At 62.3% G+C, this 56524-nt stretch carries 55 protein-coding genes and 1 riboswitch (2 of these 56 cut by a window edge); of the genes, 31 read left to right on the top strand and 24 right to left on the bottom strand.

Features of this window, described 5'->3' with window-relative positions:
* Positions 1–458, top strand: partial view of a nitroreductase family protein gene (locus SHEL_RS09015; protein ID WP_012798959.1) — the 3' portion only. The gene continues 430 nt to the left of window position 1, outside the view; the window shows 458 of its 888 coding nt (coding positions 431–888); the start codon falls outside the window, past its left edge; its stop codon occupies positions 456–458.
* Between the two features lie 54 nt (positions 459–512).
* Here SHEL_RS09015 and SHEL_RS09020 read toward each other — a convergent pair whose 3' ends face one another.
* The 4 genes from SHEL_RS09020 to SHEL_RS09035 form a co-directional block, all read right to left on the bottom strand.
* Positions 513–1514 carry an NADP-dependent oxidoreductase gene (locus tag SHEL_RS09020; RefSeq protein WP_012798960.1) on the bottom strand — a complete coding sequence of 334 codons (1002 nt, stop codon included), beginning with the start codon at positions 1512–1514 and terminating at the stop codon, positions 513–515.
* On the bottom strand, positions 1515–1973 hold the full coding sequence (locus tag SHEL_RS09025; protein WP_012798961.1) for an Rrf2 family transcriptional regulator: 459 nt from the start codon (positions 1971–1973) through the stop codon (positions 1515–1517).
* Between the two features lie 230 nt (positions 1974–2203).
* Entirely contained in the window at positions 2204–2653 is a 450-nt protein-coding gene (locus SHEL_RS09030; RefSeq protein WP_012798962.1) for a zinc ribbon domain-containing protein, read from the bottom strand.
* Positions 2654–2763: 110 nt separating this feature from the next.
* Positions 2764–3402 carry a TetR/AcrR family transcriptional regulator gene (locus SHEL_RS09035; protein ID WP_012798963.1) on the bottom strand — a complete coding sequence of 213 codons (639 nt, stop codon included), beginning with the start codon at positions 3400–3402 and terminating at the stop codon, positions 2764–2766.
* 124 nt (positions 3403–3526) lie between these two features.
* Between SHEL_RS09035 and SHEL_RS09040 the strand changes: the two genes are divergently transcribed.
* Genes SHEL_RS09040 through SHEL_RS09055 form a run of 4 tightly spaced genes read left to right on the top strand, consistent with a single transcriptional unit; the run spans position 3527 to position 5791 of the window.
* Complete coding sequence (locus SHEL_RS09040; RefSeq protein ID WP_012798964.1) at positions 3527–4051, top strand: flavodoxin; 525 nt, start codon at positions 3527–3529, stop codon at positions 4049–4051.
* Between the two features lie 18 nt (positions 4052–4069).
* Positions 4070–4909: an SDR family oxidoreductase gene (locus tag SHEL_RS09045; RefSeq protein ID WP_012798965.1), complete on the top strand. Its 840-nt coding sequence runs from the start codon at positions 4070–4072 to the stop codon at positions 4907–4909.
* 53 nt (positions 4910–4962) lie between these two features.
* Positions 4963–5337, top strand: coding sequence for a nuclear transport factor 2 family protein (locus SHEL_RS09050; protein WP_012798966.1), 375 nt, complete (start codon positions 4963–4965; stop codon positions 5335–5337).
* 22 nt (positions 5338–5359) lie between these two features.
* A complete protein-coding gene (locus tag SHEL_RS09055) occupies positions 5360–5791 on the top strand; it encodes a cupin domain-containing protein (protein ID WP_012798967.1) in 432 nt (143 codons plus the stop codon).
* Positions 5792–5875: 84 nt separating this feature from the next.
* On the opposite strand, the gene pdxR is transcribed toward SHEL_RS09055, so the two are convergent.
* A complete protein-coding gene (gene pdxR / locus SHEL_RS09060; RefSeq protein ID WP_012798968.1) occupies positions 5876–7342 on the bottom strand; it encodes a MocR-like pyridoxine biosynthesis transcription factor PdxR in 1467 nt (488 codons plus the stop codon).
* A gap of 161 nt (positions 7343–7503) precedes the next feature.
* Here pdxR and SHEL_RS09065 point away from each other — a divergent pair, with 161 nt between their 5' ends.
* From SHEL_RS09065 to SHEL_RS09100, 8 genes are all read left to right on the top strand, one after another.
* Positions 7504–9795, top strand: coding sequence for a molybdopterin-containing oxidoreductase family protein (locus tag SHEL_RS09065; RefSeq protein WP_012798969.1), 2292 nt, complete (start codon positions 7504–7506; stop codon positions 9793–9795).
* A gap of 122 nt (positions 9796–9917) precedes the next feature.
* On the top strand, positions 9918–10439 hold the full coding sequence (locus tag SHEL_RS09070; RefSeq protein WP_012798970.1) for a 4Fe-4S dicluster domain-containing protein: 522 nt from the start codon (positions 9918–9920) through the stop codon (positions 10437–10439).
* A 118-nt stretch (positions 10440–10557) separates the two neighbouring features.
* Complete coding sequence (locus tag SHEL_RS14465; RefSeq protein WP_012798971.1) at positions 10558–11250, top strand: TorD/DmsD family molecular chaperone; 693 nt, start codon at positions 10558–10560, stop codon at positions 11248–11250.
* A gap of 53 nt (positions 11251–11303) precedes the next feature.
* Positions 11304–11993, top strand: a complete 690-nt coding sequence (locus SHEL_RS09080) for a ferric reductase-like transmembrane domain-containing protein (RefSeq protein ID WP_012798972.1) — start codon at positions 11304–11306, stop codon at positions 11991–11993.
* A gap of 33 nt (positions 11994–12026) precedes the next feature.
* A riboswitch (guanidine-I (ykkC/yxkD leader) is annotated at positions 12027–12130 on the top strand.
* Between the two features lie 42 nt (positions 12131–12172).
* A complete protein-coding gene (locus SHEL_RS09085) occupies positions 12173–13480 on the top strand; it encodes an MATE family efflux transporter (RefSeq protein WP_012798973.1) in 1308 nt (435 codons plus the stop codon).
* Between the two features lie 150 nt (positions 13481–13630).
* Positions 13631–14365: a MerR family transcriptional regulator gene (locus SHEL_RS09090; RefSeq protein WP_012798974.1), complete on the top strand. Its 735-nt coding sequence runs from the start codon at positions 13631–13633 to the stop codon at positions 14363–14365.
* Between the two features lie 148 nt (positions 14366–14513).
* Positions 14514–16073, top strand: a complete 1560-nt coding sequence (locus SHEL_RS15645) for a YecA family protein (protein ID WP_232001585.1) — start codon at positions 14514–14516, stop codon at positions 16071–16073.
* 98 nt (positions 16074–16171) lie between these two features.
* The gene (locus SHEL_RS09100) at positions 16172–16390 is read left to right on the top strand and encodes a hypothetical protein (protein ID WP_126513793.1); all 219 of its coding nucleotides are present in this window, start codon (positions 16172–16174) and stop codon (positions 16388–16390) included.
* A 72-nt stretch (positions 16391–16462) separates the two neighbouring features.
* Here SHEL_RS09100 and SHEL_RS09105 read toward each other — a convergent pair whose 3' ends face one another.
* The 4 genes from SHEL_RS09105 to SHEL_RS09120 all read right to left on the bottom strand — a co-directional run bounded on the left by SHEL_RS09105 (position 16463) and on the right by SHEL_RS09120 (position 19251).
* Entirely contained in the window at positions 16463–17239 is a 777-nt protein-coding gene (locus SHEL_RS09105) for an SDR family NAD(P)-dependent oxidoreductase (protein ID WP_012798976.1), read from the bottom strand.
* 11 nt (positions 17240–17250) lie between these two features.
* Complete coding sequence (locus SHEL_RS09110; protein ID WP_012798977.1) at positions 17251–18099, bottom strand: N-acyl homoserine lactonase family protein; 849 nt, start codon at positions 18097–18099, stop codon at positions 17251–17253.
* 139 nt (positions 18100–18238) lie between these two features.
* Positions 18239–18781 (bottom strand): hypothetical protein, encoded by a 543-nt coding sequence (locus SHEL_RS09115; RefSeq protein ID WP_012798978.1) that lies wholly within the window; start codon positions 18779–18781, stop codon positions 18239–18241.
* Positions 18782–18981: 200 nt separating this feature from the next.
* On the bottom strand, positions 18982–19251 hold the full coding sequence (locus SHEL_RS09120; RefSeq protein WP_012798979.1) for a TetR/AcrR family transcriptional regulator: 270 nt from the start codon (positions 19249–19251) through the stop codon (positions 18982–18984).
* Between the two features lie 126 nt (positions 19252–19377).
* Here SHEL_RS09120 and SHEL_RS14470 point away from each other — a divergent pair, with 126 nt between their 5' ends.
* Positions 19378–20064, top strand: a complete 687-nt coding sequence (locus SHEL_RS14470) for an HXXEE domain-containing protein (protein ID WP_050749568.1) — start codon at positions 19378–19380, stop codon at positions 20062–20064.
* An 84-nt stretch (positions 20065–20148) separates the two neighbouring features.
* On the opposite strand, the gene SHEL_RS15305 is transcribed toward SHEL_RS14470, so the two are convergent.
* The 13 genes from SHEL_RS15305 to SHEL_RS09180 all read right to left on the bottom strand — a co-directional run bounded on the left by SHEL_RS15305 (position 20149) and on the right by SHEL_RS09180 (position 40600).
* The gene (locus SHEL_RS15305) at positions 20149–20304 is read right to left on the bottom strand and encodes a hypothetical protein (protein WP_012798981.1); all 156 of its coding nucleotides are present in this window, start codon (positions 20302–20304) and stop codon (positions 20149–20151) included.
* A 314-nt stretch (positions 20305–20618) separates the two neighbouring features.
* Positions 20619–25850: an Ig-like domain-containing protein gene (locus SHEL_RS09130; protein WP_050749569.1), complete on the bottom strand. Its 5232-nt coding sequence runs from the start codon at positions 25848–25850 to the stop codon at positions 20619–20621.
* 227 nt (positions 25851–26077) lie between these two features.
* Positions 26078–27292: a YibE/F family protein gene (locus tag SHEL_RS09135; protein ID WP_012798983.1), complete on the bottom strand. Its 1215-nt coding sequence runs from the start codon at positions 27290–27292 to the stop codon at positions 26078–26080.
* 222 nt (positions 27293–27514) lie between these two features.
* Entirely contained in the window at positions 27515–27883 is a 369-nt protein-coding gene (locus SHEL_RS09140) for a hypothetical protein (protein ID WP_012798984.1), read from the bottom strand.
* Between the two features lie 298 nt (positions 27884–28181).
* Positions 28182–28850 carry a hypothetical protein gene (locus tag SHEL_RS09145; protein WP_012798985.1) on the bottom strand — a complete coding sequence of 223 codons (669 nt, stop codon included), beginning with the start codon at positions 28848–28850 and terminating at the stop codon, positions 28182–28184.
* 105 nt (positions 28851–28955) lie between these two features.
* The gene (locus tag SHEL_RS09150; RefSeq protein ID WP_012798986.1) at positions 28956–30413 is read right to left on the bottom strand and encodes a CotH kinase family protein; all 1458 of its coding nucleotides are present in this window, start codon (positions 30411–30413) and stop codon (positions 28956–28958) included.
* A 426-nt stretch (positions 30414–30839) separates the two neighbouring features.
* A complete protein-coding gene (locus tag SHEL_RS15650; RefSeq protein WP_254303243.1) occupies positions 30840–31019 on the bottom strand; it encodes a GNAT family N-acetyltransferase in 180 nt (59 codons plus the stop codon).
* Positions 31004–31327, bottom strand: coding sequence for a GNAT family N-acetyltransferase (locus SHEL_RS09155; RefSeq protein WP_012798988.1), 324 nt, complete (start codon positions 31325–31327; stop codon positions 31004–31006). Before SHEL_RS09155 ends, SHEL_RS15650 begins: the two co-directional genes overlap by 16 nt.
* Positions 31328–31348: 21 nt before the next feature.
* Complete coding sequence (locus SHEL_RS09160) at positions 31349–32635, bottom strand: ATP-binding protein (protein WP_254303244.1); 1287 nt, start codon at positions 32633–32635, stop codon at positions 31349–31351.
* A 492-nt stretch (positions 32636–33127) separates the two neighbouring features.
* Complete coding sequence (locus tag SHEL_RS09165) at positions 33128–33775, bottom strand: RNA 2'-phosphotransferase (RefSeq protein ID WP_012798990.1); 648 nt, start codon at positions 33773–33775, stop codon at positions 33128–33130.
* A 189-nt stretch (positions 33776–33964) separates the two neighbouring features.
* A complete protein-coding gene (locus SHEL_RS09170; RefSeq protein WP_012798991.1) occupies positions 33965–36163 on the bottom strand; it encodes a hypothetical protein in 2199 nt (732 codons plus the stop codon).
* A 6-nt stretch (positions 36164–36169) separates the two neighbouring features.
* On the bottom strand, positions 36170–40144 hold the full coding sequence (locus SHEL_RS09175; RefSeq protein ID WP_126513795.1) for a hypothetical protein: 3975 nt from the start codon (positions 40142–40144) through the stop codon (positions 36170–36172).
* Between the two features lie 108 nt (positions 40145–40252).
* On the bottom strand, positions 40253–40600 hold the full coding sequence (locus tag SHEL_RS09180; RefSeq protein ID WP_012798993.1) for a hypothetical protein: 348 nt from the start codon (positions 40598–40600) through the stop codon (positions 40253–40255).
* A gap of 295 nt (positions 40601–40895) precedes the next feature.
* On the opposite strand from SHEL_RS09180, the gene SHEL_RS14910 reads away from it, so the two are divergent.
* The 7 genes from SHEL_RS14910 (at position 40896) to SHEL_RS09215 (ending at position 46533) form a co-directional block, all read left to right on the top strand.
* Entirely contained in the window at positions 40896–41459 is a 564-nt protein-coding gene (locus tag SHEL_RS14910; protein ID WP_083762305.1) for a DUF4417 domain-containing protein, read from the top strand.
* Positions 41459–41905, top strand: coding sequence for an HNH/ENDO VII family nuclease (locus SHEL_RS09190; RefSeq protein ID WP_012798995.1), 447 nt, complete (start codon positions 41459–41461; stop codon positions 41903–41905). Before SHEL_RS14910 ends, SHEL_RS09190 begins: the two co-directional genes overlap by 1 nt.
* A complete protein-coding gene (locus SHEL_RS09195; RefSeq protein WP_012798996.1) occupies positions 41905–42321 on the top strand; it encodes an SMI1/KNR4 family protein in 417 nt (138 codons plus the stop codon). Before SHEL_RS09190 ends, SHEL_RS09195 begins: the two co-directional genes overlap by 1 nt.
* Before the next feature lie 796 nt (positions 42322–43117).
* Entirely contained in the window at positions 43118–43615 is a 498-nt protein-coding gene (locus SHEL_RS09200; protein WP_012798997.1) for an RNA polymerase sigma factor, read from the top strand.
* On the top strand, positions 43608–44408 hold the full coding sequence (locus SHEL_RS09205; RefSeq protein ID WP_012798998.1) for a hypothetical protein: 801 nt from the start codon (positions 43608–43610) through the stop codon (positions 44406–44408). The genes SHEL_RS09200 and SHEL_RS09205 overlap by 8 nt, the downstream gene beginning before the upstream one ends.
* Before the next feature lie 15 nt (positions 44409–44423).
* Entirely contained in the window at positions 44424–45299 is an 876-nt protein-coding gene (locus SHEL_RS09210; protein ID WP_012798999.1) for an ABC transporter ATP-binding protein, read from the top strand.
* A gap of 10 nt (positions 45300–45309) precedes the next feature.
* The gene (locus tag SHEL_RS09215; RefSeq protein ID WP_012799000.1) at positions 45310–46533 is read left to right on the top strand and encodes an ABC transporter permease subunit; all 1224 of its coding nucleotides are present in this window, start codon (positions 45310–45312) and stop codon (positions 46531–46533) included.
* Between the two features lie 621 nt (positions 46534–47154).
* Here the strand turns inward: SHEL_RS09215 and SHEL_RS09220 are convergent.
* Together SHEL_RS09220 and SHEL_RS09225 are read right to left on the bottom strand one after the other, a co-directional pair.
* The gene (locus SHEL_RS09220; RefSeq protein WP_012799001.1) at positions 47155–47985 is read right to left on the bottom strand and encodes a HEAT repeat domain-containing protein; all 831 of its coding nucleotides are present in this window, start codon (positions 47983–47985) and stop codon (positions 47155–47157) included.
* A gap of 32 nt (positions 47986–48017) precedes the next feature.
* Positions 48018–49421, bottom strand: a complete 1404-nt coding sequence (locus tag SHEL_RS09225) for an ankyrin repeat domain-containing protein (protein WP_012799002.1) — start codon at positions 49419–49421, stop codon at positions 48018–48020.
* A gap of 418 nt (positions 49422–49839) precedes the next feature.
* Between SHEL_RS09225 and SHEL_RS09230 the strand changes: the two genes are divergently transcribed.
* From SHEL_RS09230 to SHEL_RS09275, 10 genes are all read left to right on the top strand, one after another.
* Positions 49840–50169 carry a helix-turn-helix domain-containing protein gene (locus SHEL_RS09230; protein WP_012799003.1) on the top strand — a complete coding sequence of 110 codons (330 nt, stop codon included), beginning with the start codon at positions 49840–49842 and terminating at the stop codon, positions 50167–50169.
* 115 nt (positions 50170–50284) lie between these two features.
* Positions 50285–50548 (top strand): helix-turn-helix domain-containing protein, encoded by a 264-nt coding sequence (locus tag SHEL_RS09235; protein WP_169304516.1) that lies wholly within the window; start codon positions 50285–50287, stop codon positions 50546–50548.
* Positions 50535–50996 carry a helix-turn-helix domain-containing protein gene (locus SHEL_RS09240; protein ID WP_012799005.1) on the top strand — a complete coding sequence of 154 codons (462 nt, stop codon included), beginning with the start codon at positions 50535–50537 and terminating at the stop codon, positions 50994–50996. The genes SHEL_RS09235 and SHEL_RS09240 overlap by 14 nt, the downstream gene beginning before the upstream one ends.
* Positions 50987–51781 (top strand): ATP-binding protein, encoded by a 795-nt coding sequence (locus tag SHEL_RS09245; protein WP_012799006.1) that lies wholly within the window; start codon positions 50987–50989, stop codon positions 51779–51781. Before SHEL_RS09240 ends, SHEL_RS09245 begins: the two co-directional genes overlap by 10 nt.
* A 168-nt stretch (positions 51782–51949) precedes the next feature.
* Positions 51950–52384 (top strand): hypothetical protein, encoded by a 435-nt coding sequence (locus SHEL_RS14475; RefSeq protein ID WP_012799007.1) that lies wholly within the window; start codon positions 51950–51952, stop codon positions 52382–52384.
* 18 nt (positions 52385–52402) lie between these two features.
* The gene (locus tag SHEL_RS09255; RefSeq protein ID WP_012799008.1) at positions 52403–52945 is read left to right on the top strand and encodes a hypothetical protein; all 543 of its coding nucleotides are present in this window, start codon (positions 52403–52405) and stop codon (positions 52943–52945) included.
* A complete protein-coding gene (locus tag SHEL_RS09260) occupies positions 52942–54825 on the top strand; it encodes a VirD4-like conjugal transfer protein, CD1115 family (protein ID WP_012799009.1) in 1884 nt (627 codons plus the stop codon). The genes SHEL_RS09255 and SHEL_RS09260 overlap by 4 nt, the downstream gene beginning before the upstream one ends.
* A gap of 15 nt (positions 54826–54840) precedes the next feature.
* Positions 54841–55056, top strand: a complete 216-nt coding sequence (locus SHEL_RS09265; protein WP_012799010.1) for a hypothetical protein — start codon at positions 54841–54843, stop codon at positions 55054–55056.
* Between the two features lie 12 nt (positions 55057–55068).
* Positions 55069–55491: a PrgI family protein gene (locus SHEL_RS09270; protein WP_012799011.1), complete on the top strand. Its 423-nt coding sequence runs from the start codon at positions 55069–55071 to the stop codon at positions 55489–55491.
* A gap of 55 nt (positions 55492–55546) precedes the next feature.
* A protein-coding gene (locus SHEL_RS09275) for a VirB4-like conjugal transfer ATPase, CD1110 family (protein WP_420542167.1) crosses the window boundary here: on the top strand, positions 55547–56524 show its 5' portion. It continues 1659 nt past the right edge of the window; 978 of the gene's 2637 nt are visible here — the first part of the coding sequence; the start codon lies at positions 55547–55549; the stop codon falls past the right edge of the window.

Below are 56524 nucleotides of genomic sequence, written 5' to 3' on the forward strand. Positions count from 1 at the left end.
GCATTCGAGAAAGCGCCTATGCCGCCATGGAGCAGGCGGCGGCAGAAGGCCGCTATACTTCGAGCTTCGACGCGTTCTATTACCGCAAGATGAAACAGTCGGAGGCAACGGTGCGCAAAGGCGACCTGCTTTTCTGCGGAGCTCCGCACCTGTTCGTAGCGCACGCGAAGGCCACGGGCCGCTGGGCCGACGATTACGCCGTCAACTGCAATCTGGCCACAGCCTATTTCGAGCTTTTGGCCAACGCCCACGGCTTGGGCACCGCCATCATGAGCTATCCGTCCGACGTGCTCAACGAGCTTGCGCCCGAAGCTCGCGCCATGCTTGGCATTCCCGCCGACCACTACATGAAGCCTGTCGTCGGGTTCGGTTACCCCGAGATCCCCTATGCCCGCGGCGTGCGGAAAAACCGCCGCAAAGTGCATCGGTGGTCGAAGTACGCCGAATCGGGCATCTAAGCCCCGTGCGGCTCGACAGCATACGCCAAGTTATCTTCGGACGCCTGACCCCGCCTAGCGAATCTTCAGGATGGTTTTGCCTTTGGACCCGCCTGCGGCCACCTTGCCCATTGCAGCGTTCACCTGGTCCAACTCGAAGACGCCGTCCACAGAGGCCACAATCCTCCGCTCGCCGAGGATGCCCGGCAAGCTTTCGAGCCCCGCGCCGTCCTCGTGCACGAACACGAAGCGGTAGCTCTGGCCGCGCTTGGCGGCCATCTTGTCGTACTTGCCGCCGACCATGCGGAATCCCAGACGTTTCCACGCGGCAAGCCCCGCGCGCTTCGCGAATTCGCCGTTGGGCAGCCCCCGCAACGAAACGAGCATGCCGCCCGGTTTGAGAACGGAAAACTCCTTTTCCAGCTCGCGGTCCCCCAGGGTGTCGAGCACATAATCGACGTCATGCAGCACGTCCGCATAATCCTGCTTGCGGTAGTCGATAAACGTGGAGGCGCCCAGGCTCAGCATGCGCTGCTCCGAAGCCCCGTTGCCGTTGGTGGCCACCTTCAGCCCGAGTCCTGCGGCAATGGGAACCGCCATGGCGCCGAGGCTTCCCGTTCCGCCCGAAATGAAGATGGATTCGCCGGCTTTCGCACCCATGAGCTCCAGCGACTGTAAGGCCGTCAACGCCGTAAGCGGCACGCAGGCCGCCTCCTCGTCGGAGAGGCAATCGGGCACTTTCGCCAGCGCCGTCGTGCTGACGGCCGCATATTCGGCGAACGCACCGATTTTCGAAAGCGGCATGCGGCCGTACACGCGGTCGCCCACAGCAAAGCGGCTCACGCCGGCGCCCAGCTTCTCCACCGTGCCCACAAGCTCGTTGCCCATGACCAGCGGGAAACGGTACGGCACGATGAGCTTGACCTCGCCCCGCACGATCATGTTGTCGAGCGGGTTCACGCCCGCTGCGCTCACCTTAACCAGGACCTCACCTGCAGCGGGTTCCGGCATCGGCATGTCCCGCACCGCAAGTTCGCTTCCGTTCTTGTTGTAGCCGTCAAGCACTGCCGCCTTCATTTAGGCCTCCTCTTCCTGAAGATACTCATCGCCCGTCTTTTTCGCATCCTCACGCAGAAGCGCGATGCAGTCCGCCAGCGTCCGACCCTCCAGCGCACGCATAGCCGCCTCGTCCACGTCGGCGAACAGATCGCCGATGACCGGACGTATGTGTCGGCCGACTATGCACTTGTCGCTGGGATTTCGGTGCGCGTCGAAAACGCGGACCGTCTCCTGGCCGCAGGCGGCGCGATACACGTCGAGCAACGTGAGCTCATCGGCAGGAACAGCCAGGACGAATCCTGTCCGTCCAGGGCGGCTTGCGATGATGCCGGCGCCCCGTAGCGCCGTCGCAAGCCTGCGCACCCAGCTCGGATTCGTGCCGATGCTCTCGGCAATCTGCGCCGAAGACATCGGGGTCTGCGCCTCCGAAACAAGTATGAGCAGGTGCACCGCCGACGAGAACCTTACGTCGTTCAAGCGTATCCCCTTCTTTAACCTGTTACTATTGCAGATACATCTTAAGGAAAAGGAGGTGTTTCGTCAAGCGCCGCTCGGCGATTGCGGCTTGAAGGTGCGTTGCCGAACCCATGCAGGCAAGGCGTCTTACCCGCATTCGAACCCCATGAAAAAGAAAGCCGGGGAAACATCCCCGGCATCGAGAAGCCGCTCTGTTGCGGAAAGCCAATCGCAGCATGCCGTGCGACGGCTTAGTCCTTCTTCCACCGTTTGAGGTTGGGCAGCATTGCCCCCATGAGCGAAACGGCCTGGTCGTGGCTCATGCCGGTGTGCTCGGCCATATACGGAGCGCAGCTTTCGATCATGTTGTCCAAATCGGTCTCGTAAGTGTAGGAACCGTCCTGATAGCACCACTTGCAGTAGTCGCCAGAGGGGCTTCCGTCGGCCTCGGTACCTTGGATGGCGGGGTCCGCTATGGGCATGCCGCAGCTCTGGCAGAAGTGCTCGGGCATTTCCAGAAGCACTCCCACAGGAACCCCGAGCGTGACGGCGAGCAGCTTGATCATGTCCACGTTCGGCGTCGTTTCGCCCGTCTCCCATCGGCTCACCGCCTGGCGGGTGACGTATAGTTTGTTCGCAAGTTCCTGCTGCGTAAGGCCGCGATCCGAGCGCAATTGGGGAAGGATATCTTTTATCGCCATGGTGGCCGCCTTTCTGTCGCGTTGCAACGAATCGAGGTAAGTGTACCTGCTGGGCTAGGCGCGGTCGAGCAACATCCTGTTGCCTTGCCGTCCGGCCGCCCCCACCGTGCCTAGCGAGCAGCGCCTTCGATGCACAGGTGCACGAAGTCGGCGTAGGCAGCTTCGAACGTGCCTTGCGTCTCGGGGATGCCGGCCGCGCGCATGGCCTGCTTGGTCGTTTCCGAGAAATGGAAGTGGTCCCAAAGCCCTGGCGCTTGGTAAAGCAGGCGCAGATACAGGTCGAGTGCTGCAGGCTCTTCGATACCGCACTGGCGCGACAGGACGGCAGCCACAGGCTTCACCATGTCCGTGAACCCGCGCTTGAAAGCGGTCAGCCGCTCCAATGTGACGTTGCTTTCGATAATGGACACGAGAATACCCTGATAGCGCAGGAACGCTGCATGCCGCCCCGTGGTTTCGGCCCATATGCGGGCGAATTCGGCCGAGCTGAGCGGCGCATCCTCAAGGTTGGCGGAAAGATCTTCGAGCCAGGCGCGGTTCTTCTGCGCGTGCAGCTCCAGGAAGATCTCCTCCTGCGTGGCTGCGTATTTATAGAGGTTCGAACGCGACCATCCCAGATGCTCGGCAATCGTGCCCATCGTTATCTGATGATAGGGCCTACCCGCAAACAGCTCGTCGGCCGCCTGCATGATCGCCGCCATGCGCTCTTGCTTGTGTTCAGGAGAGCGCGCCCGTATGTAATCGCCCATGGGATCTCCGTTCGGTTTCGTGTTCGCGACGTGAATTCTAACAAAGGACTTGCTTTCGTGACAAGTTGTCGCTTATACTCTCCACAGCTAAGAGACATCTTGTCGCTAATTGAAAGGACACATCATGGCAAACCTCATCGTGTACTACTCCCGCAAGGGCGAGAACTACTGGGCCGGCGGCATCAAGAACATCGCCAAAGGCAACACCGAGCGCGTGGCCGAGTTCGTGCAGGAGGCCGTGGGCGGCGACCTGTTCGAGATCGAGACCGAAAAGACCTATTCGGCCAGCTACATGGAATGCATCGACGACGCCAAGGCCGAGCTGCAGGCCGACGCCCGCCCGGAGCTGAAGCGCTATCTTGAAGATGCAGGCCTGAACATGGACGACTACGACACCATCTTCCTGGGCTACCCCAACTGGTGGGGCACGTGCCCCATGTGCGTTTTCACGTTCCTGGAGCACTACGACCTGGCCGGCAAGCGCATCGTGCCCTTCTGCACCAACGAAGGTTCCGGCATGGGCGGAAGCGAAAAGCACCTGAAAAAGGTTTGCCCGGCCGCGAAGATCGAGCGCGGCCTGTCCATCACCGGCAACCAGGCCGCCCAGTCCAAGGACAAGGCTCAGGCCTGGGCACGCAAGTTCGCGTAATTCGAAAGAGGCTTCATCATGACCAACGAAGCGGTTCTCTGGACGGGCGCGGGGCAGATAGGCATGGCCATCGCCCGCCGCGTCGGCTACGGCAAGAAGATCCTCGTGGGCGACAAATCCATCGCCAACGCGAACGCCATCGCCAAGATCATGAACGAAGCCGGCTTCGACGTTGAGCCCTACGAGATGGACCTGTCAAGCCGCGAATCGATCCTGGGCATAATCGCACGGGCGCAGGAGCTGGGAGAAATAACCACGCTCATCAACGCGGCGGGCGTCTCGCCCAGCCAGGCCCCGATCGAAACCATCCTGAAGGTGGACCTGTACGGCACCGCCGTGCTGCTGGAGGAAGTCGGCAAGGTCATAGCCCCCGGCGGCGTGGGCGTCACCATAAGCAGCCAGTCGGGCAAGCGCATGCCGCAGCTCACGCCCGAAGAGGACCGCGCGCTGGCCTGCACCCCCACCGAGGAGTTGCTCGACCTGCCGCTGCTCCAGCCCGAAAACGTGCGCGACACGCTGCACGCCTACCAGCTGGCCAAGCGTTGCAACGAGAAGCGCGTCATGTTCGAGGCCTGCCGCTGGGGCGAAAAGGGCGCGCGCATCAACTCGATCAGCCCGGGCATCATCGTGACGCCGCTTGCGATTGACGAGTTCAACGGCCCGCGCGGCGACTTCTACAAGAACATGTTCGCCAAATGCCCGGCGGGGCGTCCCGGCACAGCCGACGAGGTGGGCGCGCTCGCCGAACTGGTGATGGGTCCGCAAGGCGCGTTCATCAGCGGCAGCGACTTCCTCATCGATGGCGGGGCCACCGCAAGCTACTACTACGGCCCGCTTCAACCCGAGAAGCAAGAATAGACCGCACGCGTCGCACCGAAAGAAAACCTCTCGGTGCGTTTTAGGAGGAACCGATGACCGACGAAGAGGCCTGCGCGCAGCTCTACCGCGACCTGTGCGACGCATCCATGCGAAAGGACGCCGAGGGCATGGCGGCAGTGCTCGCCGACGACTATGCGCTGGTGCACATGACGGGCATGAGGCAGCCCAAGCGCGCATACATCGCCTCGGTGGTCGACGGCACGCTGAACTACTATTCGACGGAGCACGATTCCATCGAGGTGAGCATCGACCCCGACGGCAAGCACGCTTCCATCCGCGGGCGCTCGCGCGTGAACGCGGCCGTGTTCGGTGGCGGCCGCCATACCTGGCGCCTGCAGCAGGACCTTCAAGCCGAAAAACGGGACGGCGTATGGCTTCTGACGGAATCGTATGCCTCGACGTATTAAACAACCAGCACAGGAGGAAACCATGAGCACAACAACGGACAAGGCGGAGTTCGAACGCATCGACGCATTCGGCGTCGGCGAGCCGAACCCCTACGGTGCGTATTTCACCGGCGAGTCGTACCTGAACGTGTTGACCCCCCAAGGCTACGCCCCAGGCGTCGTGAACGTGACGTTCGAACCGGGCTGCCGCAACTTCTGGCACATCCACCACGCAAGCAAGGGCGGCGGGCAGCTTCTGCTGTGCACCGCAGGTGAGGGATGGTATCAGGAATGGGGCAAGCCTGCCCAGCGGCTCGTGCCGGGCACGGTCGTGTGCATCCCGCCGGAAGTGAAGCACTGGCACGGTGCGGCGGCCGACAGCTGGTTCAGCCACCTTTCGGTCGAAGTTTCCGGAGAGAACTCGTCCACCGAGTGGCTCGAGCCGGTTTCCGACGAGGAATACGCGGCGCTGTAGGCCGCCCCGCAACGATCCGACGCAAACCCCGTTAAGCGCTTAACTGCGGGGTTTTCCTTTACGCATCGGCTTCGCAAAGCCGAACTACCGGCGCCAAGCGCGCGCGAGGGCTTCCACCCCGGCGGGAATGTCTTCGGGTTTGATGGACGAGAACCCCACCATCAGGCTTTCCTCAGGTGCGGAGCGCGAAAACCACATACGCTGCGTCCCGTAGACCGCCGCCCCTTCCCGTCTGGCGCTCGAAATGAGCTCCTGCTGCGTCATGCCGTTGGGAACGGACACGTACAGATGCATGCCAGAATGCTGCCCGGATATGCGTATGCTGTCGCCGAACGCGTCCGTAAGCCCGGACAGAAGCGCGTCGTGGCGCTTGCGCATGAGCTTCGTCATGCGGCGAATGTGCTGGTCCCAGTATCCTTCGGCCATGAACCGCGCCAGCACCTCCTGCTCCAGCCACGGAATGCTGGGGTGGGCGTAGTTGAACAGACGGAAATAGCGCCCCAGAAGCTTGGGCGGCAGCACCAGATAGGCCACGCGCATGCTGGGCGACAGGACCTTCGAAACGTTGCACATATATATGACGCGGCTGTAGGCGTCGAGGGACTGCAGGCTGGGTATGGGCGCGGTCTCGTAGCGGTACTCGTTGCAGCTGTCGTCCTCGATGATGTACGCGTTGTTCTGCTGCGCCCACTTCAGAAGGCGTGTTCGGGCGTCGATCGCCATGATGCGCCCCGTGGGGAACTGGTGCGACGGCGTGCAGAACACGATCTTCGGGCGGTAACGCTCCAGCGCCTCGAAATAGGCGTCCATGCCGCAATCGGACGGCAGCGGCACCAGACCGAACCCCATGCGCTGGGCCACTTCGCTAACCGTGGCGTAGCCAGGCTCCTCCAACCCTACCGTGTGGTGCTCCCGCGAGAACAGCTGGAACACCGTGGCCAGCGACCCGTCGGTACCCGATTGAGGAATCACCTGCTCAGGCACGCAATCGACGCCTCTTGCCCGCTTGAGGTACGCACATATCTGTCGGCTGAGCTCGTTGGGTTCGGAAGTGTAGGCATAACGTCCCAGCTCGGGTATGACCGACGAGTGGAGCATCTCCCCCACCAGCCGGTACCACGTTTTCACAGGGAACGAATCATCGGGAAGGTTCGCATAGGAGAAATCGTAGAGAGCCTGTCCGCCTTGGAGGTTCTCGGCGAAAAAAGCATCCTGGCTGCGCGATTCGACCGACCGCTGCACGTTCTTCTCGATGGTAGAATCTCGCGTCATCTGCAGAAACCCGGTATCCAGCTTTTCGACCACATACCCGCTGCGCGCCATGTTGCGCACGTACCCTTCGACGGCGAGCTGGAGGTAGGCCTGCTCCACCGTGGTGTGCGACACCCCCAGATGCCCGCAGAGCTTGCGTATCGAAGGCAGCCGATCGCCCGCAGCCAACGACCCGTCGACGATGGCACCGCTCACCTGCCGGTAAATCTGGCGGTACAGAGGCTCCAACGACCCCTCGTCGACCGAAAGCATGATTTCGCGCTGTTTCGAACGTGCCATCTACCCCCCCAAAGGTGACGAACCGCGGCATTTCCCTCTTTGGAACTCGCGAAAGTATAGCAAATTGTCCGTATCGGTTTAAACCCATCTGTCCGTACCGTATTTTCTCAGCGCTCAATAAAATGCAGGGCACCGGAAGATACGGAAAGGAAGGAAGACAGATGGAGAGATCTCATCTCAGCACGCTCAGCCGCCGCGGCTTCATGAAGGGCTCGGCGCTGGCAAGCTTGGGCCTGGGGGTTGGCCTGAGCGGACTGACCGGTTGCGCACCCACCGAGGCGCCGAAGGCCGATCAGCCTGCCGCCGAGACGACCGACGCAGCCACCAGCGGCTACCAGTACGAGCCCGAGACGTCCGAGGGCGAATGGATCCACACCGCATGCCAACGCAACTGCTTCGACACCTGCATGATTCTGGCGAAGGTGGTCGACGGCACCCTGGTCAAGGTCAAGGGCGACCCCGACAACCCCTACACCGCAGGCGGCCTGTGCGTGAAGACGCAGAGCTACGTGGACTGGACCTACAGCGAGGAGCGCATCCTGTACCCGCTGCGCCGCACCGGCACCAAGGGCCCCGGCTGCACGTTCGAGCGCATCAGCTGGGATGACGCCATCGAGGAGATCACCACCAAGTGGAAGGACATCATCGACCAGTACGGCGGAGAGGCCATCACCTGGAGCCGCTACCAGGGCAACCAGGGCAGCCTGAACCGCCGCGTGCTCGAGCCCCTGTTCTTCAAGATGGGCGCCACCTACTGCGAAGGCTCCATGTGCAACAACGGCTACGTGCACAGCCTCCCCTACACCACGGCCGGCGTTCCCGTGATGCGCGCCGAGGCCATCGCCGAGAAGAGCCTTTACATCAGCTGGGCGCATAACCCGGCGGCCACGTCGCTGCACACCATGAAGTTCATCAAGGAGATGAACAAGAACGGCGGCAAGATCGTGGTCATCAACCCCGTCGCCACCGTCGAGACCATGTGGGCAGACGTGTTCGTGCAGCTGAAGGCCGGCACCGACGTGGCCTTCGCCCTGGGCATCGGCAAGTATCTGCTCGACAACGACATGTACGACGCCGAATGGATCGAGCAGTGGGCGCAGGGTCTGGACGACTACAAGGCCGAATGCGACGAGTGGCCCGCAGACCGCGTGGCCGAGGTGTGCGGCGTTCCCGCCGAGCAGGTGGCCCAGGTGGCCGAGCTTCTGTGGGAGAACCGCGAGAACGCATGCCTGAAGACCGGCCTGTGCCTGGGCCGTCGCCTGAACGGCGGCATGAGCCACATCTCCATCAAGTGCCTGTCCGGCCTGGTGGGCCATCCCGAAATGTACTTCAACATGACCAGCTCCGGCGGCCTGCAGCTGTTCAGCAACGGCGCACCTGCCATGCAGGACACCATGTTCGAAGGCAAACTTCCCAGCGAGGCCGAGCCCGTGGGCACCGTGCGCAACTACTCCAGCCCCGACCTGGGCAAGGTTCTGACCAGCCAGAACTACGGCGAGGATCACAACTTCGCCGACAACCCGATTCGTTCCATCATGTTCTTCGGCAACAACGCCATGGTCAGCCACCCCAACCTGAACCTGGTGAAGGAAGGTCTCATGCGCGAAGACCTGTTCACGGTGGTGCACGACCTGTTCATGACCGACACCTGCGACTACGCCGACATCATCCTGCCTGCGCCGACGAACTTCGAGTACGAGGAGTTCAACGGCGGTTACGGCCACAACTACGCCGTCCACAACCAGCCGGTCATCGAGACCATGGGCGAGTGCGTGGCCAACTGGGATCTGTGCAACCGTTTGGGCCAGGCCATGGGCTTCGACGACGAGGCCTTCCATCGCGACGAGCAGTGGTTCCGCGACCTGTTCATGACCGACAAGCCCTTCACCTACGAAGAGTTCGTCGAGAAGGGATGGATCGACTGCGAGCCCAAGACCTTCGACGAGGCCGTTTACAACGGAGAAGGCTTCAAGACCCCCAGCGGCAAGTTCCAGTTCGCAAGTGACGAGCTTGAGCACGACCACGGCACGCGCGCCCCGCACTACGTGGACGACCCCGAGAGCCTGCAGGGCGACCCGGAGCTTCTGGCGAAGTATCCTCTGGCGCTCATCTCCGCAAGCGCTAAGGAATACCTGAACGGCATGTTCGGCAACATGCCCGACAACAACCTTCTGTTCGAGGAGAACTACCTGTACATCGATGCCGAAGAGGCCGAGGAGCGCGGCATCGCCGACGGCGACGAGGTCATCGTGCGCAATGACCGCGGCGAGCTGCACCGCATCGCCCGCGTGCTTGAGAACCGCATCGCCGAGCACACCGTGTACACCTACCCCAGCACCTGGGACAAGTTCGCCAACTACCAGACGGTGAACTTCCTGACCACCGACGCCCGTGCAGACATCGGCCGCGGCGTGTCGTTCCAGAGCTGCCTGGTGGAAGTCGAAAAGGCATAACGGCTCCGCGCCGAGCAAGCAATGCGGGGCGCAGGCCTGCAACTGCGCCCCGCCCCTAACCAGATGATCCCAACCTGCGGACGAACCGCGACCCGCAGGGTTTTCGAAAAAGGAGAAGAACAATGAGCCAGATGGGATTCCTGCTCGATCAGAAATACTGCATCGGCTGCCAGACCTGCCAGCATGCCTGCCGCGTGCGCCACGGCTTGGAGCCGGGAACCTACCCGCGCAAGGCCACCAGCAGCCAGATTCAGGTCGTCGGCCCGTTTTTGAGCATGGCCTGCAACCACTGCACCGCCCCGGCATGCGTGGCCGTCTGCCCCGTAGGCGCTCTCACCAAGCGCGAGGATGACGGCATCGTCGTCCACGACCCTGAGATCTGCATCGGATGCCTTTCCTGCCAGCAGGCCTGCCCCTACGACCACCCGCAGCTGAACACCATCACCGGCAAGATGGTCAAATGCGACATGTGCGCCGCCCTGCAGGACAAGGGCGAAACCCCTGCCTGCGTTGAGGCTTGCCCCGTCAAGGTGCTCACCGTGGGCACCATCGAGGATTTGGAAGCCCAGGGCGGAGTAAAGGAAGGCGTCGATTTCACCTACGCCGAAACCGAGCCCAACTTCCGCTTCATCCCCATCGATTAACCCCTCAACCTGTGCCGGCGGCCTTGTCCCCTCCCAGCCGCCGGCGCGTTTTGCAAACCTCGATTCCGCAATCGAGCCACCCCGCGTCCATCCGCCAGAACCGTACCAAGGAGCAACCATGACCGGCATCAACACACCGTTCGAGAACAACGCCGAATACGCCGACTTCGCCCTGTATCGTTCGCAGATGTACGCTGCTGCATCGGCCGCATTCACCACCGAACCGACCTGCGAGGAACTGCAGACCCTGGTGGAAGCCGCCTGTGCATCCGACGGCTCCGACTGCCTTCGCGATTGCGAACTCAACCTGTTCGAGCACCTGCAGACCTACCGCGACGAGGATCCCTCTGAACTGCGGACCCGCGTGGCGACGGAATATGCCGAGCTGTTCGTAGGACCGCGCCCTCCGCTGGCCCCCTTGTACGAGTCGGTCTACGTCGGCGCCGTGAAACGGCTGAACACCGATGTGACCATGCAGGTGCGCAGGTTCTACGAGAACCACGGGTTCACGGCGGTCAACCGCAACAGGGTGCCCAACGACCATATCGGCCTTGAGCTTGAATTCATGGCGCGGCTCTGCGCGCTGGAGGCCGAAGCCGCGATGCGCGACGACCATGCCGAATGCGACCGGCTTCGCCATGTGCAGCTGGAGTTTTTGGCACTGCACCTGTCCGCCTGGGTGGACCTGTTCGCTTCCCGCCTGTCCCAGGCGTGGTGTGCGGATTACTACGACGCATGGGCGCGCTTCGTCCAGAGCTTCATAAAAGAGGACGACGCCTACCTGAGCGCATCTTTGGGCATTGCCGCCTAGCGGCGAGCCGCCCCTGCCGACATCCCCACAGAACAACGATTGGAGCGACGTTCATGGAGGTCATCCTCTGTCTGATTGTCACCTCGATCGCCGTCTGGCTGCTGCGAAAACCCATTGCGAAGGCCCCTTGGGCCTTCTATATAGCAGCCGCGGCGTTGAGCCTGGCGTTCGGAACCGGTCTTGTTTCAAACTTGAGCTATCAAGCCGCCATGTTGCTCACGCCCGTCATGAGACGCTGCGAGCTTGCCTTCGCGCTGCTGGCCGTCGTCATGTTCACAGGCATCCTTCCCAAGGACTCGAAACTGCGCCTGCAGCTTGTCCCCATCCGCGGGTATTTGGCCATCATCGCGGCAATTCTGGCATCCTGCCACATCTTCCTGTATGGAAGGGCCTACCTTGCGAAAGTCGGGGTGGCCTTCGGCGGGTTGAACACCGCCACCTATGCCGCCCTCGCCTTCGCCGTCGCGTTGGCGGTGCTGCTGGCCGTGCTCTCCGTAACGTCGGTGCGCATGGTGCGCCACCGCATGAGCCCACAATCTTGGCGCACGTTGCAGAAGGCGTCGTACGTGTTCTTCCCTCTGATCGGCGTGCATGCGCTGCTCATGATCGGACCCGCAGCGCTTGCGGGAGGCCCGTCGGCCGGCAACGCCTTGGCGTATCTGGTCGTCATCGTCGCCTACATCGCCGCACGGCTCGCCCGAGCGGCCGCGGACAGACGCGGGGTCTGCGACGACGCACGGTAGAACCTTGACAAGAGCTGCCCACCCCGTTATAAAGAAACGGTTTTATAGGGTTCCGCAGCGAAAGCTGGCCTGGTCCGAGATAAAACGGGTCGGACGAACATACCGGCCTAACACGGAAGGACAAAAGCCTGGGAGATTGTACAGTCTCCCAGGCTTTTTATGTACGAGGCGGCGATAACATGTACCAAGGTTCGGCGGCAAAGGTGTTCGCACGATACGCTATTCCGCAGATGATCGGTCTGCTCTTCAATTCGGTGTACATAATCGTCGACGGCGTGTTCATCGGCAACCGGCTCGGCAGCATGGCCTTAGCGGCAACCGGCGTCGCCGTGCCCGTGGTCGAGCTGCTCATCGCGTTGAGTATGGCCGTGACCGCCGGGGCGGGCGTGGTGGTTTCGACGCGCATCGCAAAGCGCGAGCACGAACAGGCGGTCAGAGCCTTCCATACCTGCCTGGTGCTCCAGGGAATAATCGGGCTGTCCGTCGTCATCCTGGGCAACCTGTTCATCCACCCCTTGGCGAAGCTTCTGGGCGCCACTCCTGACATCCAGGCCATGACGGTAACCTACCTTCGCTACGTCCTGTCTTTCGCACCGTTTTTGCTGTTCGGCTACCTGCTCGGCGGCCTTGCCAGAAACGACGGCAAACCGAAGCTGGCCATGGTGGCGCTGTCGGCAGGCTCGCTTTCGAACATCCTTCTCGACTACGTGTTCATGTACCCTTTGAACATGGGCATCGCAGGCGCGGCGCTGGCAACAGGCATCGGCCCCATCGTCAGCATGGCCATCCTGCTCCCCCACTTCTTCGCGGGAAAGGGCGTGCTGCGCTTCCAAAAGACTGCGCTTTCCGGCAACGACGCGCGAAGCTTCCTGCGGCTCGGCCTTCCGTCATTCGTCATGGAGTTCAGCATCGGCATGGTCACGTTCCTCATGAACTTCGGCATCGTCCGCTACGGCTTCGGCGAAAACGGGCTGGCGGCATACCTCATCATAGGCTACCTGATGCTCATCGTGTTCACGCTGTTCCTGGGGATGGCAGAGGGACTCCAACCTGCGTTCAGTTACCTGCATGCGGCGGGCGACCACACCAAGCTCAAGGCCCTGCTGCGCTTCGCCGCCTGCGTGTTCACGGCCGTAGGCGTAGTGTCGTACGTCCTGGTGCTGTTCTTCTCCATCCGGTTCTATTCGATTTTCACGCCCGAGGCCCACGAAGTGGCCGTCATGGCCGCTCAGAAGAGTACCTGGTATTTCTGCGGATTGGCCTTCGCGGGCATCAACATCCTGTCGATTTCCTATTACCAAGCCACCGCCCAAACAGGAAACGCCCTGCTTATCTCGTCTCTCAGGGGCTTCGTGCTCCCGGCGCTGCTCATTCTTATCTTGCCGGCGGCATGCGGCCCGGAGCTGCTCTGGATCTGCCATTCGACCGCCGAAATTATGACCACGCTCGTCTGCCTCGCATGCGCCACCCACCTTCTCCGCCGCTAGTGTGACAATCTCCCGAACCTTTTTTGTCACATTCCGAATATGGCGGAAGGAACCGCTGCACGCACCCGCAAACTTCTTTCGAAAAGGGTATTGACCCTTACGTTACGTCATGGTTTATCGTATCCGCAGAGACGGAAAGGAGAGCAGGCCATGCGAACGGTACACGAGGTTAGCGACCTGTCAGGCATCAGCATCCGCACGCTGCAGTACTACGACAGAATAGGGCTTCTGCACCCCACCGAACGCACACAGGCAGGTTACCGCCTGTACAGCGACGACGACCTGGCGCGGCTTCAGCAGATACTGCTGTTCCGCGAGCTGGAGTTTCCGCTCAAAGACATCAAAAGGATAATCAACAGCCCGGATTTCGACCGGTCGAAGGCCTTGGAGCAGCAGATCGAGCTTTTGGAGCTGCAACGCAGCCGCATCGCCCGCCTGATCGCACTGGCCCGGGAATTGAAAGAGAAAGGAACCGGCATGCCGACATTCGAACCGTTCGACACGAAGAAAATCGACGAATACGCCGCACAGGCGAAGGCTTCGTGGGGCTCCACCCCCGAGTGGAAGGAATACGAAAGCAAATCGGCCGGACGCACGGACGAGGAGGAGCGATCGATGGGCGAAGAGCTGCTGTCCCTGTTCAAGCCCTTCGGGCAAATGGCGGCCGAAGGTGCGGACCCTGCAAGCGAGAAGGCCCGCGAACAGGCGAAACGCATCCAGGATTACATCACCGAACACTTCTATACCTGCACGGACGAAGTGTTCCTGCAGCTGAGCCGGGCCTACGGCGCAGGCGGCGAGTTCACGCGCAACATCGATGCCCACGCAGGCTCCGGAGCTGGTGCGTTCGCCATGCATGCGATCGAGGCGTATATCGAAGGCTAGTCGCGGCTCTCCGGCGCCTATCGCCCGAATGCTGGCGCAACGCGAGCCGCACAGCCGCCGAAATGCCTTACACTGCTTGTGTAAGTTGATTCTCTTTTGCATGCAGCTGGGCAGCCTGGCCCGCATGTGCGAACGGAGGTACGACGCCATGCTGGAAAAGAACGACGGCTCGACCATTGATTTTCTCTCCGCATCACGTGAAATTCAGAGCATGAAGCTCGAAGGCGACGGCACCCGATGGAAAGCAGACCCGCAACGCGAATACGGACGCTCCCGCAAGACCCCCTTCCCTCCGAGCGTGGGACTTCACCGCGGGGCGCTAGCGGGACTCACTTGGGAAGAGCGCGAGAAAGCCGTAAAGGAAAGCAGCGGTTGGGAATCGTTTCGTTCTGAAATTGATTCGGCCATACAATCGCACTACGACACTGCCTGGAACGCAGCGCTTGACGACGCGGTCCATCTTAAGCCTGTCGAAAGCATCCAGGAGCTCATGACCGAGATGGGCGACAAGGGCGGCAGCATCTCCAAAAAAAGCTTTTTGGACAGCCTCTATCGCAGCCAGAACCCGCAGCTATCCGCGATGGGCGACGCCCTGAGCGAAAAGCCCGACGAGTTCTTCGCCGACTTGGCCTTGAGCGCCGCCCGAAGTTATACCCTGGGCGATCTGACGAAGGATTTGGACGCCGCCTATCCTGAAGTTTTCGACCTGATGAAGCGTCTTGCCGCCTCGGGCTACCGCCTGGACTTCGAAAAGAGGCCGGAAGCCTTCGCGCTGCGGGAAACCATCCATGATGCCGCTCCGTTCGTCCGGAGCTTCAACCATGATGGCACCCTTACTGTGATCCTGATGGAAGAATACCGCGACATCTTCGACGAGGTTGATTGGGATGAGCAGGACAGACGCCGAAGCGCTGTTGAGCACGCGATTCAATGCGCCGGGTCGATGGCGTTCTTCTGCGGAATCGCCCCAGTCAGCGACGTGCACAAGCAGTTCCGCGCATGGTATCCGGACGAAGACCTGTGGACCGACGAATCGGATTTCCTCCAACTGCTGCATTCCTTGTGCGTACAACGCGACATTGCGGATACAGGATTCGTCTGCAGCAAGACCGGCGGGGAGCTTCCGCCATCAATCGTATCCTACGGCGTGATGGAAGCCTGCGGCGCCTTCGACGAGAACATGAGCGACCAGCAGATCGAAGACGAAATCGACGAGTACATCGCCATTCTGACACCAAGGCGCGAAACCGTCGGGTTCAACGGGCTTCCCAATGGCGCCAAGGGCAAAGATCCTTTCGAGTACTGCTACGAGCTGCCGCAGGTACGACGTATGGTCGCCTTCCTGGATGCGCACGTACCCGACGACGATGACGACTACGAGTACGCAGACCGCACGACAGACATGCTGCTGATGCTGACGATATCGAACCTCGGAAGCCCGCAGGATGTGTTGCGCACCGTTCTGGACAGCGAACTCGTCGTAATCGAAACGCAAGGCGAGCTCAGGGAGTTCAGCGATTGCTTCATGACCATGTCGAACGCCCTCCCCTGTTGGATGAACTACGGCCGGTCCGCTTACGATCTGAACGACCTCGCCACCGGGCAGAAGTCGTTCTACGACGAGTTCGGCCGCAAGATCAAGGTCGGACGCAACGACCCATGCCCGTGCGGAAGCGGAAAGAAGTACAAGAAGTGCTGCGGCAGATAGGACGACCCTAGCTTCAAGCTGGAACCCACTGCGCGGACGTCAAACCAGAACCGCACGAAAAAGGCCGCCGACTCGGAGGAATTGCCAGGGCGGCGGCCTTGTTTTCAGGATTGCCGGGTTTCGCCTACGCTTCCATCGACATTTTAGACGAGACCGGCGCCATGACGCTTCAAGTCGAAGGCGGCTCGCACCTGTCCGACGACCCCGGGAAGGACGCGATGATCTCCCGTATCGAAAGCCACGACGGGGCGCACCTGCTCGACTATGCCGAGTCGCTGGGACTTGGAAGCCAGACCTACGAGCTGATTCCCGTTTAGGAGTCCGAAACTCGAAAGGACCCGCGAGAACTTCACGGGCCCCAAACCACCTGCAGGCGATGCGTGCCGAAGCTAACGGTTCATGCGCATGGCGAACTTACGGGCGACCGAACGAGGGACGAGCCGCGATGCAAAGGCAAGCCGCTTCGTGACAGCACCCTGCATGCTGACGGCCTTGCCCTTCAGCATGGCTTCGCAGCCGCGCTTGGCCACCGTTGCGGCGTCATCCGCATGGCGGAACATCGTCGAACCGGCGCCCATGTCGGCGGCCGCTTCGAATCCGGTGGCCGTGGGACCAGGGCAAAGCGCGGTTACTGTAACGCCTGTGCCCGCAAGCTCCTCATACAGGGCCTCGGAGAAACTGAGCACGAACGCCTTGCTTGCATAATAGATAGACATATAGGGTCCCGCACAGAACGCGGCGACGGATGAAAGGTTCATAACCATGCCGGCGCCGCGTTCGACCATATGCGGCACCAACAGATGCGTAAGCTGCATCAGGGCGACGACGTTCACCTGCACCATGTCGCGCTGACGGCTCCAGTCAGCCTCGTGGAAAGTCCCCGAGTCGCCGAATCCGGCGTTGTTCACTAAGATGTCGATGCGCAGCTCGCGCTCAAGCACGAAATCGTACACATCGAGCGCAGCATCTTCCTGCGCAAGGTCGCTTGCGAATACGTGTGCCGTTACGTGGTAGCGGTCCTCGAGCTCGTTTTTGAGGGCGAAAAGCTTGCCTTCGCTACGGGCGACAAGCACAAGGTCGAAACCCTCCTGCGCGAGCACGCGGGAAATCTCGGCCCCAAGGCCGCTCGATGCGCCTGTGACCAGGGCGGTCGGCTTTGCGTTCACTTCGCACCTCCTTACAGCTCGATGACGTGCGGTTCGATATCGGGATCGTGGTTTGCCAGCGACTCCACGCACAACGGGTCGAGGCTCTGTTCGCGGATCCACGCGAGCGACCTTTTCTGCTTGGCCTTGTCGGCAGCGATGCCGCTCGTGATCTGCTCCTCCCAGCTTTTGCGGGCATAGCCTCCGTCGCTGAAAAGCAGCACGAACTTACCTTCGCCATTGGTAACCTTCACGGCGAACAAGCCGTCAGCGTGCCCCGGGATGTTGATAAGCTGGATGGAGCCGTCGCCCAGAAGGTCGAAGGACTTGCCGAAGGGACCCAAAGCGCCGTTCCATTCGACCGCGTCAAGCTCGACCATCCCCCACCAATCCTTGTTGTACCGCACGCGGCTGCTCGCCTTGCTGGCGAATCGGACCTCGTCGGCCGCCACCACGAAGCGCTTGGCGTCGGCCACCTGTGCGATTCCGTTCGCATGGTCGCAGTCCAGATGGGTGAGCAGCACCGCATCGATGTCGCTCGTCGCGACACCCATGGCCGCCAGCTGTTCGTCGATGCATTCCCCCATGCCGATGCGCCCCTGGTTCACCTTGTAAAGGACCCATGAGCCGAGCGACTTGATCTGCGCCTTCTTATCGAATACCCCCTCTGGGCTCATGGCGCGCGCCCAGCCGGTATCCACGAGGAAGAGGCCTTTTGGGTGCTCGATAAGGTAAGCGGACACGGGCAGCCACAGACGGTCCTCCTTCTTGCCGAAGATGCCGGACGCCTTCACGGCGGTGCAGTTGTCGCCGCCGAAGGGCAGGTCGGGTGCCACGCACACTTCGCCGGTATGGAACACATGGATTTTGATATCGGACATGGGATGCCTTCCTCTCGCTGGTCCGCGATATGCTTCATTACAAACCATTCAACACGAACGAAGCGATCGGAAACACTACACGGAAGCCGAAAGTGTTCGCTTTTTCCCGCATGCCGGCGATTCCCGTCAGCCGCGCGCCCTAGATGGATGCCATGATCGCTGCAAGCGTCCGGTCGATGAGGTGTTTGGCGTCTTCCACGTTGGAAGCGTCGGGATGTTCCATCCAATACGTGTAAGCGCCGATGACTGCCGAGGCGCCCATCTCGGCGAGCAGGCCCCAATTGGGCTGCATGCAGGCGGCGGGATAGCGACGAGAGAAATTCCTTTTCACGGCGCTCTTCCATTTCGTGATGAAGCGCATGTCGGGCTGTACGACGAGCAGCGCCCGGAAATCCGACCAGTTCGCCTTGATGAAACCGAAGGTCTCGTCAAGAAACACGCCGAAATCCATATGCGGAAGGTTCCCGCCCGAGACGCGCTCTGTGATTTCGGCCAACCCGGAAAGCAGCCTGTCCTCCACATCTTCCAGAACATCGTCGACGTTGCGGTAGTGGGAGTAGAACGTGGTACGGGCTACCGGCACGGCCGCGCAGAGGCCCTTCACGGTAATGCAATCCATCCGTTCCTTGGCGTATGCGCGCATGAATTCCGAACGAATGGATTCTTCGATGCTGTTCGCCATGTTGCCTCCCGTGCTCCAGACGAGACCGACAGGCTGCGGACTGCCCGTCGATTGATTCCAACGGCAATTGAAACTCAAAAACGGACGCAATTCAAGAAAGGGCGCGTCCGTTTTGAAACCAGCGTTCCCGATGCTGCAGCATATCGCGGCAGATCTGGATCCTGCTGCAGAAAGCGCATTCTTGGGCTGAGGCACGCTGCTTATGTAAGTGACGTGTGCGGCGCCATGGCACCGCCAGCCCGATGGACAGTTTGATGGGCGGATGCCGCATTGTTCAGGAATGCCTTGCGGGCCAGATCCTCCATGCTCTCGTAATGATAATAGAACGAGTTGCGGTTGATGCCGGCCGCCTGAGATATGCGCCTCACGGTTATCTCGGAGTATCCGACTTCCTCCAAAAGCCTCCAGAATGCAGCCTCGATTCTGGACGTGGCGGCCGACTGCGGGTCGTCCTTCCTCGGTCGCGGCATACGGCCTCCCTGCTGACGACTGTCATTCGAAACTAGACACTTTGCCTAATAAAGACCGTTTTATTGTACCACGTGTCTATTTACAGTAGAACCATAAGAAACAAGCATGAGGCAAGGAGGTCCACGGTGTTGAAGAGCCTGGTCAACCATTGGCACGAGGTATCCGTTTTCCTGGCAGGAGCAGTGGCTGTCTGCGCGATTCTGCTGGTCGAGGACCCTGTGCAGAAATGCCTGCTCGCCGCCATCGTAGCGATGCTGTTGCACTTCTTTGAGGAGTTCGGCTTCCCCGGCGGCTTTCCGCATATGGGAGTGAAGGCGCTGTTGGGAAGCGACGAGCCCGACTCCACGAAATGGCACTGCAACAACCTGAATTCCATGTTCGGCAACTGGACCGCGCTGCTGCTGCTCTACATCGTGCCGTTGCTTTTGCCGGGGGTGCGGTTCCTGACGCTGTCGGCCATGATGTTCCTGTTCGCCGAGGTGCTCATGCATCTGGTGCTGTTCAACATGCGGCAGAAAAGCCTCTACAACCCTGGCATGGTGACGGGCGTCGTGCTCATGGGCGCTATCGGCATATACTACTTCACTTCCGTGTTCGATGCATCGGCGGTCGTGTGGTGGGACTGGGCGCTGGCAGTCGTATGGTTCGTCGCGGTATTCGTGCTCTGCTTCCGCTCGCCTTTGTACTGGAAGCTTGGCGACAAGCCTGGATTCCCCTTGACGCAGCAGACCGCATTCGGCCTTGCAGCCAGGTCCGTAGACGGCGAGGCCGGCAGGGCATCAAACATTGCCTTTGCCGAGAGCCGCGAATAACCCGAACAGGCTCCGAATCGCCTCCTCAGACGGAGGAGATTCGGAGCCTGCCATAATGGCCGCATGAAGCAACCCAGCCGTTTCTCATTCGGGACCCATGCGCACGATTACCGCGTCGAAGACGCCCTTCTCGTTGCCCTTGTCGCCGCCGTAGGCCTTGACCGCGGCCTCCATCTTCGCCTGCAGCGCCTCGTCCTCGCGCAGGAGCTTCTCGAACTTGCTCGCATTCTCTACCGCCATGATGGCTCTTTCGGTTAATTTCTTGTCGGTTCCCTTTACCTTTTCACTCCTTATACGAGCGACCTGCGGGATCCGTCCCGCAATTTGTACACAAAGTTGTTGACGGTTTGGCAAGGGAGGAGAAGTGCGTCTTCGTCAAGGCGGTGCCGATCGCATCCATGGCATTGAAGATGGGTGAGCATGGTGCTCCCCTAAAACGCGGCGGCCTGCCATCTTGCGAGCATGCTTCCATTCCGTGCGCCCCGTTCGCGTTTCTCACGAAAAAGGGAGGCCCAAATCAGGGGCCTCCCTAGGGTGCTGTCGGTACTGCCGAACTAGGAGATGAGCCTTCCGCTGCTGGCGAACGTGTACCATTTGCCGTTGATCTGGTAATCGCCGGTTACCATGCGCCCGGAGCCGTCCTTGAGGTAGTACCAAAAGCCGTCTACCTTCTGCCAGCCGGTCAGCATCTTGCCGGTTGTCGGATTCAGGTAGTACCAGTAGCCGTCTACCTTCTGCCAGCCGGTCGTCATCTGGCCGGTTCCAGGCTTGAGGTAGTACCAATATCCGTTGACCTTCAGCCAGCCCGTAATCATGCAGCCGGTGTTGCTGTCTCCGGGGGTGCCCAGGTAGAACCATTTGCCCGCGTACTTCCCGTTCGTCTCCTTGAACCAGCCGTGGTCCATGACGTTGTTGGTGAAGTGGTACCACTTGCCGTTGGGGAGCTTCTGCCACCCGTTGACGGCGTTGCCGGCGGAGTAGTACTTCCAGCTGCCATTCTCTTTGACCCAGCCGTTCTTGGTGGGTGCGAGCTTGTCGATGGGCTCGGTCTTGGTCTCGCCGCACCTCTTGCAGGTGTAGGTCATCTCGCCTTCGGAGGTTGCCGTGGGCTCCACGGTAACCTTGCCCTCGTCCCAGTCGTGGCCGAGGGCCGGGACGGGCTCCTGGGCCACGAGGACCTCGCCGCAGACGGAGCAGTGGCTGCCCTCGGTCAGCCCGTCCTCGGTGCAGGTGGCAGGGACGGCCTCGTCGGTGACGGGCGTGTGGCCCGTGGCCGGGATAACGACCTCCTGGGTCTGCTCCTCGAAGGCGGTGTTGGAGAACGTGGCCGTGTACGTGCCGGTCCCCGCGGCCACGCAGGTTGCGGGCTCGGTCACGGCGTAGGTCGCGTCGACGGTCTCGGCGATGTTCTTGTCGGGATCCTCGTTGCATTCCATGAGGGCGGAGCAGGAGAGGCCGTCCTCGGTCTCGGCCCATTCGTATACGGGGGCCTTCCACGTGTACCCCGTTGCGGGGATGGTGACCACCTTGGTGCCCTCGTAGGTCTCGTCGTCCGGGCCGGTGACGGATGCGGTGAAGGTCTTGCTGCCGTTGGTTTCCGGGGTGGCGTCAACGACGACGACGTCGATCTCGGAATCGGTTGCCGTGATCGTGTGGGTCGGGTCGTTGGCGCAGGTGAACGTGGCGGTCGCTTCGGTGTAGCCCGCCTCGTCGCTGCCGGTCCACTCCCACGTGGGCTCGCCCCAGTCGTGGCCCGTGGCCGGGACGGGCTCCTGGGCCACGAGGACCTCGCCGCAGACGGAGCAGTGGCTGCCCTCGGTCAGCCCGTCCTCGGTGCAGGTGGCAGGGACGGCCTCGTCGGTGACGGGCGTGTGGCCGGTGGCCGGGATCTCGGTGTAGGTCGTGTAGTCGCAGCGGCTGCACTCGTCGTAGGCCTCCCAGCCGGGCTCGGTGCACGTCGCGGCCTTCGCGTCGTGGTGGACCAGGTCGTGGCCGAGGGCCTCGGTCTCGGAATCGGTGTAGCTGTCGCCGCAGCGGCTGCAGGTGTGGGTCGTGTACCCGCCCTCGGTGCAGGTGGGCTCGGTCACGGTGGCCTGGTAGTCGTGGCCCGTGGCCGGGACGGGCTCCTGGGCCACGAGGACCTCGCCGCAGACGGAGCAGTGGCTGCCCTCGGTCAGCCCGTCCTCGGTGCAGGTGGCCGGGACGGCCTCGTCGGTGACGGGGGTGTGGCCGGTGGCCGGGATAACGACCTCCTGGGTGGCGGTGTACGACTGGTCGCCGAACTCTACGGTGGCGGTATAGACCGTCGACCCATCATCGGTGCAAGTTGCCGAGGTGGTTGTCGTTTCGAGCTCGCTGTCGGTGACGTCCTTGGTGAACTCGGCCTCGCCGTCTTTGGTGGCGAAAGTGGCGGTGGCGGCGGTGTAGCCGTTCTCGTCATCGCTGGCCCACGTCCATGTGGGCTCGCCGTAGGTGCGCGGGGTCTGGTCGTAGGTAGCCGTGTAGGTTGCTTCGCCGATTACCTCTGCGGGGGCGGGGGTCCACCCAGAGAACGTGTAGATGTAGTCTGCGTCAGCTGCCCTGGTCGGCGTAGTGCCGGCGTACTCGGGCATCTCGCCGCGGGGGAACTCGGAGCTCTGCAGCTCGGCGCCATCGTAGTCCACGAAGGTGATGAGGAAGTTGTTCTGAAGCGGCACGGCCTCGAACTGCGCAACGTACGTCACGGGGCCGGTGACTGCAGGAAGGGCGTCGTTCGGGCCATAGACGATCTGGCCGCCGTCGGAGGACCATCCGATGAACGTGTAGGAATACTGCTCGGAATCGGCTCTCGTCGGGGTGGCGCCGCTGTAGACGGGAATCTCGCCTGCCGCATACTTGCCCGACTGGTAGTTCACGCCGGCGGTGGTGAACTGCACGATGTACTTGAAGTTGAAGACGGTCGACCTTTCGAAGATGCGGACTTGGGCGGCGCTGGAGCCCGACGTGTTGAGGCCGAAGGTGCCGTTGCTGTTGGTCAGGTAGTAGGTACTGTTGCTATAAGACATGGAGAGGCGCTGATTGGAATTGTCGTAGGTGACGGCGCTACCCCTGCTGCTGGAGCGGGGCACGTAGGGGCTACTGCTGCTCCTGGACAGGTACCTGCTGTTGTTGGTCAGGTACCTGCTGGAGTTGTAGTTCCAGACGGCGCTGGTGTTGTTGGTGACGATGTAAGCGGGCTCGTCGCCGCTCGCGGCGACGTATTCGCCCTCGCCAAATGTGACGGTGCCGGTGTCTGCGGAGGAGGAGCCGCCGACGTTTTCAATGGCGTAAACGCTGGCGCCATCCTTGGTCACACCGACGATGTAGTCCTTGCCGGTGGAGAGGGCGTCGGTCTCGATGTAGCGAACCTCAGCCTGGTTGCCGGGGTCGATCATCGTGCTGGACTCGCCGGTGGACCTGACGGTGAACAGGTTCAGCGAGGCGGAGGCGGACCCTTCCTCGTGGGTTATGTACTTGTCGGCGTTGGCGCTGTGCAGCGTGCTGCCGGAGACGGCGTTCAGGTACTGGCCGTCCTGGCTTTTGATGTAGTAGCCGCCTTCGGTGGGCTCGATGAGCCAGAGGATTTCGCTGGTGGGCTCGGTGTTGCCGTCATACAGGACGCCGGTCAGGCCCTCGTAGCGGTAGTTCGTGCTGTTGACGAGAACGTCGGAAGACGGCTCGGCCGACAGCGCATAGTCGCCGATGGTGATGATGTAGCCGATTCCGGGCGCGGAGCTCGGGGTGACCGTCACCTCGCAGGTGCCGGTGTATCCGCCGTCGTTGGTGGTGGCGGTGATGGTGGCGGGGCCGACGGAGACGCCCTTGACGCGGCCGGAGTTGCTTACCGTCGCGACGGATTCGTCGCTGCTCGTCCAGGTGACGGTCTTGTCGTCCGCCTCAGCGGGCAGCACGTTGGCGGTCAGGGCGATGGACTTGCCTGCCTCGATTTCGAGGGTGGCGGGCTCCACTTCGACGCCCGTGACAGCCACGGGTTCAACGGTGGCATCGGGCTCGACCAGCTTGCTGGTCTTGTAGTTGCTGGAGGAGCCGACCGTGAAGAAGTCGACGCTGTTGTTGGACGCCCTGGTGGTTAGGTAGATGTCGGCGGGTCTGGGGTTGTCGCTGGCGTTGGTGCTCTTCAGGTAGCTTCCGTTGCCCTGCCAGGCCTCCAGGCCGCCATCGACGACCCAGACATCCTGGGTGTCGCCGACGGTGAGCGTGCCGGTGTAGCCGCTTCCGCTGCCCCTCACGTAGGTCGCGCTCAGGTAGTCGCCGTTATAGCTCTTAATGTAGTACCCGTTCTCGACGCCGTCCACTTCCTCAAGAGTCCAGAGAGTCGACCAGGGAGCGGCATCGTTCGCATTGTACGTGATTGCCTCAAGGCCGTGGTACTCGTAGCCGGAGCTGTTGGACGTCATCTCAGACGACGGGTTGGAGGTCAGGGCGTAATTGTCGATCGTGATGACGAAGTACTGCTCCACGGAGCTGCGGGGAGTTACCGTGACTTCGATGCCGTCGGTGAAGATCGCACTGGTATCGGTGTCGCCCGCCGTCACGGTGATTGTGGCGGTGCCTTGAGCGACGCCTCTGACCCTGCCGTCGGAGCTGACCGTCGCGATGGAGGTGTCGCTGCTTGCCCAGGATACGGCCTTATTGGTGGCGTCCGCCGGCTCGACCGTGGCGGTGAGCTTGGTGGTCTTGCCCACCTCAACGCTAGCGGAGGTCTGGTTGATGGAGACGCCCGTCACGGCTACGGGATCCTGCTCGGTGAATGCGGTTCCCTGTCCGTCGGTGCCGTTCTCCGTTACGTTGTTGGCGAATTCGTCGTAGTACGCGAACGACAGCTGGTTCTTGTGGTTGATTGTGAGGAGGAGGGCTTTGCCCTTGACGCTTTCGCTACCAGAGCCATATTCCTTGCCGCTCATGCAGCCAGCGGCGGCGTAGTAGAAGTTGAATTCCTTCGTGTCGCTGCTGGAGCTGCCCCATTGGATTACGGATCCAGGCTCGAAAACCTCGTCGTAGTTGGTGTCGCTCTGGGAGTGGTTGTGACCCCACAGCAGGACGATCTTCTTTCCGGATGCCGTGGCGGCGTTCAGGACGTCGATGACGCCATCGGCATTGGCCGTCGTGCGGCCTCCCCAATAGCCGCTGCTTCCCCAATGGTGCAGGGGGAAGTGCGTCAGGATGATGACGACCTTGTCGTTGTCGATGCCTGCCAGGTAGTTCTGGAGCGCCGATATCTGTGCGGCGGTGTAATTGTCGCTGTTGTTGTTCCAGTTGTCCGTACCCAGGCAGTAGATGCGGTAGTTGCTGCCCACCATCGCCTCGCCGTCTTTTATGAAGTTGTTCTTGACGGAGTTGGTGGTGGTGTTGTACTTGCCGTTGTAGAATTCGTGGTTGCCGGTGGTGTAGACGCCTGTTATGCCGTTCTGATCGACCGCGGTCATGACCGATTGCGTGTAGGTCCAGAACTGGCTCTCGTTGGCCGAGGCGCTGCCCATGTCGCCGCAGAAGCCGAAGAGCTCGATGTCGCTCTTGCTGATGCCCGCCTTATCCCCGACGTTGGTGAGCCAGGTGTTGAGGCGGTTCTTGGCCGTGTCGTCGGATGAGTTGTGGATGTCCGACGTGAATGCCAGCACGCTCGTGCCGGATTCGTCTGCGTAAGCCTTGCTCATGGCGTTCGGCACGAGGAGGGAAGCCCCGCCTATCATGAACGCCAAAGCTATGGCGAACAAAAGGCCCGATACTCGTCTCAGTGATTTGGTCATGGCGCCTCCTTCGCGTTGCAGTACGTTTCTGGATGGTGCTATGTTGTCCATTATGGGGGCGAGACGAATCGTTTCTTTCTACAAATGCAATGAATTCGGTGGACGTATTTAAGAATTTGTCTAAACAGTGCGTTCGGAAGACGCTTCTCCTTATAGCAAACGAGTGTCGTGGACGACGGCATTGTTGTTATGGTTTGCAAACGTTATGTTCGCGTCGTCGATGGTGATCAGCGTCGCCCACCGCGCGTTATCAGCATTGAGGATATGAGCGCTGTCAGGGGGATGGCCAATATCATGCCGATGCTTGACGAAAGGCCGGCTATCGTCTCCAAGGCCACGAAAGCGGTTGAGAACATATGGTAGAACGAGAGGTCGCGCGCATACAGGAAGATCATCAGGGTAAGCTCGCCGCCGAGGAAGGCGAGGATCAGCGTGTTGGTCATCGTGCCCGCCATGTCGCGGCCGACGTTCATGCCCGACTTGAAGAGCTCCTTCTGCGTGAGCTTCGGGTTCGCCGCGTGAATTTCCTCGAGCGCCGAGGCGATGCTCATGGCCACGTCCATCACCGCGCCGAGTGCGCAGATGATGATGCTCGCTACAAGGAGGCCTTCCATGTCAATCGGGATGCCGTCGTACACTGCCAGCTGGTACAGTGGCTCGGCGTCTTCGAGCCTAAGGCCGTTGATCTTCCCGAAGAACTGCGCACCGAGGCCGAACACCATGGCGAGGAACGTGCCCGCCACCGTGCCGAGGAAAGCGCCGACGGTCTTCCTATGCACTCCGCCTAGAATCGTGAAACACACAAGCGAGATGTAGGCGCACATGACGAACGTCGTGAGGATGGTGGGGGCTCCCTTAAGGATCAGGGGTATCAGTATCGCAAACAGGCAGACGCAGGTGAACGCCAGGCCTATCAGCGATTGCAGTCCCGTGAGGCTTCCGACCAGCACGACCACGATGAAGAACAGTATCAGGAACCCGATGAGGAACGGGATTCGGTTGAGCTCGTACACCGTGGCGGTAACATCGCCGTCCGCGTGGGTCTTGATGGTCAGCGTCACGCTGTCGCCCACTTCGACGGGGTGTCCGCTGATAGGTCCGAAGGAGTTGTAGGCCGTCAGCTGCGTGCCGGCATAGGTTCCGGTGTCGATGGTGACGGCCAGCTCCTGGCTGCCGGCGTACGACCCTTCGGTGGCTTCGTCGATGGACATGTCCTCGCTGACGATTTCATTGACGGTAGCCGTGTCGAAGTCGATCGTCTCGGTGCCGTACGCCCAGAACAGCGATCCAGTGTCTTTAGCCTCTCCGGAATGCGCCACGAAGAGAGCGGCCACGAAGAGGGCGGCGGAAATCGCCAGCACGATGACGGTGCTCGCCTCCTTCCTTAGAGGCGGCAGCTTCGGCAGCTGGGGCGTCTTGGGCTTTTCAGGCGTCTTCTTCATCGTGACCTTCTGTTGCTAGGCTGCGGGCGGCCCCGCGCTCATCAAACGACTGCGATCCAGCATAGTATACAACCGCACACTACGAATGCGCCCCGCAGACGAAATCGCCTGTGGGACACTGCGTTACGGGTGCTGTGGTCGTTGGCTCGGATTCCGGCCCTCGCTTACGACCCTGTCAAATCGATCCGTGCATACTCTGCGCGAAGCGACCCGCTTTCCTTTTTAGTAGTAGGCGAGTCCGATGCCGACGTATTCGCAAGTGCCGAAGCCCGTCACACCCGCGCCGTTCTCCGTTTCAACGGTGTTCGAGTCGCTGTCGTGGCCGCCGCCGATAATGAGGCACCACGACCCGCCGGCCACGGCTTTCAGCTCGTCGTCGTCCAGCTCGCGGGCCTGGGTCGACTCCACGGCCTCCTCGAAGGTGTAGGGCAGGCCGGCCTCGGCGGCAAGCGGCGCGACGGTTGCGTCGAAGACCGCCTTCTCGTCGCCCTTGTCGCCGTCGAAAGCCTTGAGCGCTTCCTGCAGCTTTGTCTGCAGCTCCTCGTCGCTGCGAAGCAGCTTCTCGAACTCCTTGACATTCTCCTGTGCCATAGTTTCTCCTTTCGTGCGCTTGCGCGAATTGCGTGACTGCGTTTATCGCGTCTTACGTCCTGATACGCAACAGGCTGCTTGGCCGTCTCACAACAATGGACACTATGCCGTGGCGCGGCACTCGACCCGCCAAACCGCGCCCTTGCAAAAATAAGAGCACGTATTCCGAAGAAATCTGAAGAATGGTTTGGTGGTATTCGTGGCCGTAGGCGACGGCGACTCAGGCGAGCTCCTCACATTCGCTCTGTCCGTTCGCCAGCCGGGCTTCGGGAGCTTATCGACGGATTTGCAGACGCGCTTATGATCGTTCTTTCTTTGCGTACATATACAGGAACAGCACCATGAACAGTTCGCCGAACATGCTGATAAAGAAGATCAGATCGGCATTGCCTGTCGCAGGTCCGAGCGCCGAAAAGACAAACATCAGGAATCCGGACAGAAACAGATGAGGCGTTTTCTGCCTGATCCAGACAGCCACGCCGGCGATCATCATCGGAATGACCGTACCGAACGAGAGGATTTTGCTGACCGTATCGGCCCAGTTCGGCGTATCCGCGCTCGATACAAACCGGACCACGCCGGCAATCTCTTTCGGCTCAAGCACTGTGCTGAACGCCTGTGCCACGCCTGCCACCATAAGCACTGCGGCAAGAATCCATATTGCCCGCAGGGCGGGCTTTTTGAAATCCAGCGCATATCCGCAGATCGGAAACAGAAGTGGAATCAGCATGCCATGCGCGACGAAACGTACGGAACTGATCGCCTTAAGCACTTCCGGCTGCATCAAAGAACCCAGCCCGATGATGACGGCATCAAGAATCAGTCCCGCCGAAACAAGGAACGTCAGAAGCGCAAGCATCTGTTTCGTTTTGTTCCATTGGATGAACAGCAATGCTGCGACGATGAGCTCACAGACAACGATTGCCCAGATGGCAGCGGGACAGATGCTCAGCAGAATACCACGCATGGATACGCCTCCGTATTGTTTCGCTTCCTACCGGCCGATCCGCAACACCGGCGCCACGGTTTCATCTTTAGCCGAATGACGCGGTAAAACGCCATCGGCCAAAACTCATTGCAGATCCCGGTCGGACCCCATGTCCTCGATGGACATATCGGAAGCATCCACCTTGTCCGCATCGTCCTGCGAATCCGACCTGGTCGCGAGCTTGCCATCCAGTTGCTTCGTTATGCTTTCCGCCCTCAGCTCCGTGAACATCAGGAGCGTCTGATAGGCCGTATCGTGTTTTTCCGGCGAGAAGAATGCTTTCGGATCCTCTTCGATATAGGGAGCTATGAGCGCGTGGACCCTTTCCGATTCCGCTTTGAAATCTCCGGAATCAATGATATCCGTCACGTCCGAAAGCGCGTCATGATACTCCGCGAGATACCGTTCGTCGGACAGTATCCAGTTCCACATCGGGCGTTCTTCATCGGGAACGATTCCCAACGGGGAATCGATGCCCGCGTTGACGACGGCGCCGCTGTCTATTTTCTGGCCCACCTGCGCATCCGCCGGGAAGCTGCCGAACGCTATGTCATAGTCCCATGGCAACAGAGCGAGCCTGCCGTCTTTTTCATACAGCAGATAGTTGTGGAGCATCGGTCCCGTATAGCTGTCATAGGACACCAGAAAGTTATGGACTGCGAAGTATCTTATGATCTCTTCCGTATTCAGGTGTTGCTCCAACTCTTCTCCCTCGGAGAGAGCCTTCAGCGCCATTATTATCCGCTCACGCGTTTCCGCGTCGTCGGGGGTTTCCGCATTCTCAAAGATGTCGGGGTAGCTCTCTTCGTTGTCGTCCTTGTATGCCAGATCCGCGCCGCCCCCGTTGTTATGGGCCGCGCTTTCTCCGTTTTGGATCCGCTTCATTTCCTCATCGGTCAGGGCCATGTCGCCGTCTTCGGGTTTGTAAAGCGCCCCTTCCCCGTCTTGCGTTCTCTCGAGGAAGCTCTCTTCGACTCCCTCGACAGCGGTGTAAAGCCCCTGGACCTCACCGTTTACCGTCAGCCACACGTATGACGTCAACGGCGCATCCACGCCCATTCTGTCGAACAGCCAGTATGCCATGTGCTCCTTCATCGCAGACCCGTCCGTGAAGTTGTTCTGAAGGTTCAGCTTGTCCAAGCCGTGATAGGTCTGACCGTCCACGTACTTTCCGAAATCGATCCCGTAACTGAATTTGTCCTTGCCGGCATCCGCCACGAAGAACAGGCTGGAATTGCCCTTCGTGCTGAAGGCGACGTCTTCGACTTCTTCCCCATCGATCACCGCGGTCACCTTGTATTTGGTCTTCTCCTTCGGATTCGAAGGCTGGTTGGTCCTGTCCTCTTCCGTCATTTCGATGTCGACGGTATGGACGCGGGTGCCATCGAATATGAGGCTCGCGTAGGCGGAGGCCTCTGCCCCGCCGTCCTCGTCTTTATCGGCGGAGTGACAGCCGGTGAAAACCAGCAGGCAAACAACCAGGAACGCTGTCGCCAAAAGAAAGGCTTGACGACTGGATAGCTTCAGGGTTGATTCCTTCATTTTTGTTCCACCCTTTCGGATCCCAAGTCCTATTTCCGCCACCCGCCTGAAGCCTCCATTTATGCTTCAGCAGCCAGTCCGATAAATTGTGGGCTGCAATGCCTTCACGGTCGTGGGTCGCACGTCTGGTATTGACCATGACTGTTTTTTGCGACAATCAATGTAATCCATGACGTCACTTCCGAAATCGAAACATTCTTTAAGTTCAGCACCTGCATTCACAGCTTACGCAGAGATTTATATGCTTGTCGATGTGGAATGGACGTCTGCTCGCTGCGGGAATGCAGTTCGCAAACGCCTATAGTCAACGTGATATTCCATGGAGAGTAGTCACAGGTCCTTCGGAAGTAATCAAAACCGCAGGTGGTTATAGGGAAGCATTGCTCACTTATCCGAGGTGAGTACGCGTTCGTAACGTTTGCTTAGTTAGTCCAGCTCGATGATCATCAACCACTCGGTTTCGTCCGCGCCATTGCCCACGATGCGGAAGCCCAGACGCTTGTAAAGGCGAAGGGCCGGGTTCTCCTTCTGGACCGAGAGGGATGCGCGGGCGTAACCGGCACCTCGCAGCTCGTCGAGCATCGCGCGCATCATGGCGGTGCCCATGCCCGACCCCGGTACGGCTTGTAGAGCGATACGGAGAACGAGGGCGTCTCGTCGTCGATGTGGCCGTACTCGTCAGTCGTGCGCACCCAGCAGGCGCCCACGACTTCGCCGTCGACGGTAGCGACCACGGCGCGGTCGTCAGGGAGCGTGCCGAAGCCCTGGAAGGCCGCGCGGCACTTCGGATCGTCGTAGATGACCGAGCGAGGCACCTCGCCCTCGAAGCCCTCCGGGACGAATATCGCCTCGTAGAGGAAGTCCTCGAGCAGCGGCCACTCGTTTGGTTTCATGCGCCTGATTTCGTAATCCATCCGAGGCCCCTCTTAAAGATGCTATCCCCAAAGCTCCCTGCAGGAGATGGCGTACAGGGGCACGTTGCGCATCCAGTCCTGCTCGCGGTAGCCCGAGAGGCTGAAGCGGACCGCCCGGACCTCGGGATGCGCGTCTTTGAACGCCCTCAGGCTCTTGGCGCGCAGGTTCTCCTCGGCCTTCACCTCCATGGCGAAAACGCTGCCGCCGTCCTGGACGAGGAAGTCGATCTCGCCGGAGGAGTTCTCCGCCGACCAGTAGTAGGGCGAAAGGCCGCACTCGGATATGAGCTGCTGGCAGACGTACTGCTCGGTGAGCGCGCCTTTGAACTCCGTGAAGACCTTGTTGCCGTCGACGACGTCCCGCGGCTCCAGGCCGCTCATGGCGCCGAGGAGCCCCACGTCCACCATGAAGACCTTGAACGCGCTCATGCTGCAATAGCTCGGCAGCGGCACGTGCGGCTTGCTCACGCGGCGCACCTTGCAAATCAGGCCTGCCTGCTGGAGCCACGCGAGGCTCTCCTCGAAGTCGGCCGCGCGGGCGCCCTTGCGCACCTGCCCGAAGATGAACTTCTTGTTCTCCTGCGACAGGTGTCCCGGGATCGACTGCCAGGCGAGCATGGTGCGCGCGAGCAGGCGGGGCGGTATGTGCTTCGCGAAATCGCTCACGTATCCGTTCAGGATCTCTTGTTGGACTGCCCGTGCGGCGCGCACGTCCTGCTCGGCAACATAAGCATTCACCGCCTCGGGCATGCCTCCCACAACGTAGTATTGCTTGAGGAGCTCGGAGAGCTTGCCCGAGAAGGCGTTCATCATCTCCGCGTCGCCCGATCCTATGAGCTTTCCGAACCTTTCGTTTCCCGTCGCGTCGAGGAACTCGGTGAAGCTCAGCGGGTAGAGGTCGAGCGTGTTGACCTTGCCGACGGGATAGCCGGTTCCTTCGGTTGCCGATATCCCCAGAAGCGATCCGGCTGCGGCAACGGCGTACTCGGGGGCGTTCTCGCAGAAGTACTTGAGGGACGTGATGGCCTTGGGGCAGGCCTGGACCTCGTCGAGGACGATGAGCGTTTCCCCCGGCCGTATCTCCATGTCGAGCTCGAGCGCGAGCGAGGCGATGATCCTTGCGATGTCGAAGCCGGACTCGAAGTAGCCGCGCGCGAGCGAATCGTTATCGAGGCTGACGTAGGCGACGTTTTCGAAGTGGAGTCTCCCGAACTCCTTGAGCAGCCACGTCTTGCCAACCTGCCTGGCGCCGTTGAGAATGAGTGGCTTGCGGCGCGAGCTGTCCTTCCAGGCGACCAGCTTCTCCATGAGGGCTCTTTCCATATGACTCCCTCCCAAATAGATTACGTCCCTATTATAGCGTCGATAAGCAATAATAGGAACGTAATAGTGTTTCAGTCTACAATTTTAAGGACGTAATTATTCCCACTCGATGATTCCGATTCCGTCCGTTTTTGTGTCCTCGTTGCTTTTCATGCGGCCTCGTCTCACCCGTGCCGTTTCGTTATAGGTGAGTATTCACTTTCGGGCTTTCTGTTGGAACTCACTTGGAACTCAGCCGGGTGAGTTCCGGCTGGAACTCACCTATGGGGAGTATTTTGCCCGATATGGGGAGTATTGCCCTTGAACTGCGGTTTTGCCACTACATCATGGTCAAGTGAGTTCCAACCCGTCTTCCAGGCGTTCCGTCCGATACGGGGAGTATTGTTTTCCGATATGGAAATGATGCGGTTTACCCGCGGAAACGTCATCTTCTCCTCTTACGGGTGAGTTCCAAGGAGCTTTTCGAGTGCCGTGCGCCTAATCCGTTTCAATTATTGTCAGGTACTTAGCCGGCACGTGCTTAGTCAACCAGACTCCGTTCTTCGAAAGGAAGAACTCGAAACCTTCTTCGTGCATAGCGCACGTATCGACCTTCAGTATTACGGGGCTTCCATGGCGACTCCCAACTTTGATCGCCGTTTCTCCGTCTGAAGAAAGATGGACATAAAGACGACCCTTGGGAAGAAGCCCCTGTTTCATTATCGAACCCAGGAACCTCTGCGCCGTACCGTGGTAGAGCGCCTCGGGAGGATCTTTAGGCTCGAGCTCGACGTCGACATCGACCGAGTGTCCCTGGTTGGCGCGGACGAGAGAATGGTCTTCGTTGAACGAGTACCTGCCCTTAGAGTCTGTGGCGACGATTTCTTCCAGCATCTCAAGGGTGAAGGGACGCAGGGAAGCGATGCCCTTGACGAGCTCGTCGACGTTTGCCCATCCGTGCTCGTGGGCACGTACCTGCTCGACGAGCGCGTCCCAAGCAGGGCCTACCTCCCCTGTCCCGTCGTTTCCGTCGGGACCGACGAAGACGGAAAACTTATGGTCGTCGTCGGTCCCGAATAGGCCGCAAATGGCAGGGACTGCAAGCGCGGGAGAACGGATCGGCGCGGCAGTAAGGCGCGCCCGCATCCACCGCGGACGGGCCCAGCGAGACCTTGCCGACTGCTGGGGCTGTCCTCACATGCGCACGTCGCCGCCATTGAGAGCGGCCGCGTCAGCGTCGGCTTCGACACGCTGTGCCGGATAGCCGACGCCCTTGGCGTCAAGGTCGGCGACCTGCTTCCCCCGCTGGGCTGACGGGGGAAGCGCGCAGGGACGCTACTCCGAGCCTCCTGGCGCCTGCATCCACTGCCATTCGCGCAGGTGCTTGAACGGCAGAGGCAGCACCGTCGCGTCCCTGATGCGCACGACCGGGACGAGCAGGGTGCCCAAGAGGCTCGAAAACGACGGCTCGCCGCCGTCCGCGGAGCGGACGCGCCTGATGGTCATGCCCCTTTTCCATCCTGCGTTCGGAAGCCCTCCGAACGCACCCACCCAGTAGCAGATCCCGTCCGGCCTGCGGTAGCACTGCAGGCCCACAAGCGACTCGAGTTCGCCCGCCCTGTTCTCCTTGCCGCGCGGCACGCTCGTCGAAAGGCGTTTCGCGAACATCTCCTCGAGCTGGTCCGAGATAGCGTTCTTGACCGTTCTCGCGAGCGTCGTTCCGCCCTGGGACCTGCCGACGTCCTTCACGATCCCGTACAGCTGGGCCGACGTCACGGCCTCGCCCGGCAGGTCCTCGACCGCCTCGCAGACGGCCGCCCTCGCCCCGTCGACAAGGGGCTCGTCGCTCGCCGTCGAGAGCGCCGCCAGGACGTCGTCCTTTGGCATGGTCCAGTCGAAGGCGCGAATCTGCTCCTCGACCACCTCGAGATCCGGCACGGGGAAGCCCTCGGTCCTTTCGATGACGTCGACCTCGCCGTTGTCGCCGATAACGAACCCTTCCACCACCGAGGCGCCGGAAAGCCCGTACTCCGCCGCCAGGTCCCCGGCCAGGACGTCCCATCGGCCGCCGCCCAGCGCATCGTCCGCGCACCCCGCGTGAAACGACAGCGAGCCTTCGGGCGTGACCTCGGCGAACGAGTAGCGCGTCGGCGGCTCCCCGGGCTTGCGTGACTCCCTCTCGGCGTCCGTCTCCGGCCCCGGCAGCGCAAACGTCACCGGCCCGGAAAGTCCCAGCGACGTCCAGTCGAATACGCCCATGCGCCCCGCGAGGACGTCGTTCTTGATCGCGAGCTCCATGAGGCACTTCTCGAGGATCGCCTTGAGCGCCGACGTCTTCTTACCGTCCTTGTCTACCGCCGCCTTCGCCGCCTGCAGCCTCTCGATCGTGAGGTGCTGGCACGGGGCCTCGGCGCCTGCGGAGCCGCCGTACGGGTCCGGCGTGCCGGAGTCGCGGTAGAACTCGGGCGCGTGCACCACGACGATGTTTCGCGCCCCCTCGCCCGGCTCGCCGGCCACCTCGACGTCCGCATTAGCCCCGAGAAGCCCCAGTCCCTTCAGCTGCTGCGCGACGTAGCGGCAGGCCGACTCGCCGTCCTCGTCCTTCGCGGCGTTCACGACCCGGTAGCCGTGCCCCGAAAAGCCCGCGCCCGCCCCGGGCTTCGCCAGGCGCCCCTCGAACGCCACGCGCCCGGCCCTGTCCTCCTCGGCGAACGCGACGTGTGCAATACCTTCGTACCTCTTGTTGAACGTCGAGACGAACTCCGACATCACCCCGCACTTCGAGTCCCTGTACGCGTCCCTCGACCTGAACGAAAGGAAGTCGACGGAGTTCTTGCTCCCCTCGTACGTCCTGCGGACGAACACGCTGTCCGCGCCCGGCCTCTCGCCGGGCATGACGCGCCTCATGGTCGGGCCGCCGAGGTCCACCACGTACCTCGCGTACTGCTCCTTGCGGTACTTGCCGTACTTGACCCCGGGCTCGTCGGGACGGGTGAAGGTGCACACGTCGGCGCACAGGAGCATCCCCTCCGTCACCCTCAGCTCAAGCGCCCAGACTTGGTAGGGCTTCTTCTCTCCCCTTCGCTTCCTGCTCCAGGACGGCCTGACGCAGTACAGGTGGCCCGTCACGTTCTGAAGGCCCGTCCCCGCGCCCCCCGCGCCGAGCGCGTTCACCATGAGCTGCACCAGGACGTGCGCGGGCACTTTGCCGCCTTCGACCCTGCGCGGCAGGAGCATGAGCCCCACGTCGTCGGGGTCCACATCCTCGCCCTCCACCTTGCCGCAGAGCGCGCTCTCGAAGTGCCCCCTCAGCCCCTTCGCGTCGGTCGCCCCTTTGCCCGTCAGGATGTAGAACGGCTTTCCGCTCCCCTGACCGAGCACCGCCTCGATGAAGGGCGCGCCGCCCGGCTCGAAGGCGCGCGAGCTCCACGAGAGCCTGCCCTCGCCCTGCTTCTCGACCTCGTACACGTCGAACGCCTCGTCGAACCCCGCCAGGTCCACCGACGCGTCAAGCCTGTTCGTGAGAACCGTCATGCCGTCCTACCTCTCTTCCTCGATGAAGTCCCTGATCTCGCCTATCGCCCGCACGTCGTACGAGAGGTCCGGGGCGACCAGGGCGGGGACCACCAGCAGCCCGCGGCCATCCCCGTCCCGGTATCGGCGCGCGACGAGCCTCCTGCCGTCGGGCGGGAGGACGTTCGCGACGACCGCGCGCTCGGCTCCGACGTCGCGCATCTTCTCGAACGCCCACCTGCGGTATTCCTCGGACTCGGCGCCCAGCTTGTCCGACGGCGCCTTCCAGTGCTTGAAGTCGACGTAGGCCGCGCGCCCGCCCCCTGCGGCGGAGAAGGTGAAGTCGAACTTCTCGAACTCGAGCGGGTCGTCGATGCCGGCGACCTCGAACCCGCACGCTTCGAGGATCGTTCGGCCGCAGACCTCGCCCAGGCGCCCCTTGTATATGCTCTGGAACACCACGGGCGTCATGAACCACTCCGACGCGCGCCACTCGGTCGCGTACCCGCTCCTTTCGAACTCCTCGCGCACGCCGGGTATGCGGAGAAGCTCTTCGAGGCGGGCGTCCGCCGAGCTCACCGCGAAGGACGGCCTCCCGCCCGCACCCGGCCCGTCGAGCACCTCCACCTGGGCGAAGTCGCCCTCCGAGCGGTACCGGAGCTCCATCGACGGGCGGGGCGCGCGCAGGTAGTAGCTGCGCAGCAAGTGGGCGGGCACGTCGCCGTCGCCTGACGGCTTCGGGTTCTTGAGCACGCACTCGCCGAGGGCGCGCCAGGCCTCGATCGCGTTCCTTCGCCAGCGCGAGCCCAGCAGCGACCCGATGGCGGTCTTCGAGCGTGCGCAAGCGCGCTGCTGCTCGAGCGCAAGCCTCTTGGCCTCTTTCCTCGCGGCGCATCCCTCGGCGGGCGCCCGGCGGGCCTCGAAGTGCTCGACGATGGCCTGGAACTCGGGCGTGAACGTGACGCCGCAGCCTTCCAGCTCCTCGAGGGAGACCCCGTCGAGCAGCCCCGCGTCCACGAAAAGCCGTATGACGGGCATCTTCATGTTCGTGCGGTTCAGGCGGCCGCAGGCCTGGTACACCTCCTTCGCGGCGTACATCTGCACGCTCTCTAGCCCATCCTTCATGAAGCCGTAGTCCTTCGCGGCGCCCTTGGTCGCCGTCAGCGCGCTTTCCGCGGAGCTCAGGAGCTTGGCGTAGGAGATTTCGCCGTTCTCGTACAGGTACTCGCACCCCAGGATGTGTTCCATGGCGCGCTCCCGGCCGATGGGGCACTCGCCGGTGATCGACGGCGACATGTGCGTCGGGCGCTCCAGGTAGCAGCAGTCGATGTCCATCTCGCCCGTGGCTGGGAACCCGTTGATCTTCACGGGGGAAACGCCCTCGGGCACGGGGTACTGGAGATTCTGGCCGGCGCCCGCCGACGCGTACGTCGTGACAAGGAAAAGCTTCTCCCCCGCCGCGAGTCGCGCGAGGGCGTCCCGCTTGCGTTCCTCGAAGTCGTCCCCGCCGAGGACCGCGTAGGTCGCGCGCGGCGGGACGCCGGAGCCGAGCTCAGCGAGGATGGCCCCGAACAGGCCTTCGAGCAGCTCGAGGCCGAAGTCCCCGTCGCCCGGCTTGGGCAGCCTGTTCAGCACGCAGAGCATGGCGCGAGAGTCCTCGTCGGCGAAGAAGCGCCGGTAGGCGGTGCAGACCTTGAGGATGCGCTGCTGGCGGAACGTGCCCCCGCCCTCCGGCAGCGACATCTCCACCTCGTTGCAGGCGCGCCGTGCGGCGGACGGGTCCGCGAAAACGGATTCCCATGCCTTTGGGCCGTACTCGCCGTTGTCGTCGACGCCGGAGACGCTTTCGACCTCGATCCTCACGCGGTCGTAGCCGTCCACGCTCTCGCGGTAGTCGGCCTCGATGAGCGACTTCTGCGCGTCCGTGAACCTGAGCCTTCGGTCGCCGAGCGCGTCGTCGACGTAGCCCATGTCGTAGTTGCCGAGCACCGACCGGATGTCGAGCGTGGCCGACACGCCGACCACCAGGTTCCGGCCGCACAGGTCCAGAAGTACCTTTTCCGCGGTGCACGGCAACTCGCAGCGCTCCATGCGCACGGTGGTGTCATGGGAGGGCGACCGTTCCAGCGAATGGTAGCGGAATCCCGTGCCGTGGATGCTCAGGTCCTCGGGGCCAGCGTATTCTCCCGCCGCACCCGCGTGCCAGTGCCCGCGCCTTCCGCGGACCAGGGCGATCAGGCGCTCGCGCGTGGGGTTCGGCGTTCCGTCGACCTCGTCGAGCACGTTGAGCTCGGCGAGCACGGTGCCTATCGCCTGCTCGACGCTGATCTCGGGGCGCAGGCCCTTCTCCGCGTCGGCGGCGACGGCCCTCGCATAGTTCTCCGCGACCTTCCCGATCCAGTCCAGCGACCATCCCAGAACACCCTCGACCCTCTTGAGCGCGAGGTGCAGGGCGTAGGTCTCCCCGACCGCCGGGAACAGGTTCTTCTGATCGTGGCGGCTGAACGGCTCATGCCCGCGGACGATGTCGACCGTGTTCCGATTCTGCTCGAACCGCAGCGCCGCCCACAGCTTGCGCGCGCCGCCCTCGGCCCCCTCCCCGCCCGACGTGGGAGCCTCGCGGCAGACGACCGTCGTTCGGAAGTCCTCGAACAGGAACGGGCGGGCGGAGCGGGCGACGTCGTCCGACAGCCGGAACTGCCTTTCCAGGCGCAGGGCCGCGTACACGTCGTCGCTCGCCTCGACGAGCTTCCCGCGCTCCTGCAGCAGGGCCTCTCCGCGCTCCTTCGACGAATCGGGGCTTCGGAAGAGGTCCGCCGTGAGCTGCCTGCCCCTGACCTCGGACGCCCTTCGGGCGCGCTCGTCGGCATAGGGCCTGACCGAGCGCGGCGAAGCGTCTGTGCCGCTCGGAGCCTCGAAGAGCCTGCGGCCTTCCTGGGACGGGCCGTGCAGCGTGCGGAGCAGGCTCACGGCGTCGGACATCGTGTTCGTCGCCTCCTCTATCAAGGCTCGGTTGATGACGCGCTTGGAGAGCTCGAACTCGTCGATGAAGAGCACCGACCCGCGAAGGAGGTCGCTCCCCAGAAGGGGCTCAGACGGCTCGACGATCGGCGTCGACGCGGCCAGGAGCTTGCTCACGCTCATGAACACCGCGCGGGCCCGGTACGCGAACACGGACGGGTAGAGAACGCCGAGCCACTTCCACGCCGGATCGCCCTCGAGCACCCTTCGCTTCTCCTTCAGCGTCATGAACCTGCAGCGGCCGCCCTTGTCGACGCCCATCTCGCGGAACACCCCCGAGATGCGCCTGCGGAAGGCGCGCTCCGCCTCTTCGAACCGGCTCTCGGCGGCCTCGATCGCATCCCTGCGGACGGCCGGGTCCTTGATGCTGGCGCCCTTCGCGCCCTTGAGGCTCGCCAACGCCCTCGTCGCGCGGTCAAGCTCGGGCAGGGCCCTGACGTCGAGCTCCTTGCTCTCGCTGGACCACGTGCCCGTGCCGCCGTCGCGCTTGCCGCGCGTGACGTACCGGACGGGCTTTTGGCCCATGAGCGCCGTCGCGGCGTCGATGTTGCGCTCGAACATGCCCGCATTCGAGTCGTAGAACAGGACGTACTCCGAAAGCTCCGGGCGTCCGCGCTCGGCGAGCATCCCGTTCAGGCGGCCCGCCGGCAGGTTGCGCTTGACGTCGGTCGCGAACACGAAGCGCCGGCTTTCCCCGCCGTGCTCAACCAGGCTGTCGGCGATGAGCTCGAGCACCGAGTGCGTCTTGCGCTCGCCCGTCGGCGCCGACACGGTGAGAAGCCCGCACTGGCCCGGGTCCTGCGAGACCGCCTCCCTCAGGGCGAGCAGGATCCCCGGCTCCCTCCCCTCTTCGCACATGCGCCCCACTGGCCCTTCTCCTTGCGTCCGCTGCACCAGATCCGTCATCGTCGTTTCGCCCTCCTTCTTGAGGCTGTTCGGCATATAGCCGCCGTTTAAAGTCCGTTGCACGAATTGTAGCATCAATTATGCCTTATGTGTACGATTTTTGGGACACCTGCCACTCGAGCCGCCTTCCCGGACGGGCCCGGGGGCGGGGCGGCCCGGCCGAGTGCGGGGCGGCGGCGTGCGTCAGCTGGCGGCGCCCTCGGCCCTGCGCACCGCCACCTTGAGCTCGCGCAGGGCCCACGTTCGGGTCCCTGCGTCGAGCTCGAAGAACTCCTGGAAGTAGCGCAGGGCCACGTCGTCCTTCGGGTCGAGCCCGCCGAGCGACGCCGGGCGCACGCCGTCCTTGCGCCGGAACGTGCTTGCCTCCTCGAAGGGAGAGCCGCAGACCCGCGTGATGTGCTTGCCCGTCGCCAGCTCGCCGACCATGAACTCGATGGGGCTGCCCAACCGGCCATCGACAACCTTGGAGCCCTGGACGCGGGGCCAGGGGCACGCTCCCTCCCCCGGGCTTTCGCCCTCGCCGTCGAACATGACCAGAAGCTCCAGGATCCCCCCCCCAGAGTCTGGTCCTCCTCGGAAAACCACCCTGCGAGGAAGCACGCCACCGCCAGAGCGAGGCCGAGCACGCCCTCGCGCATCGCCGCCTCAAGCGCACCCGGGGCGGGGTCTGGGTACAGGGCGCGCGCCAGAAGGCCCTTCGCCACCTGCGAGGGGGTCTCGTAGTCGCCGGAGGCCCTGATCGACGCGAAACACGCGCAGGGACGCAGGGCCGAACGGCGCGGGGCCCTCCGCCCCTCCGAGGACCGATGCGCTCCTCGGGTCGATCATCCAGCCCACGAACCGCGTCCCCAACCGCCTCATTCCCTTCTCGAAAGCGATCGGCTGCAAAGACTTCGACCAGTGGGTGCACTTCTACGAATTCGACTACCTCTTCGAGAGGGTCTGGCGCGACCCGAGGCGTTACCTGCCCATCTTGAGGCGCTTCAACGGCGTCATCCTGCCCGACTTCTCCGTCTACCGCGACATGCCGCTCGTGATGCAGCTGTGGAATATCTACCGCAGCCGCGCGATCGGCTTCTGGCTGCAGGCCAACGGGGTCGAGGTCATCGTCAACGTGCGCTGGGGCGACCGCCGCACCTACCGCGTCTGCTGCGACGGGGCACCCAAGGGCGGCGTCATCGCGGTGGGCACGGTAGGCGCAGTCCAGTCCACCGAGGACAGGCTCTTCTTCGCGGAAGGCCTCGCCGTGGTCGTCAGGCGCCTCGACCCCAAGGCCATCGTCGTCTACGGCAGCGCGCCCGAGGAGATCTTCGGCAGGTACCGCGAGGCGGGCATCGAGATCGTCCAGTTCGCCAGCGAGACCTCCTGTGCGCACGGGGAGGTGGCGTGATGGGCACCGGCGAGCACGGCGGGTTCGGCTACACCTCTGGGTCGGGCAAGTCGAAGACCTTCACGCGGGTTTGGTACGAAGGCACCGTAACAGTTGGCGACGAGGTGCGCGACGTGAGCCGCAGGGTCTACCAACGAAATGACATTGATTTCAACTACGTCGACCCCGATTCTGGGAAAACGAATCTTCAGCTCATGGAAGGGGGCAATGCTCCAATCGGAAACGATGGCAAGCCCGTCCAGCTGCACCATGTCTTGCAAAAAGAAAGCGGACCCATGGCTGAGGTCAGGGAAATCACGCACGAGGAGTATCATCGTATTCTGCACGGCTTGGTGAGTGACGGTAACAGTTTCAGGCACGATGAGGATCTCAAGAAGCAGTACGAAAACTTCAGGCGAAAGTACTGGCGTTGGCGTGCTCGTGAATACAAGAAAGGCGGCAACTAATGAACGATAAAATCAAGGAGCTCATCTCAAAGTATGAGGACGAGGGCTTTTTTACGCGGGTGCCTCCTACTCCCGAGATGGTCAAAGAGGCACAGGAGAAGCTCGGTGTAGAGATCCCCGAGCAGTTCCTGGAATACCTCAACATCTATAGCTATGGAGGAATCAACGGAACCGAGATTTTGGGAATCGGCATGACTGGCAAGATCATGTTTCTCGAGGAGACGTTGGAGTATCGTCGCTATGGGCTCCCGAATAATCTCATCGTTGTGGAAAACTGCGACGAATGGGTCTATTGCCTCGATGCGGAAACTGGAAAGGTGGTCTCTTGGTCGCAGCTGGATGGTCTCAAGGATGAGTATCCGTCATTTGATGACTTCCTACTCGATGAGCTCAACGAAGCTATTGCCAACTTGTAAAGCGAGGTTCAACAAGGCCTAGAAAGGCTTACGAGGGTTTAATAAGCCCCTCTGCCAAGCGCAGCTCGGCAGAGGGGCTTATTGTGTTTAGCTGGGGAAATGTGCGCTCCGAGCGGCTTTTCGTCACTCCCACTCTATAGTTCCCACATTTCCAAATTGTGCTCTCTCGTCCAGCACGTGCTAGCCCGTGCGGCCACGTTCGGATTTACTCCCCTAAAACCCGTTTTCGGGTGGTAGCCAGTTGGTAGCCAGAAAGTGGCTACCAGAGTGGTAGCCAGCGATGGGGAGTAAATGACCGTGGTATGGGGGGTAAACTCATCTACCTGCGGAAACGGGTGGTAGCCAGCCCGCGATTCCGGGCGAGTGGCTACCACCCCCGAAAACGGCCTCCCGAGGGCGTTTCCCCTCGAATACGGGAGTGAAAGAAATCGGTATGGGGAGTAAATCCATCTACCTGCGGAAATGCTGATTCCGAGATGGGCTTTGGCGTCCAACTGGCTACCAGGACGCGCATCCGACCAGATGGGCTTCCGCGTGCGGCGAGGAACCCGTCAGAACAGGTCCCCATCCTCCTTCAGAAACTCCATGAGGATCAGGTGCCTCACGCCGTCGCACTGGTTGCGCATCGGAGCCTCTCGTTAACGGGCATTTCCTGCAATTTCAGTGATATTGTGCCCGTTAAAAAGGGATACGCTCACATTGAAGCCGTTCAGTTATGGGATTCAAAAAAGATTCATTGCAGTGCGCACATTTTGGGCGGTTTTTGCGTTGTAGAGGGTAGAGGAGGTGATTGGGTTTGCTGAGGAAACGAACCGAAAGCCTGGGTCCGGACCGGGCGCGCGAGATTGCCGAGGAGTGCTACGGCGAGGTGCTGGCGTACTGCAGACGCCATGCGCCCGCAGGGCACGACCCGGCAGACCTCGCGCAGGAGACGTTCCTGCGTTTCGTGCGCGCCCAAGGCTACGCCGAGCGCGGCAAGCCCATTGCCTACCTAATGCGGATAGCGAGAAGCGTCTGCGTGGATGCGAGCCGCGAGAAGCGCCTGAAGACGGTGGACCTAGACTTCGAGCCGCCCGCCGACGGGCGCAGCGACCGGGAGCTAGAGCTCGACGAGGCGTTGGCGAAGCTGCCGGGCGACCTGCGCGAGGCCGTGGAGTTGCGATACGGATCGGGCCTCGGCGTGAACGAGGTGGCCCGCGCGCTCGGCATCAGTCGGTTTTCCGTGCGAAGGCGCATCAACACGGCGCTGAAGGAGCTCGAAGGTTTGTTGAGGGAAGGTGGTCTTGATGGGTGAGGTCAATCGCGCACGGCTCAAGGTGGAGCTGGCGCGACACTACGCTTCGCAGCGCGAGGCGGTAAGCCCCGAGGCAATAAGCGGGCTAGCCTGCGCGATGGTTGCCGAGGACGCGAACGCCCGAAGGCCCCTGCCGCGCCGCTCGGGGGCGGCCGGATTCGTCGCGTCCCAGGTGCGCTACATACCCGTATGGACCTGGGCCGCGCAGGCCGCGCTGGTCGCGATTATGTGCGTGCTGGCATGCTCGGGCGGCGACGCGGGCCTGACGAAGGTCGCGGTTGGAATCCTCTCGGCCACCTGCGTGCTCGTGGGGGTGCCCACCGTGCACGCGAGCAAGCTGCACCGGGTGGCTGAGCTGGAATACGCCTGCGCCCACGGTGCGGCCAGCACGATGGCGGCCCGCCTGATCGCGCTGGGATGCTCATCGGCGCTGGCGGTGGGGCTCATGGTGGCCGCAACCGCATCGGCACTCGATGCGCGGGCCTTCGACATAGCGCTCTGGGCCTGTCTGCCGTTCTTCCTTTCCTGCGCGGGTTCCCTCATGACGCTGCGCAAGGCGGCTCCGGACACCGCCCCGATGCTCTGTGTGGCCCTGACGGCGGCATGCTCGGTGGCGCTTCTGGGGCTTTCGGCCCTGGTGCCTGACCTGTACGCCCAGGCGTCGCTTGCCTCGTGGGCGATGGCTGCGGCCGCGGCCCTCGTCTGGCTCGTGCGCGAGGTCGTGATGACCGTGCGCACTGCGACCGCGGGCCTCGACGCCTTCTCCCCGCATATGGCCAAAACCTACAACTAGACAAGGATCAACGATATGGAACTCAAGCTAGACCGGCTGACCAAGCAGTTCGGGGCGCGCATTGCCGTGGACCGCGTGTCGGCGACGCTCACCCCGGGCGTGACGGGGCTTCTGGGCGCGAACGGGGCGGGCAAGACCACGCTCATGCGCATGGTCTGCGACGTGCTGCGGCCCACGGGCGGGCAGATTCTGCTCGACGGGCGCGACGCGCTGGAGCTCGGCGACGAGTACCGCGCGCTGCTCGGCTACCTGCCGCAGGACTTCGGCTACTACCCGGACTTCTCGGCGCTCGACTTTCTGCGTTACATGGCCACGCTCAAGGGCTTCGGCGGCCGCGACGGGCGGGTGCGCAGCCTGCAGCTTTTAGAGGAGGTGGGCCTGGCCGACGACGCGCGGCGCAAGGTGAAGACCTTCTCGGGCGGCATGAAGCAGCGCCTCGGCATCGCGCAGGCCATGCTCAACGACCCAGCCATCCTGGTGCTCGACGAGCCCACGGCGGGCCTCGACCCCAAGGAGCGCGTGCGCTTCCGCAACCTCATCGCCGGGTTCGCGCAGGACAAGATCGTCATCCTCTCCACCCACATCGTGAGCGACGTGGAGTTCATCGCCAACCGCATCCTCGTGATGAACAAAGGCGCGTTTGCAATGGACGGCTCTCCTGAACAGGTGGTGGCCCAAGCCGAAGGCAAGGTGTGGGAATGCCACGTGGACGCCCGCCGTGCCGAGGCTATGGCGGAAGCCATGACCGTTGCCAACGTGCGTTATGCCACGGACGGCCATGCAGTCGTGCGCGTGGTATCTGACGCATGCCCGATGGAAGGCGCCGTGGTTGTCGAGCCAAGCCTGGAAGACCTGTACCTGCTCGTGTTCAGCGACGGTGTCGAACGATAGGAGGACGATAATGGGAACCCTTATCATGTTCGAGTTTAAGAAGATCCTGGGCAATCACGCGGGCATGGTGTCCTGCGCGATAGCGTTTGCGATACTGGTGGCGCTCTCGGTGGGAAACCTCGGCTCGATGTCCGTGCGCGACATAAACACCGGCGAGCTCGTCGAGGGATTCGCGGCGCAGGCCACCTACCGCGCTGTGGTGGAGTCGCATGCCGGGGTGCTTGACGACGAGCGCGTGGCGCAAGACGCTGCCGTGCTCGACCGGGCAAACCAGCTTTCGCAGGAGACCGAAGGACTCGCCGAGCTTTCGAACCAGGAGGTCATCGACACCTATGGGTTCGAATTCTGGAGCCAGACCCGAGGCGTCATCGAGCAGGACTATTATCGGGAAGTCGTGGGGACGCTCGAGTCGACGAACCCGCGCGCAACCAGCTTGCAAAAAGGTGCCGAAGCGAGGATCGACGATGCGCTCGACCGCGGTTTCGTGGACTATTTCCCCTACAGCGAGGCCGAGAAAGTCTTCTGGAAGAGCAAGGCGGATGAGACAGCCTGGCCGGTGACGTACGGCTACGCAGAGGGGTGGAGCCTCGCCCTCAGATTGATGAACCTCTCGGGGCTGCTGATCGTGGCGGCGTGCATCGCGCTCGCAGGCACCTTCGCCGGCGAATACCAAGCTCGCACCGCCGCCGTTGTTCTGCCCACGAAGCGCGGCAAGCGAGCACTGCCGCTTGCGAAGGTCATCGCCTCGTTTGTGTTCGTGAGCGTATATTGGTGGGTCTGCGTGTTGGCCGTCGTCATCATCAACGTGGGCGCCTGCGGTGCCGACGGATGGGACATCCCACTGCAGGTGGCCCGCGGTTTCAACAACCCCTATCCGCTCACCATCGGCCAGGCCATGTTGGCGCTCTGCGGCCTTGGACACCTTATCGCGCTCGGCATGGCGGCGTTCACCTTGCTGCTTTCGGCCAAGATGCGCTCCACCATGCCCGTGGCCGTGATACCCATGGCGATTATCTTCTTGGGCTTTCTTGGCGTAATGGTCACGCCGCTCATGAAGGCCGTAGCGATTACGCCCTTGGTCGGGCTCAACTACGCCTTCGGCAGGATGATCTCCTATGCGACGGGGCGGATGGTGACCGACCTGCCCACGGCGCTGGCGGTTCTGTATGCCGGCATGCTCGCGGCGCTCACCCCGCTGGCCATGCGGACGTTCAGGAAGCATCAGGTGGCGTAGAGATACTAAGAGGCCCTAAAGGACTTACAGGGGCTTAAAGACAGGGCCCCGGCAACATCGCTGCTGCCGGGGCCCTATTGTGTTTAGCTGGGGTAATGTGACCTTTTTGCTACTCCCACTCAATGATTCCCGCGCTTGCGGGAATTGCATTCTCGTGATGTTTCATACCGTCTCGTCTCACTCGATGTTTCTCGTGCTTGCGAATATTTACATTCTAGCCTAATTGTTGGAACTCACTTGGAACTCAGTCGGGTGAGTTCCAGTTGGAACTCACTTATGGGGAGTATTCTGCCCGTTATGGGGAATAATGCGTTCTACCTGCGGTTTTGCCACTCCATCGCGGTGGAGTGAGTTCCAGGCGGGTTTCCGGTCCTTCCGACCGACATGGGGAGTATTGTTTCCGGTATGGGGAATAATGCGTTCTACCTGCGGAAACGCTTGCTTCTCCCCTAGTGGGTGAGTTCCAGTTTCGAAATCCCCAGAAGCGTAGAGATGGCTGCAGTCCGACAATGGATAGGAGCACTCACTTCAGGGATGCGAGTGCTCCTATCCGAGGCAAAGATGCTTATACGCAAGAAGCCGGTCAATGCAATCAAGGCGCAACCATTAGGCATTACGCTGCTAGAACGGAATCTCCTCGTCATAAAAGCTCGAGCTATCACCTTCGTAGATGTTTTGCCTCGCGAGGTCCCTCACTCGCGCGTCAGGGTCGGTCCTCAACTTGCTTAGCAACCACTTTGGAGTATTGGGGTTTTCAGCTATTCCTGACCGAGGTCTCCAGTGTGAGTCGCTCGCGAGCCTCTCCATCAGGGAAACAGGAATCGCCGGGTTCTGCGCCAGGAAGTCTCGTACGTACTCGCTAGGATCTGCTGCCAGCGTTTCAAGCACGTCAATCGGTGTTGACTGGTTTCGTGCAGCATATGACCGAACGCCTTCGTCTTGGTCGGTCGCCAGCTTCCGGAGAAGGACTTCAGGAGCGATAGGGTTAGAGGCAACAGCAGCCCGGATCTGCCAGTCGTCACTTTCGGAAAGAGCAGCGAGTTTCTCTGGCGTCGTATATGGGCTCTTGGCCACGACGGCAGGATCGTCGGCGGACGGGGTGGTATAGGCTATCTCCGAAGTTAGCGGGTCACCGAACTGCGCTTTCCTTATGAGAGGTTCGCCCGCCTCTACCAAGGCCCCTTGAATGCCGTCAAACATGGTGCTGGCGACATCGATCATAAACGCATGCCATTCGGCGCTTCCGTCGAGCGAGCTAATAATGGCATTGAAGCCGATTGAAAGTTTCTTTAGCACATCGACCATGTGCTGCTGGCCTTGCATGCTATCCAGCGTGCTCTTGAGGAAGCGGGAGAGCTCCGCCTCACGAGGATTTGAGAGATTGCACTCGTTTGCCGCAGTGGCAAGGGCCATCATGCCCATCTGAACGGGATCTTCAGGATTGAAGCTCATCCGACCTTCTCCTTCCGGTAGCGCTGTTTGTTCTAAAGGTCCGCCAGTTTGCAGAAGAAGTACCTTTGGCAGAAGTCGTCGGCAGATTTGCCGCTCCGGTTGCGGTGGTTTGGATCCGAGCCCGCATCCCTCAAAACGATCGTGCCCCTCTTGTCACGGTTGGTGATTCTCGTGACTATGGGCAAATCGCCGTCTCCGTCGGGTATGTTGGGGTCAGCGCCATATTTGAGGAGCAGGTTGATCATCTCGACGCTTTCGGCTTGTGTGAGGGGTGTCAATCCTCTGGCGATTGCATTCGGGTTGGCACCGTTTGCGAGAAGCGCTTCAGCGGCCTCAAGATGCTCATATCCTGCGGCATCCAGAAGCGCAAATTCGCCGTTGTCTTTTTTGATATTGACGTCTGCGCCCACCTCAATGAGCGCGCGTACAAGTCTTGCATTTCCCTTGAGGGCCGCTTCGATTATCGGGAACGAGCGCGTCCCTTTGTAAATGCACGCCACATTCGGATCTGCGCCTCGTTCGATTGCCTTAAGACCCTCTTGGGTGTCGTTTTCCATCGTCGCTCTGAGCAGCAGGTAGTTACGCGCCGTCTGAATTACCTGAGGCACCTCTTCCTCGAGGACGTCGCCACTCTCTTCTCCTCTTGAATTCAGCTCGTAACCTCCGACTCTGCTGGGCTCTTCACGAGTCAAATACGCGTACGCGCTACTTTGCCGCTCGTACACTCCGTAGACTTCGTGCACCAGCATTCTTACAGTTGACTCGGCATCAGCAATTGAGACCCGCCTGAAATCGGAATACTCGGTTGCAACTAGGTTGCTGATAATGGCCGCCATCGAAGCGGGCTCCGATTCCGCAGGGCTGTCGGCCGTGCCATAGCTCCCAAACGGAACCTCCGTCACCGGCTGCGTCGTCGCGTCGTCAACCGGCGAGTTCTTCGCGGCAACTACCACCTGCTGTTTGGTCGGGTCTATGCTCAGCTCCTTGGACCGTCCGACAATCGAGCGCCATTCGTCTGCTGCATACGGCTCACTTATAAGCGCCATTTCCTTGAGGGCAGGATACGTCCACTGCCCCGTGCGGAGAAGCTGCACGTCCTTTAGATCCTGACCGTTGATCTCGTGAACGTTCGCGAAGAAACGATGGCATTTGGGGCACGTGAAAAGGCTTCCGACCACGTAATCGTCTCCGTCGCACTGCGTCGAAGTTCGTCCGACCTGCAGCTTGAAGAGCATCGGATAGAGAGGCTGCCTCATGAATCTCTTCTTAGGCTCGCATGACGGGCACATGTAGGCGGATTGGTAGTACCCCGCATCGTCAAGCGCGCTGTCGCTGAAACTGTCTGGGTTAATGTTTATTGGCTTGTCGCGAGCGCCGTCTCCGTAGACCCCGTCCCATTTGACCTGAAATCGATGCGATGCCCTGTCTCCAAACATTCGGTCCTCCTTAGAAGCATGGCGCTGTTCTGGCTTGTCAAACAATCACTTCGGCATTCGTATCTTGCGAAAAACGGTGCCAACCAGCCGAATCGCAATGATTACGTTTACAAATAGCATTCTACTAGCAACCCTTACCTGCAGAGATGGTAATTGTAAATTGATGACTATCTCCGATTCGAAAAGATTTGCGCCTACACGCGAAATCGCGTTGTAGCCAATCAAGTAGCTATAGCGCCTATAGAAAAACTCTTCGTGTCCAAATGGCTTCCAGTGGCTTCAGGAGGCTTAAGCCCTTACGCCGCGTTGCGCCGCGTCAAAACCCGCGATATAAGCAACCCCATCGCCGTCCAAGAGGCGGCATTGCATGGCAAGAGAGGCATTCAGGTGCCAACAGGTGTGAACGACGGGGTGCGCAATGGCCGACAACATTATCGAAATGACACGCTCACTGGGACAAACACGGTACACACGATTTGACAAAACCCACGATAATGAAAACCTGGTAGACCAGATTAGCGAGACGGCGGCGATTGGGGATGCTGAAGGTTCGGGGACAGAAGGCAGCGAGGCGTGCGTCAAGCTCCTCAGCGTGGCCGAAGTCGCAGAGCGCCTCCAGGTCTCCCAATCCCTCGTCTACAAGATGATAGAGCGCCGCCAGATCCCCTCGATAAGAATCGGAAGGTGCGTGCGGGTAGACCCTCGCGCGCTCGAAGAGACGCTGCGCAGCCCAGGCTGGGCAAGGTAGGCGGACGGTCATGGAGGGCACCTCTCAGGTTCGCGCCCCTCACGAGGCAGGTCAGGCCGCCTCCGAGAGCTCGATGGCAGGAGAACCAACGAGCAACAGGAGGAGTGAGACGGCGATGACGAACAACAAACACACGACGCCGCAAATTCCGATGAAGGACTTCTACACGGTGCAGGACGTAGCGATTCTGCTGGGCACCGGAGTCAACCGTGTCAGGGAACTTGCGAACAGGAAGGTCGACCCGCTTCCCTTCAGGTGCTTCGCGGGCATAGCGAGGGGCATGTTCATCAACAGGATCGACCTCGCCGACTGGGTCAAGCGCAACACAACGCTCGTGAGCGAGCGGAAGGCCAGGGACCCCGGAAATGGCAAGCGATGACGAGGGCGCCAGGGGCCAGGAGTTCGTCGTGGCGCACCGCTTCATGTGGCGCGACTACGGCCTGTCGGGCGTGACGCTGCTGGTCTACGCGCGCATATACGGCTTCTGCCGCGACGGCGGCGAGTTCTACGAGTCCAGGGCGGCCACGGCCGACTTCCTGGGCACGACGCCGCGCACCGTGACGCGGGCAATCGACGAGCTCCTGGTGGCCGGCGTGATACGTGAAGCGGGGTTCCACGAGACACCCGCTGGCAGGCGGACGAGGTGCTACCGCCTCGCGGAGCCGCGCGGCGATTCCCATGACGATATGTCGGGTGACGAACCGTCGCATGACGAGATGTCACCCGACATCCCGTCACCCCTTCACGGCCTCAACCCTGACGGATCGTCAGGTCTACCCGTGACGGGATGTCACCCAATAAGAAAGGTGGATAACAAATGGTTCTGAAAGGAAAGGCCGGCGACGGGCTCGTGACGCCTGAGGAGGCGCGGGCGGCCGGCCTCTCCTTCGACGACCCGCCCGAGCCTAAGTGCCGGTTCTGCGGCCGAGGGCTAGAGCCTCTTGGCGTCGTGCTGCTCGGGCAGGTGCGCTGGGTCTCCCACGAAGCGTGCGGATGCGAGGGCGAGCTCGCGGAGCAGGCGGAGCGCGAGCGCCGCGAGCGCGAGGAGGCCGAAGCCGCCATGGCGCGCCGCGTGGCCGAATCGGGCATCAAGAAGCGCTTCAGGAGCGCTCAGACCTCCATCCCGGCCGCCGTGTCGTACCTCGGCCGCTTCGGGGACATACAGGGCCGGGGGCTCTACTTCCGCGGGGGCGTCGGGGCGGGAAAGACCACGGCGGCATCCGCCATCGCACGCGCGCTCGTCTACACGGGCTACTCGGTGATCGTCACGACGACGCTGGAGATGCTCGACTCGATCCAGGACACGTACGGGACCGGGTCCAAGAGCGCGGAGGGCGTGGGACGATACGGGCGATGCGACCTCCTCGTGCTCGACGACCTCGGCAAGGAGGGCGCGAACAGCTGGGCGATGACGACGCTCTTCCAGGTGGTGAACCGCCGCTACGAGGAGATGCTGCCCACCATCGTCACCTCGCAGTACGGCATCGAGGAGATCGAGCGCCGCCTCGCCCGCGGCGGCGAGCGCGAGACCGCCGCCGCAATAGCCTCGCGGCTGCGAGAGACGTGCGAGGTCGTCGACCTCGGGAACCGCGACCGCAGACGCCGAGGATAGCGGGTCGGTGGCCCCAAGTGGCCCCAGGTGGCTTGGGCCCCGACGCCGCGAGCAGCGGCCGCGAACTGCGCGTATAAACGCCCCAGCGGGCCGCCGGAGGCGAAAACACGAACCCTGAAACGATGGCCGTCGCGGCCCGCGCAATCCGTTAGACACGAAGGAGGCACGATGCTGCCCGGTTCCAGGGAAACGCTCTTTAGTGCGATCAGGGAGAACCCGTGGATCGCCGAGAAGGCCGACGTGCGCAGGATCCATGAGGCCGTCGGGCCCAAGGGCCTGAAGAAGCTCCTGCACGACCGCTGCGAGACCGGCGACTGCGCCGTGCTCGACGACGTCGCTTTCGCGAAGCAGTCCGCCGGAGAGCTCTGGCTCGCCCTCAAGCGCGACGGCGACACATGGCACGGCTTCGAGTCGATGCCCGCCGCGCGCATCGCCGAGGAGGACCCGGCCCGCTTCGACGCGCTGGTCGAATCCATGAGGTACGCGACCCCCGAGCAGTGCAGGCGCCTCCAGTACAGGCCGCTATCCGACAGGTCGGAGTTCGCGCGCGCCGCCGCCGACCGCGGCGGCGAGGCCAGGTCCCTGCCCGGCGAAGCGCGCTAGGGACCGGGAGGCACAGCCATGGCAAGCGACTTCGGCGACGAGTCCGGCGAGAAGATGCTCGACTCCAACGCGCGCATCGTGGAGAGATGGGGCGAGAGCGCCCTGAGGCGTCGCGCCTGGGAACTCAAGGGCGCCTGCGAGCAGGCGTCGGAGCAGGCGGAAACCGCAGCGAGCGCAATCGAAGTAAGCGACGAGGATCCCGCGCCCGCATGGGCCAGACTCGACATGTCCGAGTTCAAGGACGCGGGCGACTGGGAGGAAACCAGGCCGCGGATCGAGGAGGCGCTCCGCGCGCACCGCATCGAGCCCGTGTGGCTCGACGACGCCGAGGCCGGCCGCACCGAGCTGCTCTTCCGCATCGAGGACGCCAGGCAGGTTTCCGACGCCTTCGACGAGCTGGGAGACAGAATCGGCCGCGATGCCCCGCACCCCATAGATGACCGCCCGCTCGACGAGCGCGCCAGGCAGGCAAGGCAGGCCTCCGAGGCGTTAGAGGCGAACCGCGCCGCGTCACGCGAGCGCGAGATCGGCGAGGTCGCCCGAGAGGTCGGGACGCGATGAGCGCCCGCCCATCCGGCACCGTAGCCGCAACAGTGCTGTCCGTCGCCGCGTTCGCCGCGGCCGACGCGTACGCCGCGTGCCTCATGTCGCTTCCCGGAAACGCCGCCATGAACCTCATGGCCGCGGTGGAGGCCCTCCCCGCATACATAGCCTCACACGGCCTCTCGACCGAGCCCGCCGCGCTGGCCACGGGGCTCGTGGCCGCCTGCGCGGTCTGGGTCGCGTGGGCCTACGCCATCAGCCACGGGCGCGCGGAGAGGAGCGGCGAGGAGCACGGGTCTGCCAGGTGGGGCACCCGCCGCGAGGGGCGCAGGTTCATGGACCTCAAGGACCCCCGGAACAACCTCATACTCACCGAGCACTACGGCATGGCCATGAGCAGGCCCGACCACGACAGGCGCTACGAGCGCAACCGAAACGTGCTCGTCATCGGCGGCTCCGGGTCCGGCAAGACCCGCGGCTACGTGGAGCCCAACATCATGCAGATGAACGCGAGCTACCTCGTCACCGACCCCAAGGGCGAGACTCTGCCCAGGATGGGCCGGATGCTCGAGGCCAACGGCTACGAGGTCGCGTCGTTCAACACCGTCGACTTCTCGGCGTCGATGCACTACAACCCGCTCGCATACATAAAGGACGAGGCCGACATCCTCGAGTTCGTCACCTGCCTCATCGAGAACACCACCTGCGAGGGACGCCAGGCGCAGGACCCGTTCTGGGAGAACGCGGAGCGGCTGCTCTACGTGGCGCTCATCGGCTACCTCGTGTACCACTGCCCGGCGCGGGACCGGTCGCTGTCGGGCCTGGTGACGCTGCTGTCGCTCGCGAAGGCAAAGGAGTCCGATGAGGACTTCAAGAGCCCGCTCGACCTGCTCTTCGAAGAGATCGAGACGGGAGTGCGGCTCGTGGCCGACGACTCGGCCGGCGAGGCGGGCTTCGACCCCGCGAGGCGGGGGTCCTTCTCCCCTAGCGGGGCGGGCGTGAGGCGCGTGAGGGTCGCGGATCCCGTCGACGTCGACTCGGACTTCTGCCTGCTGCACTACAAGATGTTCAAGGACGCCGCCGGCAAGACCCTGAAGTCAATCCTCGTGTCGTGCAACACGCGCATGGAGCCCTTCGCCATCCCGCAGGTGCGCGAGCTCGTCTCCTACGACGAGATGGCGCTCGACCGGCTCGGCGACCCCGGTGCGAAACGCGCCGTCTTCGCCGTGATGTCGGACACCTCCAGCCTCTACTCGTTCCTGTTCGCCATCATGCTCTGGCAGACCATGAACATGCTCTGCGAGCGGGCGCTCAAGGAGTACGGGGGCTCGCTTCCGACGCCGGTGCACCTCGTGCTCGACGAGTTCGCCAACATCGGCAAGCTCCCCGACGTGGAGCGCATGGTGGCGGTCATCCGCAGCCGCAACATCTCGATGTCGGTGATTCTGCAGTCCATGAGCCAGCTCAAGGCCCGCTACGAGGACGACTCCGCGACCATCGTCGACTGCTGCGACACGACGCTCTTCCTGGGAGGCAAGTCCACCGAGACAGTCAAGGAGATCTCCGAGACGGTCGGCAAGGAGACCGTGGGCACCGTCACCTGGAGCGAGAGCCGCGGCGCCATGCCCTCGTCCACCCGCAACTGGAACACCATCGAGCGCGACCTGGTGCAGGGCGCCGAGGTCGCCAAGCTGCCGCGCGACGAGGCCATCGTCCTCATCACCGGCACCGACCCCCTCAAAGACAAGAAGTACGACATCGCATCGCACCCCATGTGGCCGCAGGCGTACCCAGGGCATCCGGGCGCGCTCTTCTCGGAGCCCTACGACTTCGCGGCGCGCCTGCGGGAGATGCGCGAGGGACGTGAAGACGGCGGCGGTGCCGCCTCGGACGCATAGAGAGAAAGGGAACGAATGCTTCAGAACATCATCAGCCTCGTGTCGGGGTGCGTCACCTTCCTAGGCGGCTTCCTCATCGTGTGGGGAGCCGTGAGCCTGGGCCTGGCCATCCGCGAGCAGCAGGGCGGCGCGCAGATCGCGAGCGCCATCTCGACCATCGCGGGCGGCGCGATCATCGTCGCCGCGGCGGTCTACTTCGGCATGCTCGACACCTCCTGGCTCCCGGCGTAAGGGGGCGCGCAGATGCTCAGCGTGACCGTCCACAAGGACATCGGCGAGTACACGGAGAAGGTCGTCGGCAAGCTCTCCGCCCGCACGCTCGCGTGCACGGCCGGGGGGCTCGCCGCCTCGGTCGGCGCCGCCGCCGCGGTCCACCTCGGCCTCGGCGTCGAGGTGGCCGACGCGACGCTGCCCGTCATGGCGGCGTCCATGCCGTTCTGGCTCATGGGCTTCTGGCGCCCGAAGGGGCTGAAGGCCGAGGAGTACGTGCCCATGAGGCTCTCGCACGCGCTCTCCGACGGCGTGCTCGCATACGAGACCGGGGGCGGCCTCATGGCGGCCGTGCTCCCCGCAGAAAGACCTAGGCCGGACAGGCGCGCGAGGCGCGCCGCGAGGAGGAAGGGGGCCGAGATTGCTGAACCCTCTAGGCAAGAAGGCGAAGAATAAGGTCGACAACGCTGAGGCGCCCGCGAGGCGCAGGCCGCGGTCGGTGGAGAGGCGCATCCGCGAGCAGGAGAAGCAGCTCACGGACCAGACGGCCGCGCAGAGGCGCAAGAGGCGCGCCGCGCGCGACGTCTACTCGGCCGTCGGGTTCGACCTCATGTACAAGGACGGCATCTGCCAGGTCGAGGAGGGCCTCTTCTCCCAGACCATCGCCTTCGACGACATCAGCTACCAGTCCGCGCGCGAGGAGAGCCAGCAGGCCATCTTCAGCGGGTGGTGCCAGCTGTTCGACTACTTCGGCGCGGAGACCTGCGTGCAGCTCACCGTGACCAACACCCCCATACCGGCGTCCGAGATCGGGCGCATGAGGTTCTTCGAGGAGGGCGCCCCGGAGACGGCGGAGTACGCCCGCGAGTACAACCGGATCCTCAACGACAAAATGCGCGAGGGCGTCTCCAACCTCGTGCGCGAGCGCTACCTGACCTTCAGCACGCTCGCGCCCGATGTCGACGCCGCGGTGCCCAAGCTCGCCCGCATGCGCTCCGACGCCATGCAGACGCTGAACAAGATCCGCAGCTCCGCGAGGCCGCTTAGCGGCGAGGAGAGGCTGCGCGCCATCCACAGCCAGCTCAGGCCCGGCAAGCCCTTCAGCTTCTCCTGGGACGCCGTGGGCGCGACGCGCGGCCTGACCGCGAAGGACCTCGTGTGCCCGATGTCGCTCGACTTCAAGCCGGAGGGCTCCGGCACCTGCTACAGGAGCGAGGGCGTCTGGTGCCAGGTGCTCTCCCTGCACCGGTTCGGGAGCGAGCTTTCCGACCGCTGCCTCGCCGAGATCATCGACCTGCCCATACCGCTCAACGTGACGCTGCACGTGCAGGCCATGGACAAGGCCAAGGCCGTCGCCTACGTGAAGAAGCGCCTGGCGTGGATGGACAAGGAGATCATCGACGAGCAGATGGGCGCCGTGAAGAAGGGCTACGACTTCCAGATCCTGCCCAGCGAGCTCAAGTACTCCAAGGAGGAGGCCGAGGACCTG

The organism is Slackia heliotrinireducens DSM 20476 (assembly GCF_000023885.1).
Lineage (GTDB): Bacteria > Actinomycetota > Coriobacteriia > Coriobacteriales > Eggerthellaceae > Slackia > Slackia heliotrinireducens.

Coding starts and splice junctions, on each gene's coding strand:
- SHEL_RS09020 (WP_012798960.1), bottom strand. CDS start 1,514: ATGAAGGCGGCAGTGCTTGACGGCTACAACAAGAACGGAAGCGAACTT.
- SHEL_RS09030 (WP_012798962.1), bottom strand. CDS start 2,653: ATGGCGATAAAAGATATCCTTCCCCAATTGCGCTCGGATCGCGGCCTT.
- SHEL_RS09035 (WP_012798963.1), bottom strand. CDS start 3,402: ATGGGCGATTACATACGGGCGCGCTCTCCTGAACACAAGCAAGAGCGC.
- SHEL_RS09040 (WP_012798964.1), top strand. CDS start 3,527: ATGGCAAACCTCATCGTGTACTACTCCCGCAAGGGCGAGAACTACTGG.
- SHEL_RS09045 (WP_012798965.1), top strand. CDS start 4,070: ATGACCAACGAAGCGGTTCTCTGGACGGGCGCGGGGCAGATAGGCATG.
- SHEL_RS09050 (WP_012798966.1), top strand. CDS start 4,963: ATGACCGACGAAGAGGCCTGCGCGCAGCTCTACCGCGACCTGTGCGAC.
- SHEL_RS09055 (WP_012798967.1), top strand. CDS start 5,360: ATGAGCACAACAACGGACAAGGCGGAGTTCGAACGCATCGACGCATTC.
- pdxR (WP_012798968.1), bottom strand. CDS start 7,342: ATGGCACGTTCGAAACAGCGCGAAATCATGCTTTCGGTCGACGAGGGG.
- SHEL_RS09065 (WP_012798969.1), top strand. CDS start 7,504: ATGGAGAGATCTCATCTCAGCACGCTCAGCCGCCGCGGCTTCATGAAG.
- SHEL_RS09070 (WP_012798970.1), top strand. CDS start 9,918: ATGAGCCAGATGGGATTCCTGCTCGATCAGAAATACTGCATCGGCTGC.
- SHEL_RS14465 (WP_012798971.1), top strand. CDS start 10,558: ATGACCGGCATCAACACACCGTTCGAGAACAACGCCGAATACGCCGAC.
- SHEL_RS09080 (WP_012798972.1), top strand. CDS start 11,304: ATGGAGGTCATCCTCTGTCTGATTGTCACCTCGATCGCCGTCTGGCTG.
- SHEL_RS09085 (WP_012798973.1), top strand. CDS start 12,173: ATGTACCAAGGTTCGGCGGCAAAGGTGTTCGCACGATACGCTATTCCG.
- SHEL_RS09090 (WP_012798974.1), top strand. CDS start 13,631: ATGCGAACGGTACACGAGGTTAGCGACCTGTCAGGCATCAGCATCCGC.
- SHEL_RS15645 (WP_232001585.1), top strand. CDS start 14,514: ATGCTGGAAAAGAACGACGGCTCGACCATTGATTTTCTCTCCGCATCA.
- SHEL_RS09110 (WP_012798977.1), bottom strand. CDS start 18,099: ATGTCCGATATCAAAATCCATGTGTTCCATACCGGCGAAGTGTGCGTG.
- SHEL_RS09115 (WP_012798978.1), bottom strand. CDS start 18,781: ATGGCGAACAGCATCGAAGAATCCATTCGTTCGGAATTCATGCGCGCA.
- SHEL_RS09120 (WP_012798979.1), bottom strand. CDS start 19,251: ATGCCGCGACCGAGGAAGGACGACCCGCAGTCGGCCGCCACGTCCAGA.
- SHEL_RS15305 (WP_012798981.1), bottom strand. CDS start 20,304: ATGGCGGTAGAGAATGCGAGCAAGTTCGAGAAGCTCCTGCGCGAGGAC.
- SHEL_RS09130 (WP_050749569.1), bottom strand. CDS start 25,850: ATGACCAAATCACTGAGACGAGTATCGGGCCTTTTGTTCGCCATAGCT.
- SHEL_RS09135 (WP_012798983.1), bottom strand. CDS start 27,292: ATGAAGAAGACGCCTGAAAAGCCCAAGACGCCCCAGCTGCCGAAGCTG.
- SHEL_RS09140 (WP_012798984.1), bottom strand. CDS start 27,883: ATGGCACAGGAGAATGTCAAGGAGTTCGAGAAGCTGCTTCGCAGCGAC.
- SHEL_RS09145 (WP_012798985.1), bottom strand. CDS start 28,850: ATGCGTGGTATTCTGCTGAGCATCTGTCCCGCTGCCATCTGGGCAATC.
- SHEL_RS09150 (WP_012798986.1), bottom strand. CDS start 30,413: ATGAAGGAATCAACCCTGAAGCTATCCAGTCGTCAAGCCTTTCTTTTG.
- SHEL_RS15650 (WP_254303243.1), bottom strand. CDS start 31,019: ATGGGCACCGCCATGATGCGCGCGATGCTCGACGAGCTGCGAGGTGCC.
- SHEL_RS09155 (WP_012798988.1), bottom strand. CDS start 31,327: ATGGATTACGAAATCAGGCGCATGAAACCAAACGAGTGGCCGCTGCTC.
- SHEL_RS09160 (WP_254303244.1), bottom strand. CDS start 32,635: ATGGAGAAGCTGGTCGCCTGGAAGGACAGCTCGCGCCGCAAGCCACTC.
- SHEL_RS09165 (WP_012798990.1), bottom strand. CDS start 33,775: ATGCGGGCGCGCCTTACTGCCGCGCCGATCCGTTCTCCCGCGCTTGCA.
- SHEL_RS09170 (WP_012798991.1), bottom strand. CDS start 36,163: ATGACGGTTCTCACGAACAGGCTTGACGCGTCGGTGGACCTGGCGGGG.
- SHEL_RS09175 (WP_126513795.1), bottom strand. CDS start 40,144: ATGCTACAATTCGTGCAACGGACTTTAAACGGCGGCTATATGCCGAAC.
- SHEL_RS09180 (WP_012798993.1), bottom strand. CDS start 40,600: ATGTTCGACGGCGAGGGCGAAAGCCCGGGGGAGGGAGCGTGCCCCTGG.
- SHEL_RS09190 (WP_012798995.1), top strand. CDS start 41,459: ATGGGCACCGGCGAGCACGGCGGGTTCGGCTACACCTCTGGGTCGGGC.
- SHEL_RS09195 (WP_012798996.1), top strand. CDS start 41,905: ATGAACGATAAAATCAAGGAGCTCATCTCAAAGTATGAGGACGAGGGC.
- SHEL_RS09205 (WP_012798998.1), top strand. CDS start 43,608: ATGGGTGAGGTCAATCGCGCACGGCTCAAGGTGGAGCTGGCGCGACAC.
- SHEL_RS09210 (WP_012798999.1), top strand. CDS start 44,424: ATGGAACTCAAGCTAGACCGGCTGACCAAGCAGTTCGGGGCGCGCATT.
- SHEL_RS09215 (WP_012799000.1), top strand. CDS start 45,310: ATGGGAACCCTTATCATGTTCGAGTTTAAGAAGATCCTGGGCAATCAC.
- SHEL_RS09220 (WP_012799001.1), bottom strand. CDS start 47,985: ATGAGCTTCAATCCTGAAGATCCCGTTCAGATGGGCATGATGGCCCTT.
- SHEL_RS09225 (WP_012799002.1), bottom strand. CDS start 49,421: ATGTTTGGAGACAGGGCATCGCATCGATTTCAGGTCAAATGGGACGGG.
- SHEL_RS09230 (WP_012799003.1), top strand. CDS start 49,840: ATGGCCGACAACATTATCGAAATGACACGCTCACTGGGACAAACACGG.
- SHEL_RS09235 (WP_169304516.1), top strand. CDS start 50,285: ATGACGAACAACAAACACACGACGCCGCAAATTCCGATGAAGGACTTC.
- SHEL_RS09240 (WP_012799005.1), top strand. CDS start 50,535: ATGGCAAGCGATGACGAGGGCGCCAGGGGCCAGGAGTTCGTCGTGGCG.
- SHEL_RS09245 (WP_012799006.1), top strand. CDS start 50,987: ATGGTTCTGAAAGGAAAGGCCGGCGACGGGCTCGTGACGCCTGAGGAG.
- SHEL_RS14475 (WP_012799007.1), top strand. CDS start 51,950: ATGCTGCCCGGTTCCAGGGAAACGCTCTTTAGTGCGATCAGGGAGAAC.
- SHEL_RS09255 (WP_012799008.1), top strand. CDS start 52,403: ATGGCAAGCGACTTCGGCGACGAGTCCGGCGAGAAGATGCTCGACTCC.
- SHEL_RS09260 (WP_012799009.1), top strand. CDS start 52,942: ATGAGCGCCCGCCCATCCGGCACCGTAGCCGCAACAGTGCTGTCCGTC.
- SHEL_RS09265 (WP_012799010.1), top strand. CDS start 54,841: ATGCTTCAGAACATCATCAGCCTCGTGTCGGGGTGCGTCACCTTCCTA.
- SHEL_RS09270 (WP_012799011.1), top strand. CDS start 55,069: ATGCTCAGCGTGACCGTCCACAAGGACATCGGCGAGTACACGGAGAAG.